At 67.2% G+C, this 56533-nt stretch carries 54 protein-coding genes and 1 pseudogene (1 of these 55 cut by a window edge); 21 read left to right on the top strand and 34 right to left on the bottom strand.

Annotated features, from left to right (window positions below):
- On the top strand, nt 1-148 hold the final stretch of the coding sequence (gene uvrB, locus C492_RS04430) for an excinuclease ABC subunit UvrB (RefSeq protein WP_008420854.1). It extends 1910 nt beyond the left edge of the window; 148 of the gene's 2058 nt are visible here — the last part of the coding sequence; its start codon lies off the left edge, out of view; it ends in the stop codon at nt 146-148.
- A 23-nt stretch (nt 149-171) separates the two neighbouring features.
- Here the strand turns inward: uvrB and C492_RS04425 are convergent, their stop codons facing one another.
- The 5 genes from C492_RS04425 to C492_RS04405 all read right to left on the bottom strand — a co-directional run bounded on the left by C492_RS04425 (nt 172) and on the right by C492_RS04405 (nt 5651).
- A complete protein-coding gene (locus C492_RS04425) occupies nt 172-1395 on the bottom strand; it encodes a putative manganese transporter (RefSeq protein ID WP_008420853.1) in 1224 nt (407 codons plus the stop codon).
- A 151-nt stretch (nt 1396-1546) separates the two neighbouring features.
- A complete protein-coding gene (gene nrfD, locus C492_RS04420; protein WP_008420852.1) occupies nt 1547-2866 on the bottom strand; it encodes an NrfD/PsrC family molybdoenzyme membrane anchor subunit in 1320 nt (439 codons plus the stop codon).
- 91 nt (nt 2867-2957) lie between these two features.
- Nucleotides 2958-3440 (bottom strand): GNAT family N-acetyltransferase, encoded by a 483-nt coding sequence (locus C492_RS04415; protein ID WP_008420851.1) that lies wholly within the window; start codon nt 3438-3440, stop codon nt 2958-2960.
- 67 nt (nt 3441-3507) lie between these two features.
- On the bottom strand, nt 3508-3804 hold the full coding sequence (locus C492_RS04410) for a translation initiation factor (RefSeq protein ID WP_083898740.1): 297 nt from the start codon (nt 3802-3804) through the stop codon (nt 3508-3510).
- Between the two features lie 89 nt (nt 3805-3893).
- On the bottom strand, nt 3894-5651 hold the full coding sequence (locus C492_RS04405; protein ID WP_008420847.1) for an excinuclease ABC subunit C: 1758 nt from the start codon (nt 5649-5651) through the stop codon (nt 3894-3896).
- Nucleotides 5652-5791: 140 nt separating this feature from the next.
- Between C492_RS04405 and C492_RS04400 the strand changes: the two genes are divergently transcribed.
- From C492_RS04400 to C492_RS04385, 4 genes are all read left to right on the top strand, one after another.
- Nucleotides 5792-6049 (top strand): hypothetical protein, encoded by a 258-nt coding sequence (locus C492_RS04400; protein WP_008420845.1) that lies wholly within the window; start codon nt 5792-5794, stop codon nt 6047-6049.
- An 89-nt stretch (nt 6050-6138) separates the two neighbouring features.
- On the top strand, nt 6139-7059 hold the full coding sequence (locus tag C492_RS04395) for an ABC transporter ATP-binding protein (protein ID WP_008420843.1): 921 nt from the start codon (nt 6139-6141) through the stop codon (nt 7057-7059).
- Entirely contained in the window at nt 7056-8015 is a 960-nt protein-coding gene (locus C492_RS04390; protein ID WP_008420842.1) for an ABC transporter permease, read from the top strand. Before C492_RS04395 ends, C492_RS04390 begins: the two co-directional genes overlap by 4 nt.
- Nucleotides 8016-8114: 99 nt before the next feature.
- Entirely contained in the window at nt 8115-9098 is a 984-nt protein-coding gene (locus tag C492_RS04385; protein ID WP_008420840.1) for an ArsA family ATPase, read from the top strand.
- Nucleotides 9099-9100: 2 nt separating this feature from the next.
- On the opposite strand, the gene ligA is transcribed toward C492_RS04385, so the two are convergent.
- The 5 genes from ligA to arcD form a co-directional block, all read right to left on the bottom strand.
- Nucleotides 9101-11191: an NAD-dependent DNA ligase LigA gene (gene ligA, locus C492_RS04380; protein WP_008420839.1), complete on the bottom strand. Its 2091-nt coding sequence runs from the start codon at nt 11189-11191 to the stop codon at nt 9101-9103.
- Between the two features lie 82 nt (nt 11192-11273).
- A complete protein-coding gene (locus tag C492_RS04375; RefSeq protein ID WP_008420837.1) occupies nt 11274-11666 on the bottom strand; it encodes a 2Fe-2S iron-sulfur cluster-binding protein in 393 nt (130 codons plus the stop codon).
- Nucleotides 11663-13066 (bottom strand): selenium-binding protein SBP56-related protein, encoded by a 1404-nt coding sequence (locus C492_RS04370; RefSeq protein WP_008420835.1) that lies wholly within the window; start codon nt 13064-13066, stop codon nt 11663-11665. Before C492_RS04370 ends, C492_RS04375 begins: the two co-directional genes overlap by 4 nt.
- Before the next feature lie 57 nt (nt 13067-13123).
- Nucleotides 13124-13489 (bottom strand): 2Fe-2S iron-sulfur cluster-binding protein, encoded by a 366-nt coding sequence (locus tag C492_RS04365; protein WP_008420834.1) that lies wholly within the window; start codon nt 13487-13489, stop codon nt 13124-13126.
- A gap of 133 nt (nt 13490-13622) precedes the next feature.
- Nucleotides 13623-15086: an arginine/ornithine antiporter ArcD gene (arcD, locus tag C492_RS04360; protein ID WP_008420831.1), complete on the bottom strand. Its 1464-nt coding sequence runs from the start codon at nt 15084-15086 to the stop codon at nt 13623-13625.
- A gap of 119 nt (nt 15087-15205) precedes the next feature.
- Here arcD and rio1 point away from each other — a divergent pair, with 119 nt between their 5' ends.
- A complete protein-coding gene (rio1, locus tag C492_RS04355; RefSeq protein ID WP_008420829.1) occupies nt 15206-16081 on the top strand; it encodes a serine/threonine-protein kinase Rio1 in 876 nt (291 codons plus the stop codon).
- 5 nt (nt 16082-16086) lie between these two features.
- On the opposite strand, the gene C492_RS04350 is transcribed toward rio1, so the two are convergent.
- A complete protein-coding gene (locus C492_RS04350) occupies nt 16087-16332 on the bottom strand; it encodes a DUF2061 domain-containing protein (RefSeq protein WP_008420827.1) in 246 nt (81 codons plus the stop codon).
- Between the two features lie 158 nt (nt 16333-16490).
- Here C492_RS04350 and C492_RS04345 point away from each other — a divergent pair, with 158 nt between their 5' ends.
- Both C492_RS04345 and C492_RS04340 read left to right on the top strand, forming a co-directional pair.
- A complete protein-coding gene (locus C492_RS04345) occupies nt 16491-16994 on the top strand; it encodes a YfcE family phosphodiesterase (protein ID WP_008420825.1) in 504 nt (167 codons plus the stop codon).
- Between the two features lie 58 nt (nt 16995-17052).
- Nucleotides 17053-17580 carry a hypothetical protein gene (locus tag C492_RS04340; protein ID WP_008420823.1) on the top strand — a complete coding sequence of 176 codons (528 nt, stop codon included), beginning with the start codon at nt 17053-17055 and terminating at the stop codon, nt 17578-17580.
- Nucleotides 17581-17589: 9 nt separating this feature from the next.
- Here the strand turns inward: C492_RS04340 and C492_RS04335 are convergent, their stop codons facing one another.
- On the bottom strand, nt 17590-18345 hold the full coding sequence (locus C492_RS04335) for a proteasome assembly chaperone family protein (protein WP_008420822.1): 756 nt from the start codon (nt 18343-18345) through the stop codon (nt 17590-17592).
- Between the two features lie 88 nt (nt 18346-18433).
- Here C492_RS04335 and C492_RS04330 point away from each other — a divergent pair, with 88 nt between their 5' ends.
- A complete protein-coding gene (locus C492_RS04330; RefSeq protein WP_008420820.1) occupies nt 18434-18991 on the top strand; it encodes a KH domain-containing protein in 558 nt (185 codons plus the stop codon).
- Nucleotides 18992-19326: 335 nt separating this feature from the next.
- Nucleotides 19327-20994, top strand: coding sequence for a thermosome subunit alpha (gene thsA, locus C492_RS04325; protein WP_008420818.1), 1668 nt, complete (start codon nt 19327-19329; stop codon nt 20992-20994).
- A gap of 21 nt (nt 20995-21015) precedes the next feature.
- Here thsA and C492_RS24130 read toward each other — a convergent pair whose 3' ends face one another.
- Nucleotides 21016-21174, bottom strand: a complete 159-nt coding sequence (locus C492_RS24130; protein WP_160166965.1) for a hypothetical protein — start codon at nt 21172-21174, stop codon at nt 21016-21018.
- A 29-nt stretch (nt 21175-21203) separates the two neighbouring features.
- Between C492_RS24130 and C492_RS04320 the strand changes: the two genes are divergently transcribed.
- Nucleotides 21204-22196, top strand: a complete 993-nt coding sequence (locus tag C492_RS04320) for an alanine dehydrogenase (protein ID WP_008420816.1) — start codon at nt 21204-21206, stop codon at nt 22194-22196.
- Nucleotides 22197-22230: 34 nt separating this feature from the next.
- On the opposite strand, the gene C492_RS04315 is transcribed toward C492_RS04320, so the two are convergent.
- The 8 genes and pseudogenes from C492_RS04315 to C492_RS04280 all read right to left on the bottom strand — a co-directional run bounded on the left by C492_RS04315 (nt 22231) and on the right by C492_RS04280 (nt 31495).
- Nucleotides 22231-23673, bottom strand: a complete 1443-nt coding sequence (locus C492_RS04315; RefSeq protein WP_049892706.1) for a sugar porter family MFS transporter — start codon at nt 23671-23673, stop codon at nt 22231-22233.
- A gap of 187 nt (nt 23674-23860) precedes the next feature.
- Nucleotides 23861-24628: pseudogene (locus C492_RS04310) on the bottom strand (YqjF family protein).
- Between the two features lie 89 nt (nt 24629-24717).
- Nucleotides 24718-27384 carry a leucine--tRNA ligase gene (leuS, locus tag C492_RS04305; RefSeq protein WP_008420813.1) on the bottom strand — a complete coding sequence of 889 codons (2667 nt, stop codon included), beginning with the start codon at nt 27382-27384 and terminating at the stop codon, nt 24718-24720.
- Between the two features lie 151 nt (nt 27385-27535).
- Complete coding sequence (locus C492_RS04300) at nt 27536-27955, bottom strand: Hsp20/alpha crystallin family protein (protein ID WP_008420811.1); 420 nt, start codon at nt 27953-27955, stop codon at nt 27536-27538.
- A gap of 310 nt (nt 27956-28265) precedes the next feature.
- A complete protein-coding gene (locus C492_RS04295; RefSeq protein WP_008420809.1) occupies nt 28266-28721 on the bottom strand; it encodes a peroxiredoxin in 456 nt (151 codons plus the stop codon).
- A 53-nt stretch (nt 28722-28774) separates the two neighbouring features.
- Nucleotides 28775-29644: an ABC transporter permease gene (locus C492_RS04290; RefSeq protein WP_008420807.1), complete on the bottom strand. Its 870-nt coding sequence runs from the start codon at nt 29642-29644 to the stop codon at nt 28775-28777.
- Nucleotides 29641-30570, bottom strand: a complete 930-nt coding sequence (locus C492_RS04285; RefSeq protein WP_049892705.1) for an ABC transporter ATP-binding protein — start codon at nt 30568-30570, stop codon at nt 29641-29643. The genes C492_RS04290 and C492_RS04285 overlap by 4 nt, the downstream gene beginning before the upstream one ends.
- A gap of 58 nt (nt 30571-30628) precedes the next feature.
- The gene (locus C492_RS04280) at nt 30629-31495 is read right to left on the bottom strand and encodes a CPBP family intramembrane glutamic endopeptidase (RefSeq protein ID WP_008420804.1); all 867 of its coding nucleotides are present in this window, start codon (nt 31493-31495) and stop codon (nt 30629-30631) included.
- 329 nt (nt 31496-31824) lie between these two features.
- Here C492_RS04280 and C492_RS04270 point away from each other — a divergent pair, with 329 nt between their 5' ends.
- Together C492_RS04270 and C492_RS04265 are read left to right on the top strand one after the other, a co-directional pair.
- Nucleotides 31825-32832: an ABC transporter ATP-binding protein gene (locus tag C492_RS04270; RefSeq protein ID WP_049892703.1), complete on the top strand. Its 1008-nt coding sequence runs from the start codon at nt 31825-31827 to the stop codon at nt 32830-32832.
- Entirely contained in the window at nt 32829-33632 is an 804-nt protein-coding gene (locus C492_RS04265; protein WP_008420798.1) for an ABC transporter permease, read from the top strand. Before C492_RS04270 ends, C492_RS04265 begins: the two co-directional genes overlap by 4 nt.
- Before the next feature lie 43 nt (nt 33633-33675).
- On the opposite strand, the gene pheA is transcribed toward C492_RS04265, so the two are convergent.
- Together pheA and C492_RS04255 are read right to left on the bottom strand one after the other, a co-directional pair.
- On the bottom strand, nt 33676-34494 hold the full coding sequence (gene pheA, locus C492_RS04260; protein WP_008420797.1) for a prephenate dehydratase: 819 nt from the start codon (nt 34492-34494) through the stop codon (nt 33676-33678).
- Nucleotides 34495-34653: 159 nt separating this feature from the next.
- On the bottom strand, nt 34654-34962 hold the full coding sequence (locus C492_RS04255) for a non-histone chromosomal MC1 family protein (RefSeq protein ID WP_008420795.1): 309 nt from the start codon (nt 34960-34962) through the stop codon (nt 34654-34656).
- Nucleotides 34963-35195: 233 nt separating this feature from the next.
- On the opposite strand from C492_RS04255, the gene C492_RS04250 reads away from it, so the two are divergent.
- Complete coding sequence (locus C492_RS04250) at nt 35196-35393, top strand: hypothetical protein (protein WP_005555160.1); 198 nt, start codon at nt 35196-35198, stop codon at nt 35391-35393.
- 133 nt (nt 35394-35526) lie between these two features.
- On the opposite strand, the gene C492_RS04245 is transcribed toward C492_RS04250, so the two are convergent.
- The 4 genes from C492_RS04245 to C492_RS23420 form a co-directional block, all read right to left on the bottom strand.
- Nucleotides 35527-37401 carry a tRNA ligase subunit PheS family protein gene (locus C492_RS04245; protein ID WP_008420789.1) on the bottom strand — a complete coding sequence of 625 codons (1875 nt, stop codon included), beginning with the start codon at nt 37399-37401 and terminating at the stop codon, nt 35527-35529.
- A complete protein-coding gene (pheS, locus tag C492_RS04240) occupies nt 37401-38909 on the bottom strand; it encodes a phenylalanine--tRNA ligase subunit alpha (protein WP_008420787.1) in 1509 nt (502 codons plus the stop codon). The genes C492_RS04245 and pheS overlap by 1 nt, the downstream gene beginning before the upstream one ends.
- Before the next feature lie 294 nt (nt 38910-39203).
- Nucleotides 39204-39686: a hypothetical protein gene (locus C492_RS04235; RefSeq protein ID WP_152424798.1), complete on the bottom strand. Its 483-nt coding sequence runs from the start codon at nt 39684-39686 to the stop codon at nt 39204-39206.
- Nucleotides 39687-40030: 344 nt separating this feature from the next.
- Entirely contained in the window at nt 40031-40357 is a 327-nt protein-coding gene (locus tag C492_RS23420; RefSeq protein ID WP_239643383.1) for an asparagine synthase-related protein, read from the bottom strand.
- Nucleotides 40358-40758: 401 nt separating this feature from the next.
- On the opposite strand from C492_RS23420, the gene C492_RS24125 reads away from it, so the two are divergent.
- Nucleotides 40759-41130: a PEP-utilizing enzyme gene (locus C492_RS24125; RefSeq protein ID WP_008420786.1), complete on the top strand. Its 372-nt coding sequence runs from the start codon at nt 40759-40761 to the stop codon at nt 41128-41130.
- 12 nt (nt 41131-41142) lie between these two features.
- On the opposite strand, the gene C492_RS04220 is transcribed toward C492_RS24125, so the two are convergent.
- From C492_RS04220 to C492_RS04205, 4 genes are all read right to left on the bottom strand, one after another.
- Complete coding sequence (locus C492_RS04220; RefSeq protein ID WP_049892728.1) at nt 41143-42720, bottom strand: tryptophan--tRNA ligase; 1578 nt, start codon at nt 42718-42720, stop codon at nt 41143-41145.
- Nucleotides 42721-42769: 49 nt separating this feature from the next.
- On the bottom strand, nt 42770-43807 hold the full coding sequence (endA, locus tag C492_RS04215) for a tRNA-intron lyase (RefSeq protein WP_008420781.1): 1038 nt from the start codon (nt 43805-43807) through the stop codon (nt 42770-42772).
- Between the two features lie 45 nt (nt 43808-43852).
- Complete coding sequence (locus C492_RS04210; RefSeq protein WP_008420779.1) at nt 43853-44617, bottom strand: hypothetical protein; 765 nt, start codon at nt 44615-44617, stop codon at nt 43853-43855.
- Nucleotides 44618-44726: 109 nt separating this feature from the next.
- Nucleotides 44727-46004, bottom strand: coding sequence for a hypothetical protein (locus tag C492_RS04205; protein WP_008420778.1), 1278 nt, complete (start codon nt 46002-46004; stop codon nt 44727-44729).
- 301 nt (nt 46005-46305) lie between these two features.
- Between C492_RS04205 and C492_RS24120 the strand changes: the two genes are divergently transcribed.
- From C492_RS24120 to C492_RS04190, 3 genes are all read left to right on the top strand, one after another.
- Nucleotides 46306-46467 (top strand): hypothetical protein, encoded by a 162-nt coding sequence (locus C492_RS24120; RefSeq protein WP_160166964.1) that lies wholly within the window; start codon nt 46306-46308, stop codon nt 46465-46467.
- A gap of 207 nt (nt 46468-46674) precedes the next feature.
- On the top strand, nt 46675-47280 hold the full coding sequence (locus C492_RS04195; protein WP_008420774.1) for a DJ-1/PfpI family protein: 606 nt from the start codon (nt 46675-46677) through the stop codon (nt 47278-47280).
- Between the two features lie 113 nt (nt 47281-47393).
- Nucleotides 47394-48044: an HAD family hydrolase gene (locus tag C492_RS04190; protein WP_049892699.1), complete on the top strand. Its 651-nt coding sequence runs from the start codon at nt 47394-47396 to the stop codon at nt 48042-48044.
- Nucleotides 48045-48113: 69 nt separating this feature from the next.
- On the opposite strand, the gene C492_RS04185 is transcribed toward C492_RS04190, so the two are convergent.
- A complete protein-coding gene (locus C492_RS04185) occupies nt 48114-49892 on the bottom strand; it encodes an outer membrane protein assembly factor BamB family protein (protein ID WP_008420769.1) in 1779 nt (592 codons plus the stop codon).
- Nucleotides 49893-50190: 298 nt separating this feature from the next.
- Between C492_RS04185 and C492_RS04180 the strand changes: the two genes are divergently transcribed.
- Entirely contained in the window at nt 50191-50424 is a 234-nt protein-coding gene (locus C492_RS04180; protein ID WP_008420766.1) for a DUF7385 family protein, read from the top strand.
- 3 nt (nt 50425-50427) lie between these two features.
- Here the strand turns inward: C492_RS04180 and C492_RS04175 are convergent, their stop codons facing one another.
- The gene (locus C492_RS04175) at nt 50428-52839 is read right to left on the bottom strand and encodes a DEAD/DEAH box helicase (RefSeq protein WP_008420765.1); all 2412 of its coding nucleotides are present in this window, start codon (nt 52837-52839) and stop codon (nt 50428-50430) included.
- A 93-nt stretch (nt 52840-52932) separates the two neighbouring features.
- Entirely contained in the window at nt 52933-54333 is a 1401-nt protein-coding gene (locus C492_RS04170; protein ID WP_008420763.1) for an MATE family efflux transporter, read from the bottom strand.
- A gap of 108 nt (nt 54334-54441) precedes the next feature.
- On the opposite strand from C492_RS04170, the gene lipA reads away from it, so the two are divergent.
- Together lipA and C492_RS04160 are read left to right on the top strand one after the other, a co-directional pair.
- Complete coding sequence (gene lipA / locus C492_RS04165) at nt 54442-55407, top strand: lipoyl synthase (protein WP_008420761.1); 966 nt, start codon at nt 54442-54444, stop codon at nt 55405-55407.
- A 244-nt stretch (nt 55408-55651) separates the two neighbouring features.
- A partial coding sequence (locus C492_RS04160) for a thiamine pyrophosphate-dependent dehydrogenase E1 component subunit alpha (protein ID WP_049892726.1) occupies nt 55652-56533 on the top strand: 882 nt, incomplete at its 3' end.

Here is a 56533-nt window from a genome sequence, read left to right as displayed (position 1 = left end):
ACTCGAGGATCGCATGGAGGAAGCCGCGGGGAACCTCGAGTTCGAACTGGCGGCGGACATCCGGGACCGGATCCGGGAGGTACGCGAGGAGTTCTCCCTCGAGGGCGGCGACGACGAGGGGATCGCCCCGCCGGCCGAGGAGTTCTGAGCGGACTCTCGAGCGACCGCGACTCAGAGGACGCCGAATCCGAACTCCGCCATCCCGAGGACGGGGCCCCACAGCAAGTGGAGTGCAACGCCGACGACGACCGCGGGCAGGAAGTTGTAAATCGTGGCGACGACCGCCGCTTTCGCGTCGACGGCCAGCAGCGGGAACAGGGCGTCGCCGTCCTGGGCGATCGCGTTGGCCGTCAGCGCCGAGAACGGCAACCCGCCTTCGGCGTAGACGCTGGCGAGCAGGATCTGCGGACCGCAGCCGGGGATCAGTCCCACGGCGGCCCCGCCGATCGGCGCCAGCGCGCCCGCGGCCGCGGCGACCGTGGCGACGTTGATCCCGGTAAAGAGGACGGCGTACTCGTAGACGAGGAAGGCGACGAGCACCCAGACCGTGACGAAACTCGTCTCCATCGCCGCGTGCGTGAGCGTGTCGTACACCGACCCGAAGTTGTCCCGCGCGCGAGCGATCTCCCCCTCGCCGACGTAGTGGCGACCGACCAGGTAGAGGTACACGGACAGCGCGGCGCCGACGACGCCCGCGACGGTGAACAGGCCGTCGAACCCGAGACCGACGGCGACGTCGACCTCGGGGCCGCCCCGCAGCAGGTACAGCGAACCCAGCACCAGCCCGGCGAGGGCGGTCACCCACCACGCGAGGTGGAGCCCGTGCGAAAGCGGTGTCAACACTCGAGAGCGTCGATCCGGCCCCGACTCGTGAGCGTGGGTCGGCGCGGGCCCCCCGTAGTCGTGAGTCGGGTTCGGTCGAACGCCGCCGGCGACCGCGGTGCCACCGTCCGATCGCGCTGGCGAGAGCGTCGCGACGGCGGCGTCGACTCGAGAGACGCCGAGTCCGACGGAGTCGACGAGGTAGCCGGTCGCGACGGAGGCGACGAAGGCGACCCCGTAGGCGTACGCTGCGGCCTCGGGCGCGAGCGCGAGGATGACGAACGCCGAGTCGCCCGCGGTGGCGCCCAGCGTCGCGACGACGGTTCCGAAGCTGACCGTCCCGCGGACGTACAGCGGCATGACGACGATCGCGCCGCCGCAGCCGGGCGTAAGCCCGAGGAGACCGCCGAACAGCACCTGCAGGCGCTCGTTGTCCTCGATCGCCGCGAGGAGGGCGCCGTCGGTACGATACTGGACGAGCGCAAACGCGAGGACCGTGACGGCGACGAACGCGCTCACCTGCACGTAGCCGTCCCGAAGCGACTCGAGAAGAACCCGCAGGAACTCGTTCACGGAATCTCACTCGCAGGACGGCGACGATCGGCCGGAGGTTTAGCCATGTCTAAAAGGAGATTTAGTATGACCAGGTAAATAGTTGCTGGTGGCTGCTCACTCCGATCGCGAAGCGAATCGACGGCGGCGTCTCGGGCAAAAACGGTCGACGCTACTTGTGGTCGTCGCCCCGCAGGTGTTCGATCGCGTGGAGTTCGACGACCGGAACGACCTTCGCGACCGCGAGGAAAAACAGCGTCACCATTCCGACCGTTCCCGCGATCGAGGCGAACTCGATCAGACTCGGAAAGTAGGTTCCGGGTGTGGCCGCGTAGATCTCGAAGCTGGGGTGGAAAAAGCCCTCGACGACGAACAGCACCTTCTCGGTCAGCGTCGCGAGGAGGACCAGCACGCCCGCGACGATGGCCCGGCCCTTGGAGAACAGCGCCGGACGGATCGTCTGCGCGAAGATGTACGTAAGTACCAGAAAGACGAGCCCCAACGCACCGAGATAGAGGGGGTGGTGCAGCCGCGCCTCCGCCGCGATCTCCGTGTCGACCGGGGGTTTGAACAGCCCGGTTACGTTCTGCTGGAGCTGGAGCCAGAGAAAGAGCAGACAGAAAAAGCCGAGCCACAGCAGGAGCCCGCGGAAGACGTCGTCCGTGATGATGTGCTCCCAGTCGTACGCCCGACGGAAGCTAGCCGCGACGAGTATCACGCCGCTGATCGCCGAGGTGAGCGCGATCGTGAGAAACTGCGGTCCCTGGACGCCGCCGAACCAGGTGGGATACGTGGGCAACACGGCGAACAGCCACGGGATCACGCCCCCGTGGAGCAACAGCGGCGCCATGATGATGATCGCGAGCGCGAGCCACCAGACCATCCGCTGGACGATCTCGTCCTCCCGCTCGGAGTAGCCAAGCGTCAGGACCGTGTAGATCGGCCCGAGTCGATCGGGAAGGTCCTCCCGGAGGCGGCTCACGTCGTACCGGAGGGTGAGCCCGAGGTAGGTCGCGGTCAGCACGAAGTACGCGGTGATGACGGTCACGTCCCACACCAGCGGCGAGCCGTGAACGGTGATGTGGTAGTGGCCCAGCACGCTCGTGACCATCCGATCGGGACGGCCCATGTGAACGAGGATGAAAAAGCCGGCCGCCGAGAGGCCCGCGATCGTCAGCAGCTCGGCCATCCGGGCGACGGGCATGTACCGCTCCATGCCGAGCAGCCGGACCGCCGCGGAGAGGATGATCCCGCCGTGGGCGATGCCGACCCACCAGATGAACGCGCCGATGTAGACCCCCCAGGTGACCCCGCCGCCGGTCCCCCAGTCGGCGAGCCCGGTGACGATCAGCCCCTCCGCGAGCTGGTAGCCCCAGCCGAGCAGAAACAACAGCAGCGCCAGGCCGGCGACGCCGAACAGGATGAAGTACCTCGTCGTCGTGTTCTTGATCGGTCGGAGGATGTCCCCTTCCGTGGGCGCTTTCGTGCTCATTGTGCGAGGTCTTCACACCCTCATGCTGACCGGCTACTTCCATCCGTCCGGTGAGTATGCAAGGCTCCTTTTAAACACTCGAGCCGGACGGCTACAGCTCGAGCGTGTACACCACTTCCCGGCGGGACTCGCCGCCGATCTCCACCTCGCCGTCGCCGGTTCGCTCGAAGCCGAGCCCCTCGTAGAACGCGCGGCCGCCCTCGTTGGAGGCGAGATCGATCGCCCGCATTAGCGACATGTTGAAGTCCTCGAGGTCCTCGCGGAGTCGCTCGTGCAGCGCCGTACCGATCCCCTCGCGCTGGCGGTCGGGGTGGACGTACATCCGCAACACGTCCCCCTCCTCGCCCTGGACGACGCCGTGAGTAAAGCCGACGACCTCCCCGTCGGCCTCGGCGACGAGGACGGCCGTTCCCGGCTCCGAGAGCGCTCGCTCGAGTTCCTCGTCGCCGTACCAGTCGTCGATGGTCTCGTCGATGGTTTCCTCGGAGAGTTCGTCGTAGGTGTCGTGCCAGGTCTCGCGAGCGATCCGGCGAAGCGATTCGCGGTCGTTGGTCGCAGCGGGTCGGATCTCCATGGCGCGTGCTACGGTAGCAAGGAACAAAGAGTTACTCGCAACTCGAGTTGGACCGAGACAACTGGGGTTACGCTTCGACGTCGAAGCCGCGCTCGTCGAGCAGGTCGGGGACGCGGTCGCGGTGGTCGCCCTGGAGTTCGATGCGTCCCTCGTCGACGGTACCGCCGGTGCCCAGCGAGGACTTCAGGTCGGAGGCGATCGACGTGACCTCCGAGGGCGGCAGGTCGAACCCCTCGACGATCGTCACCGGTTTCCCGTACCGCCGTTTCTCCATGCGGATCGACAGTCGCTGTTCCGCCGCCTCGAGGTCGCCGTGGCTGTCGAGGTCCTCGAGCAGGTCGTCGATCTCGTCGTCGGTTGGCACGGACGTGTAGACGGCGCCGCGACGGAAAGCCCTGTGCATCGGTCGGATCGGAGGACCGTTCGCCGCTCGAGGGCGTCCGCCGCGATCGATTACAGTCGCTCGGCGATGGTTCGGGCGGTCTTTTCGCCGACGCCGGCGACGCTCCGGAGGTCCTCCGGGCTCGCCTCGCGGACGTTCTCGACGCTGCCGAAGCGACCGAGCAGCCGCTTTCGGGTCTCGGGACCGATTCCGGGAACGTCGTCTAACACCGTCGAGACGTCGTCGCGGATCGTCTGGTGATACTGGACCGCGAAGCGGTGGGCCTCGTCACGGACCCGCTGGAGGAGGTGCAGGTGGGGCGCGTCGTCGGGCCAGGAGAACTCGCGGTCGGGCGTCACGACCCGCTCTTCGGCCTTCGCGAGCGCGACGGCGGGCACGTCCCAGCCGACCTCGGCGAGCGCGTCGCGGGCGGCCTCGAGCTGGCCCTCGCCGCCGTCGATCAACAGCAGGTCGGGGTCGGGGCGGTCGTCCCGGCCCTCGACGGCCCGACGGGCCCGCCACTCGAGCAGCGCCCGCATGTTCGCGTAGTCGTCGTTCTCGTCGGTCAGCTTCTTCCGGCGGTAGTCGGCCGTCTCGGCGCTGCCGTCGACGAAGGCGACGTCGCTGCCGACGGCGGCTTTCCCCTGGGCGTGGCTGACGTCGAACCCCTCGATTCGCTCGGCCGACTCGATCTCGAGGGCGTCGGCGAGCATGGCGCACTCGTCGCGCCCGCCGACGTTGCGCCGGGCGTTTTTCAACGCGAGGTCGACGAGTTTCGCCTCGCGACCCGCGCCGGGAACCCGCACGGCGACGCCCTCGGTCTCGAGCCAGGCCGCGACCTCCCCGTCGCCGTGGCGCTCGGGAAGGAGGAGGGCGTCGGGCAGCTCCCGCTCGGCGTAGTACTGGACGAGGAAGGCCGCGAGGACGGCGGGGACCCCGCCCGACTCGGGGGCGTCCGCGGCGGGGTCACCGGTGGGCGCCTCGAGGGTGTGTCGGTCCCGGTCGACGAGCTTCCCGCTCTCGGCCCGCAGACGGGCGACCGTCGCGTCCTCGCCTTCGATCGCCACCCCGAGGACGTCGACGGCCCGCTCGTCGCCCGTCGACTGGACGGCCTCGCCGCCCTCGCCGTGGAACGCCTCGACGGTCTCGAGGCGGTCCCGCAGGTTCGCCGCGCGCTCGAAGTTCTTGTCCTGGGCGGCGGCCTCCATCTCGCGGCGCAGCGGGTCCGCGAGAATCCCCGTCTCGCCCTCGAGAAAGCGCTCGACGGCGGTGACGTCCTCGGCGTAGCTCTCGAGGTCGATCTCGCGGGTACACGGCGCCGTACAGAGCCCCATCTCGTAGTCGAGGCAGGGTCGGTCCCGGCCGGAGTACTTGTGGTCCGAACAGCCACGGACGCCGTAGGTCTCCCGCAGGGCCTTCACGACCGTCTCGACCTGTCGTTTGTTCGTGTAGGGACCGAAGACGGTCGCGGACTCGGCGGGGTCGCGGGTGATCTCGATCCGCGGCGCCGGGTGGTCGGTCAGCTGGACCATCGGGTACGATTTGTCGTCCTTCAGCCGGACGTTGTACCGGGGCTGGTGGCGCTTGATGAGGTTCGCCTCGAGCAACAGGGCCTGCGTCTCGGTGTCGGTGACGGCGATTTCGATCTCGTCGGCGCGGTCGACCATTCGACGGATGCGGGCGCTACGCGGGTCGGCGTAGGATCGAACCCGGTCCCGGAGGTCGACCGCCTTCCCGACGTACAGCGTCGTTCCGTCGGCTCGGAACTGGTAGACGCCCGGCTCACGCGGCAGCGACGTCGCGCGCTCGCGAACCCCCTCGGCGTTCATCGGTGGGCCTACGGCGGCGAGGGGTTTCAGGTTGACTCCTCGCGGACGGGCGCACCCGTCGCTCCGGTCCGCGGTCACCCCGAGCCGACGGTCGGCTCGAACGCGGTACATTCTCGGTGGTGGGCCCGCCAGATCGGAGTATGACCGAGACGATCCGCTGCTGGCTGGTCGAACGCGAGTACGACGACAAGGGACTGGTGACGCTGACGTACGCGACGCCCGACGGCGAGTCGGTCTACCGCCGGGAGCTGGCGGCGTCGGCCGCGTCGGGAGTAACGGCCGCGAAGGAACTCTCGCCCGACCAGCTCGAGGCCGTCCCCGACGAGGAGACCCGCGAGCGGTACGCGACGGAGGTCGATCGAACCGCGGACCGGTACGATCCCGACGATCCGATATAGGGAACCTATTTTCCACAAAAATACGTTTAGATATTACACCCGAGTGGCAATCCTTATCGGTCGACGGTGTCTTCACACCGCCACCAACCATGCCCGCTATCACGGTCGACGGGCTGACCAAGTCCTACGGTCAGACCCTCGCGCTCGACGACCTCTCCTTCGAGGTCGGGGACGGCGAGGTGTTCGGCTTTCTCGGTCCGAACGGGGCCGGCAAGTCGACGACGATCAACGTCCTCCTGGACTTCGTCCGCCCGACGGCGGGACGGGTCGAGGTGCTCGGACTCGACGCACAGACCCACAGCCGCGAGATCCGGGCGCGAACCGGGGTCCTTCCCGAGGGGTATCGGACCTACGACCGGCTCACCGCCCGCCAGCACCTCGAGTTCGCGATCGACTCGAAGGGGGTCGACGCCGACCCCGAACGGCTGCTCGAGCGCGTCGGGATCGCCGACGCGATCGACAAGAAGGCCGGCGGCTACTCGAAGGGGATGGCCCAGCGGCTCATGCTCGCGATGGCCCTGGTCGGCGAGCCCGACCTGTTGATCTTGGACGAACCCTCGACGGGACTCGATCCGAACGGCGCCCGCGAAATGCGCGAGATCGTCCGCGAGGAGAACGAACGCGGCGCGACGGTTTTCTTCTCGAGCCACATCATGGAGCAGGTCGAGTCGGTCTGCGATCGGGTCGGCATCCTCCGGGACGGCGAGATGGTCGCCGTCGACTCCGTCGCGGGCCTGCGAGAGTCGGTCAGCGACGGTACCGTGTTGCGCGTGACCGTCGATCGGCTCGACGACGAGGCGATTCGTTCCGTGCGGTCGCTGCCCGACGTCTCCGAGGCGACCGTCGAGAACGAGGCGCCCCCGACGCTCGTGATCCGCGTCGACGGCTCGAAGACCGATGTCCTCTCGGCGCTCGAGCGACAGGGACTCGAGGTGCGTGACTTCTCGACGTCGGAGGCGTCGCTCGACGACGTCTTCCGGTCGTACACGACGGAGGTGAACGCCAGATGAGCGCCGAAACGGTCGACCGCGGCACGAGCGCGCCCTCGAGTTCGATCAACCCCGAAAGCGTCGGCGCCGTCGCGAAGAAGGACTTCCAGGACGCGGTTCGATCGTGGCTGTTCTGGGGACTGAGCGTCTTCTTTTTCACCCTCCTCGTCGCGACCACCGGGGCCGTCGCCTACTTCGGCGAGGACCTCGCGGCCCAGGGCGCGACGACGGACGTCCTCGTCGGCTTCGTCAGCGAGATCACGCGGCTGATCATCCCGCTGATCGCGCTGGTGCTTGGCTGGAAGGCTATCGCCGGCGAGCGCGAGAGCGGCAGCATCAAGATCCTGCTCTCGCTGCCCCACTCCCGGAAGGACGTCCTGCTCGGAAAGCTGATCGGGCGCTCCGCGGTGCTGTCGCTGTCGCTGACCCTCGGGTTCGCTCTCGCGGCCGTCGTGGTCGCCGTCCTGATGGGCGGGTTCGACGTCGCCGACTACGTCGGACTGCTTGGCGTCTCGATCGTCTACGGGATCGCCTACACCAGCATCGCCGTCGCGCTGTCCTCGCTGACCCGCTCGACGACGATCGCCGGCGCGGCCATGTTCGGCGTGTTCGTGCTGTTCTACGTCGTCTGGAACTCCCTCTCGACGGCGTTCAGGCTGCTGGCCGACAGGGAGGTCCTCTTCTTCGACACCGTCTCCTACACGACGGAGTTTCAGGGCCAGGAGGTTACCGTCGAGCGCCTCCCGGAGTGGGCGTACTTCGTCATCAACCTCGATCCCGGCGAGGCGTACGGACGGGTTCTGACGCTGGTCACCGACGTCGACACCATCCAGCTCCAGTCCGAACTCGACGCGCAGATGTTCGGCGGCGAGCTCCCCTTCTTCCTGCAGGACTGGTTCGCACTCTTGATTCTCGTGTTCTGGACCGTCGTCCCCGTCGCCGTCGCGCTCTACCGGTTCGATCGCGTCGACCTCTGAGACGAACCGCGGCCGCCGAAGCTGTTCGATCTCGAGACCGTCACGGCGCCGTGGCGGGAAACTTAGGTATCCGTCGCCGATACCCGTCACTGAGATCGAATGACCGACTGTATCTTCTACGGCGGCAAGGGCGGTGTCGGCAAGACCACCTGTGCGGCCGCGACGGGCGTCCGCCTCGCCGATTCGGGGCGGCGGACGCTGCTTGTCTCGACCGACCCCGCCCACTCGCTGTCGGACTCCCTCGAGGCCGACCTCGGTCCCGAGCCCCGCAAGCTCGAACTGGGGGGCGACCCCGCCCTCGAGACCGACTCGGCGGGAGCGTCCGCCCTCTGGGCCGCCGAGATCGACCCCGAGACGCGCAGGGAGCGCTACGAGGCGCTCGCGCGGGCGCTCGCGGCCGATCTGCGCAGCGCCGGCATACGGCTCGACGACGAGGAGGTCGAGCGGATCTTCGCCGCGGGGACGCCCGCGGGCGGCGACGAGATCGCCGCACTCGACCTGCTCGTCGAGTACGTCGACTCCGGCGAGTGGGACGTCGTCGTCTTCGACACCGCGCCGACGGGCCACACCCTGCGGCTGTTCGATACGCCCGAGATCGCCGGACCGGTCTTCGAGACGCTTGGCTCGTTGCGCGGACAGGCCCGGCGGATCGGCACCGCGGCCCGCTCGGCGGTGCTGGGCCCGATGTCGATGTTCGGCGGGAGCGACGGCGGGGCCGACCTCGAGGCGTTCCGGGACCGCCTCGAGCGCGCTCGAGAGGTGCTGCTCGACGCCGAGCGCACGGAATTCCGGGTCGTCCTCGCGCCCGAGGGGATGGCCATCGCCGAATCCGAGCGCCTCGTCGAGAAGCTCCGGGAGGCGGGAGTTCGGGTCGATCGCCTCGTCGTGAACCGCGTCTTCGAGGATCCCGACGAGGACTGTTCGCGCTGTCGGTCGCGGTACGAGCGACACACCGAGCGCGTGGCCGAGATCCGCGAGACGTTCCCCGACCTCGAGGTCGTCACGCTTCCGGAACGGGAGGGCGAGGTGCAAGGTCTCGAGGCGGTGCGGTCAATCGCAGAACGGCTCCCCGCGGAGGCGTAACGCTACTCGGGCTCGATTCCCCGCTCCGCGAGCAGGTCCCGGAACGCCGCCTCGTCGAGCACCGGCACGTCCTCGGTCTCGGCGTCGTCCAGTTTCGTCTGTCCCGGACTGCCGCCGATGACGAGGTAATCCGTGTTCCCCGAGACGCTGCCCGTCGCCGACCCGCCGTGGGCCTCGACGGTTTCCCGGGCCTCGCTGCGGGTCAGGTCCTCGAGCGAGCCCGTGAAGACGAACGTCAGCCCCTCGAGTTCGTCGCCGCCGGACTCGAGTTCCGTTTCTCGAGGCGAGACGTGCTCGAGGACGGCGTCGACGGCAGCGGCGTTGGCCTCGCTGGCGAAGAAGTCGTGAATCTGGTCGGCGACGGTCGTCCCGACGTCGTCGACGTCCTCGAGCGACTCGGGGTCGTCTTCCGCGGCCTCGCGGACGGCCTCGAAGGTGCCGAACTCGCGGGCCAGCTCGCGGGCGGTCGTCGGGCCGACGTGGGGGATGCCGAGCGCCGAGAGGAAGTCGGCGAGCGGGGGCTCCCGACTCGAGTTGATTTCGGCGAGCAGATTTTCGGCGCTCGTTTCGCCCCATCCCTCGAGCCCCGTGAGAGCCTCGCGCTCGAGCTCGTAGAGGTCGGCGACCGATTCCAGGAGGCCGGCGTCGACGAGCTGGCGGACGCTCTTCTCGCCCAGCCCCTCGAGGTCGAGTCCGTCGTCGCTCGCGTAGTACTCGATGGATCGGCGCAGCTGGGCGTCACAGGCCAGCCCGCCCGTACAGAAGGCCATCGGTCCGTCGCGCTCGATCGCGCTTCCGCAGACTGGACAGTGATCGGGAAGTTCGTAGTGGCTCCCGGGTTCGTTCTCCGCTCCGTTCTCGACGACCTCCTCGACGTAGGGGATGACGTCGCCCGCCCGTTGCACGCGGACCGTGTCGCCGACGTCGACGTTCTTTTCGGCGATCTCCTCGGGGTTGTGCAGGCTCGCCCGCGAGACCGTGACGCCGCCGACGTCGACGGGCTCGAGCAGGGCGACGGGCGTGACCCGACCGGTGCGACCGATCTGGACCGCCACGTCGACGATCGGGGTCACCTCCGCGCGGGCGGGGAACTTGTAGGCGAAGGCGTAGCGGTCGTGTCGCGCGGTTCGACCGAGTTCCTCGCGGGCCTCGCGGTCGTCGACCTTGATCACGGTGCCGTCGATCTCGTAGTCCAGATCGTCGCGGGCCTCGAGCAGACGGTCGCGGTACTCGATGGCTCCGTCGATATCGTCGACGACCTCCACGCGATCGTTCACGCGGAGCCCCCAGTCGGGAAAGCGCTCGAGCTCCTCGAGGTGGCTCTCGGCGAGCTCGCTGGCCTCGAGCACGTCGAAGTAGAACACCTCGAGGGGCCGATCGGCGACCACCGAGGGATCGAGCTGGCGGATCGTCCCCGCGGTCGCGTTGCGGGGGTTGGCGAACGGTTCCTCGCCGCGCTCGATCCGCTCGCGGTTGTGGGCCTGGAAGGCCGGTTTCGGCATGTAGACCTCGCCTCGCACCGCCAGGAAGTCGGGGTGGTCGCCGTGGAGTCGCTGGGGGACCGAACCGATGGTGCGGGCGTTTTTCGTCACGTCGTCGCCCTCGCGGCCGTCGCCGCGGGTCACGGCGCGCTCGAGGCGGCCGTCCTCGTAGACGAACTCCATCGAGACGCCGTCGAACTTGGGTTCGCAGACGTACTCGACCTCGCCGACCTCGCGGCGGACGCGGTCGTCGAACTCGCTGACGTCCGCCTCCTCGCCGCTCTGGTCGATCGAGAGCATCGGTGCGACGTGCTCGACCGTCTCGAACGCCTCGATGGGCTCGCCGCCGACGCCTCTGGTCGGGCTGTCGGGACTGGCGAGGTCGAAGGCGTCCTCGAGCTCCCGCAGGCGGGCGAACAGCGCGTCGTACGTTCGGTCGGCGACGAGGGGCTCGTTCTCGACGTAGTACCGGCGGTCGTGCTCGCGGACGGCCTCGCGGAGCAGTTCGACCTGTCGCTCCGCCTCCGCTTCGGAGAGTTCCTCGATCGGTTCGAAGTCGGTCGGCGGCTCCCGGAGGTAGGGGTTGTCCGCGTTCTCGTCGGCGAGGGGCATTCGTTGCTCGAGGGTTGCGTCGCGGCTCCGTTAACGTTACTAACGTCGTTCGCAGAGCGCACTCGAACGGGGGCGAGTCCTGTCACTTCCAGGGGTTGTCGACGAGGCCGCTTCGGGCTCGCGAGCCGACGGCGACCCGGCAGTCCATCCGGGGGGTCGCGATACAGAGCAGGACGTAACCGTCCTCGCGGTGGCGCGGTTTCAGCGCCCGCGGTTCGCGGCGGTACGCGAAGGCGGCTGCGACGTCGGGATCGTCGGTCGGTTCGGCTGCCGACTCGTCGTCGCTCTCCGCTTCCGCTCGGTCGGCCTCGAGCAGGCGTCCCGCGCAGGTTCCGCAGGCCCCGGTTCGACAGCCGAACGGAACCGTTCGGTCGGTCCGTTCGCTGGCCTCGAGTACCGTCTCGTCGGGCTCGACTTCGACCGTTCTGCTGGAGCCGTCGGGCTCCTCGAGGACGACCGCGTACGTCTCGGTCACTGCCAGACGTCGCTGGTGCAGTCGCCGTCGGGCCAGCGGATCTCGTGGGCGCGGGCCGGGCCGGCCGGACACTCGCCCCAGTCGACCAGGAAGTCCTCGTCGAGCTCGAGGGTGCCGTTGCGCGGATCGACGTCGGCCTTCAGCATCACCGAGCCTCGCTCTGACTCCTCTGGGTAGAACTGGTCGTCCCACGTCGAGAACAGCGAGGTCGTCCAGTACAGGCGCTCGCCGTCGAGGCTGAGCTGGATCATCTGCGGCCCGGCTGCCAGCTCGCGACCCTGGACCTCCCGGACCTCGCCGAAGGTTCCGCCGACCGACAGCGAGTCGGCCCGCCGGGGGTTCGACGGATCCGAGACGTCGTACATCCACAGCTCGCCGTGGAGCCAGTTCGAGCCGAACAGGTAGCGGTCGTCCATCGAGAGCAGGATGTCGGTCGTCAGCCCCGGCACGGGCATCTCCCAGTCCTCGTGCTCGCGGGCCTCGAAGTCGATCGCCTTCTCGGCGCGGTACTCGCCCGCGTCCGCGTCGTACCAGAAGTGGAAAATGTTCGAGGAGAGCGCGGCGCCGACGAAGCCGTGGGTCGACTCGGGCGTGTGGAGAAAGCGGACCTCCAGGGGGATCTGGCCCTCCTCGCCCAGGTCGATCGTCTGCTCGACGGTTCCGTTCTCCCAGTCCCAGAAGTGTATCCGTCGGCCGTACTTACCGTCCTCGACGTCCTCGAGGTCGAACCCCGGGTAGTAGGTCTTCGGGGCGGCCCACTCCGTCGAGACCATCACGTTCTGCCGGGGCTGGTACCAGTAGTCGTAGTTCATCTCGATCTCGCCCGGCGGCTCCCAGCGCCCCTCGATCTCGAAGTCGTGGTTCAGTTCGAGAAAGCCGCCCGGCAGCTCGCCGTCGGCGTCGCCGAGCATGCTGATGATGATCTTGCCCTCCGGCACGCAGTGAACGGTGTGGGGCGCCGAGAGGTCGTACTCGAAGACGTCCTCGGGTTCGATCACCTCGACCAGCTCGGGGTTGCGCCGATCCTTCGTGTCGACGACGTGGATCCGGGAGGATCGCTGTCCGGGGACGATCAGGTGTCGTCGCTCGAGGCCCTCGACGTGACACGACGAGGAGCAGGCGTTCCACCCGAAGTGGTGGAGCTCGTCGCCCTTTTCGGGCATCTCGACGCGGTCGACGATCTCGGAGTAGGTCTCGGAGTCGGGATCGAGGTCGACGACGGCCACGAAGTCGGGTTCGTCGACGTCGGTTCCCGTGTAGAGACTCATCACGTAGGCGAGTTCCTCCCGCTCGCCCTCCTCGAGGGCGGCCTGCGGGGTCGCATAGCCCGGTCCCTCGTGGCCGTGATGCTCGTGGTCGCGGCTCGGCTCGACGTCGCCAGGTGTGTCAGCATCACTCATGAGAGAGGCTACCTCGAGCACGGGCATAAGTCTGCCCCAGCGACTCGGTCGGGGGAGCTACCCCCAGGGACTGTCGCCCAGTTCGCTGCGAACCGTCGGCCCGACCTCGATGCGGCAGTCGGCCCGGGGGTGGGCGATACACAACAGCGCGTAGCCGTCGGCTCGATCGGAGTCCTCGAGCGCCCGCGGGACACGTCGGTAGTCGACGGCGTCCGCGGCGTGTGGCTGTCCGTCGCCCGCTTGGTCCTCGATCGCGATCACCCGCCCGACGCAGGCCGTGCAGGTTCCCTTCCGGCAGTCGGAGGGAAGGCGAATCCCCTCGCGCAGGGCCGCATCGAGTACCGTTTCCCGGGGCTCGACGGCCACCGTCTCGGTTCGGCCGTCGGGCCACTCGAGGGTAACGTCGTACTCCGCTTCCGTCATCGTCGCCCCTCGCTCGCCGCCGGTCGGTCGCGCAGTTCGGCCATACGCGTCGGTACGTCGTCCGGCGGGAAAAGCTCCGCGCGGGCGCGACAGCGAAAAAGGCGGTCGGGCGGCGAGGAGGTAACGCGCGGTCTCAGTCGACGGTCGATGGCGCGGTTCCTTCCGGCGTCGACTCCCGGTCGGCGTCGTCCTTGTAGAAGATCCCCCAGCCCGTCGCGCCCATCAGGAGCAACACGAGCGGCGAGAGGATCCCGAAGAAGTAGTACGGGGCGTACTCGATCACCGAGACGCCGAGCGCCGAGGCCATGAAGACCCCGCCCGAGCCCCAGGGGACGAACGCCGAGGTCGTCGTCCCGGAGGCCTCGACCGCCCGCGAGAGGTTCCGGCTCTCGAGGCCGTACTCGTCGTAGAGGTTCTGGAGCGTCATTCCGGGGACGACGATCGCCATGTACTGTTCCGCGGCGAGGAAGTTCATCGCGACGGTTCCCGCGGCCGTGCCGGCGGTGAGTCCGGCGACGCTGCCGACTGCCCGTCCGATGGCGTACGCGATCGTCGCCAGCACGCCGGTTTCCTGGAGGATCCCGCCCAGCGCGAGCGCTGCGACGACGATCGTCACGACCCACACCGAACCCGTGAGCCCGTCGACCGCGAGCAGTTCGTTCGTGAGTTCGACGCCCGTCTCGGGGCTCGTTCCGTTGTGGACGACGTCCCAGGCGGCGGCGAAGCCCGCACCCTGGACCGTCATGGTGATGCCGACGCCGACGAAGATCCCGGCCCCCAGCGACGGCAGCGCCGGGAACCCGTAGAACGCGAGCGCGAACGTGACGAGGAGCGGCACGAAGGTAAGCGGCGAGATGACGTAGCTCCCCTCGAGTCCGCCCTGGATCTCGGCGATCCGACCGGCGGGGATCGACCCGCTCGCGTTCAGTCCCAGCACGACGAACAGCAGCAGCGAGACGGTAAACGCGATCAACGTCCCGGGGCGCATCGCGCGGATGTGGTCCATCAGTTCCGTGTTCGTCACCGCGGCGGCGAGGTTCGTGGTATCGGACAGCGGCGAGTTCTTGTCCCCGGTGTAGGCGCCCGACAGGACGGCACCGGCGGTCATCGGCTCCGGAATCCCGAGACCGGAGCCGATCCCGATCATCGCCACGCCGAGGGTTCCCGCGGTCGTCCAGGACGAGCCGATCGCGAAGGCGACGATCGCCGAGAGGGCGACGGTGAACGGGAGGAAGATCCCCGGCGAGAGGAACTCGAGTCCGTAGTACATCAGCGTGGGAATCGTCCCGGAGTCGATCCAGGCGGCGATGAGCATGTAGATCACGAACAGGATCAGGATGGCCTGCAGTCCCGTCAGGATGCTGCGCCCGATCCCGTCGTAGAGCTCTGCCCAGGTGTACCCGAAGTAGTAGCGACCGAGCAGCCCGGCGAAGGCGATCCCCCACAACAGCGGCATCTGCGGGTCCATGCCTAGCCAGATCATTCCGACCGAGAGGAACAGGATCATCCCCGCGATCGGGACGAGCGCCTCCGCCGTGGAGGGTCGCTTCTCCTCGGGTATTTCGTCGTACGTTCGCGGTGTGTACTCCAGCGCCATGTCGTCGAACGGGGCCCGGTTTCGGCGGTACTCCCAAATAACACCACCATTCGGGCTCGCACGCCAGCGCCGGCCAGTACCCGATCCTTTACCTGCCTGCACCCGCTACGAGCGTGTAGATGGGACAGGGAACGGACGGGGAGTTCGGACTGGTCGACCTCGAGGAGGCCGACACGCCGGGCGACGAGTGGGAGGAGATCGACGTCGCCGACACCGAGGCCGACCGGATCGCCCGCGAGCGGGATCGGGAGTTCGAGCAGTTCGAGGAGCGGATCAAGGACGCCGACCAGTTCAAGGTCGAACAGTCGGTGTTCGACGACGCGACCTTCGCCGCGCTGTACAAACTGGTCCAGGACGGCTACGTCGAGGCGTTCGGGGGACCGCTCTCGACGGGCAAGGAGGCCAACGTCTACCACGCGCTGGGCGACGACCGCGAGGTCGCGGTGAAGATCTACCGGATCAACTCCTCGAACTTCCGTCAGATGCGCGACTACCTCGAGGGGGACCCGCGCTTCGAGGGCCTCGGCGGAAAGAAAAAGGACGTCGTCCTCGCCTGGACGAAAAAGGAGCTGGCGAACCTCCGGCGGGCGAAAAAGGCCGGCGTTCGCGTCCCGGAGCCGATCGCGACCGAGCGCAACGTCCTCGTGATGGAGTACATCGGCGGCGAGGACGGCCGCGCCAAGCGGCTGGGCGAGGTCCACATCGAGAACCCGCAGACGGCCTACGAGGTCATGCGCGAGTACATGCGCCGGCTCTATGCGGCGGGGATCGTCCACGGCGATCTGAGCGAGTACAACGTCGTCTTCCACGAGGGCCAGCTCGTCGTCATCGACCTCGGGCAGGCCGTCACCGTTCACCACCCCAACAGCCGCGACTTTCTGGAACGAGACTGCGAGAACGTCGCGAGCTTCTTCTCCCGGCAGGGCCTCGAGACCGATCCCGACGAGTTACTGGAGTTCGTCACGAGTCCGGAACCGGACCCGTCCCGCGGGTAGGTCGATCACCGCGACTCCGAGCCCGGACGGGGTAGCCCCCACGCGATCCGATCCCAGATCCGCTCGTAGACGTAGTACGTGCCCGTTTTCAGGGCGTTCGTCGCGATCCCGATGCTGAGGGCCTCGCCCGCGTTCCCGGTGACCAACAGGGCGATCGCAACCGTCACGAGCACCATCACGATCCGATAGAGGACGGTCTTGACGATCGCCCGTAGCCTGGCCTGGCGGGGTTGCCAGCTCACGAGAGCCATGCCTTTCATGCCACCCGCTACCGAGGGGCACGCATAAATCACTATAGGGTTCGAAACTCGCTGTGAGAAACCACGTTCGGTTACTCTATCGGTTCGGCGGGACGTCGCTGGACGGACTCGCCCGAACGCCTTAGTGACTCGCCGTCGCCCGACTCGGTATGAACATCGGGATCGTCTCGGACACCCACGACAACCTCGAGGCGGCCGAGCGCGCGGCCGAGATCTTCCAGTCCGAGGGCGTCGAGGTCGTCCTCCACTGCGGCGACTTCGTCGCGCCGCCCCTGCTGGCGGCCTTCGAGGGGCTCGAACTCCACGGCGTCCTCGGGAACAACGACGGCGAAGTATCCGGCCTCGAGGCGGCGTTCGACTCCCTCGGCGAAGGGAGCGCGCTCCACGGCCGGTTCGCCGACCTCGAGTTCGACGGGCTCTCCTTCGCAGTGTTGCACGGGGAGTCGATGGCCGAGGTCGAGACCCTGGCCGCGGCCGAGACCTACGACTACGTCTGCTACGGCCACCACCACCGCCGCGAGCACCGCGAGGAGGGGCGGACGACGCTGCTCAACCCGGGCGCGCACTTTCCCGCCGTCGCGGACGACCACCGCACGGTCGCGATCCTCGATACGCTCTCGGAGACGGTTCGGTTCCGCTCGGTCCTCGAGTAGCCGCGCTCGCGACGACGAGTCACCGGGGTATTTGTCGAGACCCGCCGTTGCGACGAGTATGGGTCGAGATCGTCGCGATCGTCCGCCGGGCCGACTGACCCGCCCCGCCGAAACCCGGACGCGACGCTCCTGGTACGGGTACGGGAAGCTGGCGACCGTCGAGAAGAGCGGCGTCGGCTGCTTTCTTCACGACGTCACCTCCGTCTTCGGCGAGGTATCGATCCTCGGGCTGCCGGCGCTGTTGCTCGTCGCGGCGACGGACTCCGCCGGCGGCGCCGACGTCACGGGCGCCGCGTTCGGCGCGTGGCTGACGATGGTGCTCGTCGGGGCGTTGGTTCGGGGCGGCTGGGTCCGTCCGCCCGGGACGGAGACGCTCGGCTGGGTGACCTTCTCGGCCGCGCTGGTTGCGCTCCGTCTGGGCTACTACAACGCCGTTCTCCTGTTGGCGGGCTACGGCGGCGCACTGGTCGGGACCGTCCTCGGGGTGCCGTGGTTCGCCCTCGTCGCGGCCGTCGGGATCGCGGCGGGATCGATGCTCGCCTTTCCGGCGCTCGGCGGGGCGGTCGCCCGTTCCCGACGCGCGTGATACCGCGACTCACATGAACATTCGATCGATCGGAAGGTGGCGCTCGTCCGCGCCGCCGGCCTCGATCGCTTCCATGCGATCGGCCAGTTCGCCGTAGTACCGGTTCATCGACTCCGAGCGCTCCCGGAGTCGTTCGTCCTCGACCTCGAGGCCGTACTCCTCCCGGAGAAAGGCCAGGTACCGGATGGCCGCCTCGAAGTCGGGGCCCGGGGGATGGATCGGCGTCACGACGGTCCCCGTCGGCGGGAGTTCGCCGGCGAGGCTTCGGCTCGTGAACTCGCCGGGAACGCCGTCGAGGACACCGCCCCGGAGCGGGCCGAGGTCGGTCCCCTCGAGCCGTCGATCGCGGTACTCGGGGGTCGCGACGAAAAAGAGCGCGTGCTCGTCGGGACCGTGCGGGAACGGAACGCCGTGGAGCAGCGTGACCTCCTCGAGTTCGCTCGAGGCGGCGAGGTTCTCGACCGCGTCGGCCAGCGCCGGCCCGGCCCACACCGGAACCACGATCTCGCCGAGGAGAACGCAGAGCTCGCGGTCCGGCGCCGCGTAGAGCCGCATCGGGTGTCTGGGGGTTCCGTCCTCGAACGGCGCGACGCTCGGAGCGTTCCGGATGCGAACGTGGCCGACCTGCTCGAACTCGAGCTGGGTGATCAGGTGGTCGACGGCGGTCAGCCCCGCCAGCCCGAAGTTCGAGAGGCCGACGAGGAGGGGGCCCTCGAGCTCGCGGTCGTCCGAAACGACGATCTCGTACCGTGGGTCGCTCGCCATACGACGGGGTACGTCGAAATGGGATATAGTGGTTCCACCGTCGATAGCGGACCAAGCGCTTAAACTCGCCGAGCGAGTACCGGAGAGCATGAAACACGTGAAGATTCCGCAGGACCGCATCGGCGTCCTCATCGGCGAGGGCGGCGAGACGATGCGCGAGATCGAGGCGGCAGCCGAAGTCCGGCTGGACATCGACTCGGAGAACGGTTCCGTGGCCGTCGAGACGGTCGGCGATCCCGTTCGCGGCCTCAAGGGTCCCGAGATCGTCCGCGCGATCGGCCGCGGCTTCCCGCCCGAGGAGGCGCTGCAGCTGCTCGAGGACGACATGATGCAGTTCGACGTCGTCGACATCGACGCCGCCGCGCGCAACAAAAACGACATGAAACGCAAGAAGGGTCGGCTCATCGGCGAGGACGGCCGCACCCGCGAACTCATGGAGGAGCTCTCGGGCGCCGACGTCGTCATCTACGGCTCGACCCTCGGCGCGATCGGCACGCCCCAGCAGGTCGACGCCGTTCGTACCGCCGCGGAGATGCTACTCGAGGGCGCGCCCCACGGATCGGTTTACTCGTTCCTCGAGGAGCGCCACAACGAGATGAAACACCAGGGGATGCAGTACCACCGCTACCCGGGCGGCGAGTCCTGATCGCACCCGAGCGTTGGCACGGGCGATCCTGCCCGTCTCGCCGGGATCGCACCTGTTTTTCTCCCGGGCTCGATAGCGATGCCGCGTCGCGACTCGAGCGCTCGCTCGCTTTCGAACGGTTCCGTTCGAAGGCGTTCGATGCAGTCCCGGCGGCTATCCACCCGGTTTCGCTCTCGGTAACGGCGCCGTCTCTCGTCCCGGAGCGGTCACCTTTCGACCGCGTTCTTCGATTCTGCGTCACGTCGCCCCGCTCGAGTCCGGCGATCGCGAGCGCTGGACACCAAAAGAGTTATATAGAATAGCAATCAATCCTTCGGCTGACTATGGCACAACAGATGGGCAACCAGCCGCTTATCGTTCTCTCGGAGGACAGCCAGCGAACGTCCGGTAAGGACGCGCAGTCGATGAACGTCCAGGCCGGCAAGGCCGTCGCCGAGTCGGTACGGACTACGCTCGGTCCGAAGGGGATGGACAAGATGCTCGTCGACTCCTCGGGCAACGTTATCGTCACTAACGACGGCGTAACGCTGCTCTCGGAGATGGAGATCGACCACCCCGCGGCGGACATGATCGTCGAAGTCGCCGAGACACAGGAGGACGAGGTCGGCGACGGCACCACGAGCGCCGTCGTCGTCGCCGGCGAGTTGCTCAGCCAGGCCGAGGACCTCCTCGACCAGGACATCCACGCCACCACCCTCGCCCAGGGGTACCGCCAGGCCGCCGAGGAGGCCACGGAAGCCCTCGAGGACGTCGCCATCGACGTCGACGAGGACGACGAGGAGATCCTCCACCAGATCGCCGCCACGGCGATGACGGGCAAGGGCGCCGAGAGCGCCCGCGACCTGCTCGCCGAGCTCGTCGTCAGCGCCGTCCAGTCGGTCGCCGACGACGACGAGGTCGATACGGACAACATCAAAGTCGAGAAGGTCGTCGGCGGCTCGATCGAGAACTCCGAGCTCGTCGAGGGCGTCATCGTCGACAAGGAACGGGTCTCCGAGAACATGCCGTACTTCGCCGAGGACGCCTCCGTCGCGATCGTCGACGGCGACCTCGAGATTCAGGAGACCGAGATCGACGCCGAGGTCAACGTCACCGACCCCGACCAGCTCGAGCAGTTCCTCGAGCAGGAGGAGGCCCAGCTCCAGGAGATGGCCCAGAAGGTCGCCGACGCCGGCGCCGACGTCGTCTTCGTCGACGGCGGTATCGACGACATGGCCCAGCACTACCTGGCCCAGGAAGGCATCATCGCCGTCCGCCGCGTCAAGTCCAGCGACCAGAGCCAGCTGGCCCGTGCGACCGGCGCGACGCCGGTCTCGAGCGTCGACGACCTGACCGAGGACGATCTGGGCTTCGCCGGTAGCGTCGCCCAGAAGGAGATCGCGGGCGACCAGCGCATCTTCGTCGAGGACGTCGACGACGCCAAGGCCGTCACGCTGATCCTGCGCGGCGGCACCGAGCACGTCATCGACGAGGTCGACCGGGCGATCGAGGACTCGCTGGGCGTCGTCCGCACGACCCTCGAGGACGGCAAGGTCGTCGCCGGCGGCGGCGCCCCCGAGATCGAGCTCTCGCTGGCCCTGCGGGACTACGCCGACTCCGTCGGCGGGCGCGAACAGCTCGCCGTCGAGGCCTTCGCCGACGCGCTCGAGGTCATCCCGCGCACCCTGGCCGAGAACGCCGGACTCGACCCCATCGACTCGCTGGTCGAGCTTCGCGCCGCCCACGACGGCGGTAACGAGGCCTCCGGACTGGACGCGTTCACGGGCGACACGATCGACATGGGCGAGGAGGGCGTCTACGAGCCGCTTCGCGTGAAGACCCAGGCGATCGAGTCCGCCACCGAGGCCGCGGTCATGCTGCTGCGCATCGACGACGTCATCGCCGCTGGCGACCTCGCGGTCGCCGACGACGAGGACGACGAGGAGATGCCGCCAGGCGGCGGCATGGGCGGCGGTATGGGCGGCATGGGCGGCATGGGTGGCGGTATGGGCGGCATGATGTAAGCGAGGTTCGAAGAACCTCGACTACTCGAGCGGGAAGGCCCGACCCACGGGGGTCAGCCCGGCCCGCTCGGCCACCCACCCGTCCACTCGCGTATCGTCTTCGATCGATTCGTCGGCCCACACGCCGATTTCTTTCGCTGACTCGCTCGAGAGTGCCCGCTGCTCGTTACTTAGCACCACTTAAGTACCCGCCCGCAATATTCGCCGATATGCAGACGCTTCTCCTGGACAGCGACGACGTCGACGAGCACGCGCGGATGGCGGACGTCATCGGTGCAGTCGAGGACGCCTTCGGCGCCTACGAACGCGGCGACGCGCAGATGCCCGCCAAATCCTACATCGACCTCCCCCAGTACAACGGCGACTTCCGGTCGATGCCCGCGTATCTGGACGCGGGCGAGTGGGACGCGGCGGGGGTCAAGTGGGTCAACGTCCACCCCGACAACCCCGCGGACCACGACCTGCCGACCGTACTCGGGACGATGATCTACTCCGATCCCGAGACCGCCTACCCGCTGGCGATCATGGACGGGACCGCGCTGACGATGAAGCGGACGGGGGCAGCGGCGGCCGTCGCAACCGACTACCTGGCCGTTCCCGACGCCACGTCGATGGGGATCGTCGGGGCCGGTGTCCAGGCCTACACGCAACTCGACGCGATCAGCGAGGTCCGTCCGATCGAGGAGGTCGTCGTCAGCGACCTCGACGACGAGCGCGTCGAGCGGTTTATCGACGCCTACGACGACGAGTTCGACGTCCGCGCGGGCTCGATCTCGGAGGCGGGCCACTGCGACGTCCTCTCGACGGTGACGCCCGTTAGAGATCCCGTCGTCGGCCTCGAGGACGTCGGCGAGCGCACCCACGTCAACGCGATCGGCGCCGACGCCGAGGGCAAACACGAGCTGACCGACGAGCTGTTGCTCGAGGCCCGCGTCGTCATCGACGACCACGAGCAGTGTACCCACTCCGGCGAGGTCAACGTCCCCTACAGCGAGGGGACGCTCTCGGACGAGGACATCTACGGCGAGATCGGCGAGCTCGTCACCGAAAAGAAGGCGGCCCGCGAGGACGACACCGGCGTCACGGTCTTCGACTCGACCGGGCTCGCGATCCAGGACGTCGCGGCGGCCCGCGTCGTCTACCAGGACGCCCGGGAACACGAGGCCGGATTCGACTTCGGACTGATTCACACCGACCGGTAGCGACGGTCGAAATCGCCGCGAAAAGACGGAGCGGTCAGTCGTCGCTTCCGCTACTGACGGCGTCGCCCCGTTCCGCGTCGCCGACGAGCGCCTTCTCGCGCAGGTCGTCCTCGATCTCCTCGAGGGAGCGTCCCTTCGTCTCGGGGACGAGCTGGTAACAGAAGACCAGCGCCAGCAGGGTCAACACGCCGTACAGCCAGAACGTTCCGGACTGCCCGAAGACGTCGACGAGCCGGAGGAACGTCAGGGAGACGAGCAGGTTGCCGGCCCAGTTGAGGACGGTGACGACGCCCATCGCCGTTCCGCGGATCTCCATCGGGTAGATCTCGGAGATCATCAACCAGAACACCGGACCGAGACCGATCGCGAAGAACGCGACGTACAGCATCAGGCTCCCGGTCGCGAGCCAGCCGAGCCCTCCCGAGAGGCCGGGTAAGAAGAAGACCGCCCCCAGGATCCCGAGCATGACGGTCATGCCGCCCAGTCCCGCGAGCAGCAGGGGCCGACGTCCGGTCCGATCGATCAGCAGGACCGCGACGACGGTCATTACGACGTTTACGACGCCGATGCCGACCGTCGCCAGAAGCGAGGCGGTGTCCTGGAACCCGGTCGACTCGAGGATCGTCGGCGCGTAGTACATCACGGTGTTGATGCCGGTTACCTGCTGGAATAGGGCCAGTCCGACGCCGACGATGAGCATCGGGCGCACCCAGGACTGGAACAGGTCCCGCAGCGTTCCGGACTCGCTCCGGATGGTCTCTTTGATCTCGCCGAGCTCCTCGGCGACCTGGTTCTCGGAACGGGTTCTGGCCAACACCTCGCGGGCGTCGGCCTCCCGTCCCTGTTCGTAGAGCCATCGGGGACTCTCGGGCATGAACACCATTCCGGCGAAGAGGACGGCCGCGGGAACCATCCCCAGGCCGAGCATCCAGCGCCACTCGCCCCCGTTCGAGAACGCGTAGTTCACGAGGTAGGCAATGAGGATCCCGCTGGTGATCGTCAACTGGTTCAGCGAGACCAGCGAGCCGCGGATCTTCGGCGGTGAGATCTCCGAGAGGTACAGCGGCCCGACGACCGAGGCGAACCCGACGCCGACCCCGTCGACGATCCGCCCAACGATCAGCACCTCGACGTTCGGGGCGACCGCCATGATGAGCGATCCCACGAAGAAGATGACCGCGCCGACCAGAATGAGGCGGCGCCGGCCGAGGCGATCGGCGAGACGGCCGCCGAACGCCGCGCCGACGATCGCGCCGATCATGGCGCCGCTCACGATGATCCCCTCGATTAGCGAGGGATCTATCGCGAACCCGAGAACGGTCGCCAGTTCGAACGTCTCCCGAATGTACAGCATCGCACCGGAGATGACTCCAGTGTCGAATCCGAACAGCAACCCGTTCAGCGCCGCGAGCGCGGCGACCACGTAGATAAACGAGTTCCGTCCGGAACCGTCGTGGTTTGCGTGTTCTGTTGACATGCGGACTACCGCTGAAGAATTATTTCGATCCTCGGTAAACAAACCTGACGGTTTCCGGGATATATAATGAAAGATATGGGTGTTGAACGGATATTTATCGTCTGTTCGTATTATTCGTTATATCCCTCGAGGCGACGATCGATCGTGCGTTCCGACGGAACGACCGCGACGGGACTCGCTCGAGCGGTCACGCGTCGGGCAACCGCCGCGGAATCGATCCCCAGATCGGCAGCCGGCCGCAGTAGTGGACGACGGGATCGTCCGACGGTGTCGGCAACTCGTTGGCCGCAAACATCGTGTTTTCGCGGATCGTCGCGTCGGCCGGCCGGAGCGGCCACGGACCGTGCGCGATCTCGGCCGCCACGACGCCCCGTCCCGACGGCGCGTAGAACCGTCGGCGCTCGAGCAACCAGCACGCCAGCGAGCCCGTTCGGGGGGTGAAGGTCTCGCCCGCCGGACGGTACGACGCGACGAATCGGGCCGGATCGCCGGTCGCCGAACGCCGACGCTCGCTCGAGAACTCGATCCGATCGCCGTCGTCCTCGAGGGACATCCGGGCGGTGTAAACCGGGAGCCTGGTCGCCCGCCCGATCGCTTCGCCGATCGCCGTGTTGTCGACGTCGACGCTGAAGAAGTACAGTGCGGGATCGCCGCGGTTGCGCACGTAGGTTCAAACGTTGAGTTCGGTGATGCTGATCCGCGCGAGCGAGGGCGTCCCTCGCAGGCCGGCGTCCGCGAGGACGAACGGCAACACGCTCAGCCAGGCCCGTCCGTTTCTGGTCTCGAGGGTGAGCTGGTCGGGAACGTGGGGACGGAGCGCCTCGGGATCGATCGGCCAGTGGACGAACAGTCCCTTCCGCCACGTCATCGCGCCGACGTACGGGGCTTTCGGGCTCGCAACGTCGGCGACCGGCCACCGCGCGGAGTCCGACCGCTCTCGGCCGTCGTTTCTCATCCGGTATCGCCACTACCGACGGGCGCGGAAATAAAAGAACAGCCTGCCCGTTCCACGAGTTCCACGCGGTCGGTACCGCCGGCTCGAGGTCAGTCCCCGTCCTCGATCTCGATCGCCGGCCGTCCGGGCTCGGCGTTTTTCAGCACGCTCTCGTCGGCCTCCTCGGCGCGGCGAACGTTGACCGGTGCCTCGAACTCGCGCTCGAGCAGCCACGCGGCCGACTCGAGGGCGTCGTACTCGGCCTCGGGCTCGAGCGTCGTCGACAGCGCCTCCCGTTCGGCCTGCAGGTCCTGGCCGTAGTCGGCCGCGGCGTCACCCTGCTCGCGGATGTGGTCCTCCCCCATCAGCTCGCCGATCAGGTTGTCGGCGTCGCTCTCGACGGCGATCTCCAGGGCGTCGTACTTCCAGTCGGGCGCGACGACGACGTCGATCTCAGTCGGGTCCTCGATGCCGGCGACGTCGACGATGTCGCGGACGTCCTCGCGGGTATTTTCGACCAGCTGGCGGCGCTTCCGGACGTGATCGCGGTCGACCTCGGCGGTCGGCCACTCGGCGGCGGCGGCGAACCCGTCGTAGCCGAGCTCGTCGTACAGCTCCTCGGCGATGTGGGGTGCGACGGGCGCCAGCAGTCGGACGACGGCCGACAGTCCGCGCTCGTAGGTGGTGGCGTGGGGTTCGGCGTAGTCCGCGTACTGCCGGAGCGTCCGCACCAGATCCTGGGTCTGTCGCAGCGCACGATTGAACGTCAGCTCGTCGTACTTCTCGGTCGCGATGGCGACGGTGGCGTCGATCTCGCCGTCGACGTAGCTCGCGACGGCGTCGTCCTTCCCGTTGGGCTCGTTCGTTGTGTAGTCCTCGACCATCCCCTTCAACCGGTTCAGGAAGGCGTACGTCGAGCGCACCCCCTCCTCGCTCCAGTCGAAGTCCCGCTCGGGCTGGGCGGCCTGCATCATAAAGAGGCGGGCGGTGTCCGCGCCGTACTCCTCGACGATGCGCTGGGGCGAGACGACGTTGCCCTTGGACTTGGACATCTTCTCGCCCTCGAGCTGGACCATCCCCTGGGCCAGCAGATTGGCGAAGGGTTCGCGGTGCTCGAGTCCCTCGTGGTCGGCCAGCACCTTGGTGAAAAACCGGGAGTACAGCAGGTGCATCACGGCGTGCTCGATCCCGCCGACGTACTGGTCGACGGGCATCCAGTCGTTGGCTCGCTCGAGGTCGAACGGGGCCTCGGCGAGGTCCGGCGAGACGTACCGCAGGAAGTACCACGAGGAGTCGACGAACGTATCCATCGTGTCCGTCTCGCGGGTGGCGTCTCCACCGCAGTCGGGGCAGGTCGTCTCCTTCCACTCCTCGGCGGCGTCGAGGGGATTTCCGGTGGTGTTGATGAACTCTGGCAGCTCGACGGGCAGGTCCTCCTCGGGGAGGACGACCGATCCACAGCCGTCGTGACAGTGGACGACCGGGATCGGCGTCCCCCAGTAGCGCTGCCGGGAGATCCCCCAGTCCCGAAGCTGGTACTGGGTGGTCCACTCGGCGGTGTCGATCTCGTCGGTCAGCCGTTCGCGGGCGACGTCGCTCTCGAGGCCGGAGTACTCCCCGGAGTTGACGAGGACGCCGTCCTCGGTATAGGCCTCCTCGCTGACGTCGGGTGCTTCGGGAACGGTCTCGCCGTCCCAGTCCTCCGGCTCGGGGGCGACGACGGGGACGATCTCCTCGTCCATCTTCGTCGCGAAGGCGTGGTCGCGCTCGTCGTGGCCCGGCACGGCCATCAGCGCGCCCGTCCCGACGTCCGAGAGGACGAAGTCGGCGACGTAGACCGGAATCTCCTCGCCCGTGACGGGGTTCGTGGCGGTCAGGTCGGTCGCGACGCCGTTGGGCTCGTCGCCCTCGGGGTCGGCCTCCTCCTCGATGAAGCGACGAACGTCCTCGTCGGTCTCGGCCAGCTCCTCGCTGATCGGGTGGTCCGGCGCCAGCGCGAAAAACGTCGCGCCGTGGATGGTGTCGACGCGGGTCGTGAAGGCCTCGACGCTGCCGTACCCGTCTATGGAGAACTCGAGTTCGGTCCCCTCCTGGCGACCGATCCAGTTGCGCTGCATCTGGCGCACCGAGTTGGGCCACCCCTCGAGGTCGTCGATGTCCTCGAGCAGTTCGTCGGCGTACTCGGTGATCTTCAGGAACCACTGCTCGAGCTCGCGCTGCTCGACCGGCGTATCGCAGCGCCAGCAGAGTTCGGCCTCGCCCTCGACCTGCTCGTCGGCCAGGACGGTCTCGCAGTGGGGACACCAGTTGACCTCGGCGTCGCGTCGATCGACGAGTCCCTCCTCGTGGAACCGGGAGAAGAGCCACTGGTTCCACTCGTAGTAGTCGGGCGTGCAGGTAGCGATCTCTCGCTCCCAGTCGTAGCCGAAGCCCATCGACTCCATCTGGTCACGCATCGTCTCGATGCAGTCGAACGTCCAGTCCCGCGGATTGGTGTCCCGTTCCTTCGCGGCGTTCTCGGCGGGGAGACCGAACGCGTCCCACCCCATCGGGTGGAGCACGTCGTCGCCGCGCAGCCGTCGGTACCGCGCGTAGGCGTCCGTGATCGTGTAGTTACGGACGTGACCCATGTGGAGCTTTCCCGAGGGGTAGGGATACATCCCGAGGACGTACGTCGGATCCTCGACGTCGTCGGGGGTCCGATAGACCTCCGCCTCGTCCCACGCCTCCTGCCAGCGTCGTTCGACCGCCGCGTGGTCGTATTCCGCGTCGCTCATCTGTTTATATACGTGTAGGCACCGTCGGCGTCCTATAACTTTCTATACAGCCCATTGAACGTTCTTCGGACGGGTGTCCGGTCAAAACGGAGCGTTCGACTTCGCGAGCCGCCGATACCGACGCCTCGAGTCGGCGGAACGCCGCGCTCGACTACTCGATGTCGATCGCCTTCGAGTCGTCGCCGCCCTCGAGCTTCGGCAGTCGAACCGTCAACACGCCGTTCTCGTAACTCGCCGACACCGATTCCTCCTCGACGGGTTCGGGCAGTCGGATCCGACGGTTGACCGATGTACGCGTCCGTTCGCGTCGGATATACCGTTCGGAGGCGTGCTCGAGTTCGTCGGTCCGCTCGGCCTCGAGGCGCAGCGTCCCCTCGGCGAGGGTCAACTCGACGTCGTCGGTGTCGTAGCCGGGCAGGTCGACCGTGACGACGTACTCCTCGGCCCTGTCGGCGACGTCGACGGGAACCGATCCCGGTACCTGGAGACCACCGCTCGTCATCCCGCCCTCGACCTGCTTGCTGACGCGGTCGAGCATCTCCTCGATATCCTCGAACGGATTTCGGCGCATACGCCACCGTACGTTCTCGACAGGGATAAGTTCTGCTCGGAACGAACCGAAATCGACGAACAGCTCGGAAGGGGCCACGCGAACAGGTGGCTCGACTCCTCTTTTACCCTCGTTCTCGAGGAGGCGTGGCCCGTATCGTCGTGGTTTTCACACGCGATACGTCGTCCAGCCGATCACCGGACTTGCTATCGTCCAGCGACGTCTTCCCGTTGATCGTCCGTTCCCATAAATCATGTGCTTGTTATCCACACGCACTCGAGTCGCTCGTCGGCGACCGCTTCCGGAACGCGGAGACAACGGCGAGCGCCGACTACTCCGGAAGCGAGACCCGGCCGTCCTCGAGCGCGTCGAGCAGCACCTGTCGGGCGTGGCCGTCCGGGTCGACGTCCTCGTAGGCGGCCTTGACCTCGCTGTCACCGATGAAAAACGTCGTTCGCGCGGTCGCTCCGTTTCGGACCTCGACGTCGAACGCCTCGGCGAGTTCGGCGTCGGGATCAGCCAGCAGGTCGAACTCCAGTCCCTCGGACTCGCAGAAGGACTGGTGGGAGTCGACGTCGTCGGTCGACACGCCGTAGACGTCGACGCCCGCCTCGTGGTAGGTCTCGAGTTCGCGCTGGAACTGGGTCGCCTCGGTCGTACACCCGGGGGTCTCGTCCCGCGGGTAGAAGTACAGAACCGTGGGGTGGTCGAACTCGAGGACGATTTCCTCGCCGTCCTGGTTGCGCGCGGTGACGGTCGGCGCGTCGTCGCCTGCGGTAAGTGCCATACCCGCAATACGGTGGGCGGGTGAAAAACGATTTGGACAGCGACTCGTAAGAGCTACGAGAGGTCGGCGTCCCGGAAGCGGAGGTAACCGACCGCGAGCGGGAGAGCGATCCAGAACACCAGTACCGCGACCAGGAACAGCGGCTCGTGCACGAGCGTCTCCGCCGTGCCGGACGGGGTCTGTTCGGTCTGAGTCGCACTGACTCCCTCTTCCGTCGCCGTGATCGCGATCTGGCTCGCCTCGGGGAGGAACACGTCCGCACTCGTACTCATCGCCGTGAGGGGATTGAGGTGATCGACGATCGCGAGCCACGTCGGCGGATCGGTACCCGGAAGGCTTCGGGTGACCGCGTAGTAGAGCCCGTCGACGACGTACGACCAGAGAACGGTCGCGAGGAGGTATCCTCCGATGGCGACGCTGATCGCCCTGGTCCTCGTCTCGGCGACGGCCGAAATTCCGACCGCGATCGAGACGATCGCGGCCACCGAAAGGACGACGAACAGCACGTACGCCGCGATCGGGGCGAGCGGCGGGAGTCCGATCGTCGCCGCGATCATCCCGATCGCCGCCAGAAACCCGCCTAGGACAGCAACCGAAAGGACGGCCGTCCGTCCGACGAACTTGCCCAGCAGAACGTCAAGCCGGGAGTGGGGAAGGCCGAGCAGGAACTTCATGTTGCCCGTCTCGCGCTCGCCGACGATCGCCTGATACCCAACGAGGAGGCCGAGTATCGGGAGCACGACCTCCGTCGCCGGGCCCTCGAGAAAGCGCGCTGCGAGTTCGGGATCCGGATTCTCGACGACCGCCAGCACGATCCCCTGTGCCAGGAGGATAAACCCGAGGAAGATCGCGGTGGCGACCCACAGCGCTCTCGAGCGAACGGCGTCGGCGACGTCCTTGCGCGCGATGTCGACGACCGTCATCGGTTCGCCTCCGCGACGCCCTCCTCGAACAGGGACTCGAGCGACTGCTCTTCAGCGGTGAAATCCTCGACCGTCGAGTGTGCCTCGACCGTTCGGAGAACCTCCGCTTTCGCGGTGCCACTCGAGAGTGAGATGGAGAGTGAGGGCCCTCCATAGTCGCTATCGATGGCAGTACATCCCGTGACCGCTTCGAGTGATTCGACTGCGGTTAGAAGTTCCTGCGAAACGGCGTCGATTTCTACTTCGAGTTCGACCGCAGCACCGATACCGGATTTGAGCTCCTTGAGATCTCCGCTCATTCGGAGTTCACCGTCGACGAGAATTCCGATACGATCGCTGACTTCCTCGACCTGCTCGAGAACGTGACTGGAAAAGAACACGGCTGCACCGCGATCTCTCTCCTCGAGAACGATTTCCTTGAGAAGTTGAATCCCGGCCGGATCGAGTCCGCTCGAAGGTTCGTCGAGCACGAGTAGATCTGGCTCATTGACCAGTGCTAATGCGATCCGTAGTCGCTGTTTCATCCCCGTCGAGTACTCGCCTACCGGGCGCCGAACTGCGGTCGCCGCAAGCCCAACGCGATCGGCCAACGCGTCCGGATCGTCGCCTGCTCCCATTGAATCGATGGCGAAGCGGAGGTGCTTTCGACCCGTTAGTCGATCGTACAGCTGGTACTGTTCCGGCAACACGCCGATTCGATGTTTGATCTCGGCAGATCCTTCGCGGACGTCTCTGCCAAGGACTTGAGCAGTCCCGTCGGTCGGGTGTACGTACGACAGCAACATCGCGATCGTCGTCGACTTGCCGGCGCCGTTCGGACCGAGAAACCCGTACACCTCGCCGGATTCTACCTCGATATCGATCTTCGAGACCACGGTCTGCGATCCATACTGCTTCGTCAGGTCGTTCGTCCGTATTGCGCTCATCGGCTTCTCACTAGCTGCCCTATAGTACTTATTTGTGAAAGTTATTACTATCGGATCATTACTCGACGGAATTTGATCGGTAGTCGAGTAATACGGTGGCCGATGCGACTACTAGTACGAGCAGCACGAACGGAGACACGGTAGCAGTCGCCCAGTTTCCGCCGAACAGGAAACCGGCCTCGGCGTACTCGTAGCTAACTATCGCTCGTTCCGATTGCGTTTCGGCGGGCTCGATCGAGATTACCTGAGTGTGAAACACGGTGTTCCAGACGGTGTGGAGCACGACCGCGTTCCAGACGCTTTCGGTGTAGTAGGTGACGAGCGCGTACAGCAGTCCTGCTGAGGTTGCGACCAGCACGTAGAGTCCCGATGCGCCGGTGCCCGCGACCTTGCTATTGTGCAGCAATCCAAACAGTATCGACGTCAACACGATCGCCGCCGGCCATCCCCAGTTGTGGCCGATAAACGAGAGCAGATATCCGCGAAATACGAACTCCTCCGTTATTGCGGCGAGCAGTCCCAACAGCACCGCACTGAGCAGGACTCTCCGGAGAAACCGGCCGTCGCTGACGTGTACCTCGAGCGTCCCCGAGAGACCCGCGACGCTACCGACGGTGACAACTCCGACGAGGACGACCGCAACTCCGGCCCACCGAAGGACCGATCGGCTGGGGACCGTAATAAACAGCGCCTCGCGTAGAATTCCGACGAGCCTCGGGACGAGGAGATAGACGGCCAGTGCGACCGGGATGCCGATCAATGCCCCTTCTGCTTCCGGGAGGAGCCAGGGAATCGAAAGGAGGCTGTTTGCGACGATGTGGGAGCCGATCAGTACTGTGAACATGACTGCGAGCAGAACCAATGACAGGGTCGCGACTCTCCACTCCTCGACGGCTTCGACGGGACTGTTGCGATCCGGACTCATAGGCACAGTATTCTCACGGCCGGCCTCTGGGGGTCAACCGCCCGTTCGACTCGATTCGGCAGCATCTCGTCACGGCCAAAACGGGTTGGTGATAGGGCTGTTCCTCCGAGCGTCGCCTCTAGAAGGATCCGATTTCGACGCTGAGACTGCCGCTCAGCGTATCGCCATCGTATCCCGCTTCGATGTATTGGAGCATGGGTATGTCACCCGAGTCTGAATGGTCTCGCTTTCGGTTATAAATCTGAAAGAGGACGTGGTACCGAGAGTACACACTCGTCTCGGTTGTATGCGAGATTATATGTACGATCACGAGGCCCACGCTTCGCTGTATGACCGAGAACGGTGATCCGACGACGTGCCCGATCATCTCCGTCGAAAATCTAGTCGTGGCGTACGAACGAAGCGAAGAGACGGTTCGTGCAGTCGACGGTGTCAATCTGCAGATCGAACCGGGAACGATCGCCGGACTGATCGGACCGAACGGGGCCGGAAAGACGACGCTGCTCAAAACGTTGCTCGGGTTGGTCTCTCCAACGGGAGGACATGTTCAAGTCGACGGAACCGACATCGCGGAGCATCCGCATCGCGCTCACGCGAAGATGGCCGCGGTACTCGAGGGAGCCCGGAGCACGTACTGGCGACTGACGGTCCGTGAGAACCTCGAGTTTTTCAGCCGACTGAACGCCGCCGAGTGTAATGACGAGCGAATTCGCGCGACCATCGACCAACTGAACCTCACTGATCTCTCGACCGAAGTGGTGAACGACCTCTCTCGAGGACAGAAACAGCGAGTCTCGATTGCCGCAGCGCTGGTACAGAACGTCGACGTGCTGTTTCTCGACGAACCGACGCTCGGACTCGATACCGAGGGGTCCCTTGAGCTTCAGGCGTTGCTCGTCGACCTCGCGGAGCAACGGGGGATGACGATCGTCCTCTCGAGTCACGACCTCGACGCGATCGAGTCGGTCTGTGATCGAGGTATCATTCTCGACGACGGCCGTATCGTGGCGGACGACGACATCGAAAACTTGGTCGACGTCTTCCGGACGGAGGTGTACGAACTGGTCGTCGAGGGACAGCTCTCACCGGCAGCGCGAAGCGAGATCGATCAGACGTACGATCTCGTCTCCTGCACCGAGCGTCGGGATCGAACGACGCTGGAAGTCGCCGTTCCGGACGCCGGCCGCATCCACGAGCTAACCGGAACGGTTGTGGCGCACGGCTCGCAGATCGAGTCGGTACGGACTCTCGAGGGAAGCCTCGAAACCGTCCTCGACTCGTTCGCGTTCGATCGGTCACCGACCGAGGATCGATGTCACCCTCGGAGTGCGCTATGAGTGGAGGCGACCCAAGGACGCTGTCAGCGCTCGCCTCGGCGCTGTCCGCGCTGGTGCGGCGGGACCTGCTCATCATGCGACGGTACCCGCTGAACACCGCTGGCGCGGTACTGGGTCTGTACGCACTGTTTCTTCTCGTCTACGTCGGCGGGCGCTCGCTCGTCGGCCCGAGTTTCGGCGAGACGCTCGGCGCGCTGATCGTCGGATTCTTCCTGTTCGTCATGGCAAACGCCTCTTACCAGTCGCTCGCGGGACTGTTCGCGACGGAGGCGAAGTGGGGGACCTTAGAGCAGCTCTATCTCTCGCCGATCGGCTTCGGCCCTATCGCGGTGTTGCTGTCGCTCAGCTCGCTGCTGGTGACGTTCTCGATCGGGTTCGCGATGCTCGCACTGATGCTCCTGACGACGGGGGAGTCGATCTCGCTCGATCTCCTCAGTATCGTTCCAATCGTCGCCCTCACGCTCCTGTCGACGATCGGACTCGGGCTGCTGTTCGGCGGCGCGACAGTTCGTTACAAGAACGTCAGTGCGGTCTTCGGTCTCGTCAAGTTCGCGCTCGTCGCCTGTATCACCCTCGGGCCCACTTCGACGGAGTTCGTCGCGCTGAAACTGCTCCCGCTCACCCAGGGGAGCTACCTGCTCCAACGGATGATGAACGAGGGTGTCCGGCTCTGGGAGCTCGAGCCCGCGGAACTCTCGGTGCTCGCGCTCGTGGGGATCGCGTACTTCGCTCTCGGCTACGCTCTCTTCCGGTACTGTACCGACCGCGCTCGAGCGGCCGGCGTCATGGGACACTACTGATCGTCGCTGACCGGGTTGCGAGCAGAGAAGCGGGGACCGTTGATTACTCGACGACGTGCTCGAGATCGTACGACCCGAGCCGTCGCACCCATCCCTTCTCGGCCAACTCCTCGATGTCCTCGAGGGCCTCGATCGTCCGGGACTCGTACAGCCCCGCCTCGACGTCGATGTGGAAGACGTAGTCCCCGAGTCGCTGGCCGCTGGGTCGGGACTCGACCCGCGAGAGGTTGATGTCCCGCTCGGCGAAGGGCTCGAGCAACTCGAGCAGGAGTCCGGGGTAGTTCGCGTTCGGGTAGACGACGAACGTCGACTTCCCGCCGCCGGTCGAGCGCTCGTCGGCGGGCGCGAGCGCGAAAAACCGCGTCGCGTTCGAATCCTGGTCCTGGATGTCTTCGGCGAGCACCTCGAGGCCGTTCTCGATGTCGGCGTTGGCGGGGTGGCCGATCCCCGCGACCGACGGATCCTCGCGGGCGAACTCGACGCCCTGGGCGGTGCTGGCGACGGCCTCGAGGGTCGCGTCGGGGTACTCGCGCTCGAGGTAGGATCGACACTGGGCCAGCGCCTGGGAGTGGCTGGCGATCGTGTCGAACTCCGGTCCCTGGGCGAGCAGCGCGTGGCGGATCGGCGTGACGATCTCGCGGACGATCGCGACGTCGTACTCCGCGACGGCGTCTAAGCTCTCGGTGACGCTCCCTTCGATGCTGTTCTCGATGGGGACGATGCCGCGGTCGTACTCGCCGGTCGCGACGGCCTCGACGATCGAGGTCACCGACTGTCGGAACCCGATCTCGTCGTCGTCGGCGATCGCGCTCGCTGCTCGGTGCGAGTAGGTCCCTTCGGGACCGAGCGTGACTGTACGCATCGGCCGAGTCTTGGCCGGACCGCGCCAAAAGGGCGTCGGAGCATCCGCGTTCGGCCCGGCCGAGCGCGGTCCGCCGCGCGGACGGAAACCGATTCGGCGTCGATCGCTCGACTCGCGGTTCGGACGGCGACTCTCCAAAACGGTCGGTGTCGGGGACGACTACTCGTCGAGGTGGTCGATCCCCTTCTTCGAGACGTTGGCTTCCGTGATCTCGTCGGGCATCCAGCCGGGTTTGTCGTCGGGAGCGGTCTCCTCCCAAGCCCAGCCGTCGTAGATGTGGACCTTGTCGGTCCCCTTCTCGCGGAGCCGGAGCTCGACGCGATCCGCCGCGTCCTCGCTCGAGCCCGGCTCGAGTCGACGGGCCGCTTTGAGCGCCGCCTGGCGGGGCGTGTTTCCCGAGAAGACGCTGGTCTCGTCGCCGCCCGATTCTCGCAGTGCGAAGTTTCGTTTTCCGTCTTCACGTACCATAGTTTCGGCCTCCATGTCAGTTCTGCACACGATCCGACATAAAGATATCCCCAAAATCGACGGACTGCGCCAGTATCTTTAAGTGATCGTGAGGGACGATCTCGACGTCGTTCGATCGACGGAATCGGGTTCGTCTCCGAACGGATCCCGTCGTGGGCCGAAACGAGTCGTTCGCTATGTCGTAGAAAACACTTAAGTATATCCTACGGCGAAGTGCGAGCTAGAATCCCGCGATGGTCCGGAAAAAGAAGTTGAGTCCAAGCGGTGCGAAAGACGAAGACGGCAACTATCACAACGTCCATCTGAACCTCCACGAGGACGAACTCGCAGTCGCGGGTATGGATATCGGCGACGAAGTTTTCGTTCGCGTTCGGGACGGGAAGATCATCATCCAGAAGGCCAACGAGGAAGAGGTAGAACACGAGTTCTGAGGGCGCTTGTTATCGGCCGAGATTCGCTCGCCGTCCGCGCGAACCACCTGACCCAGGCATCTGAACCTGAAGACCTGCTTGCGGGACGATCGCTGGACCGCACGAAAGCGGATTACTACGGAGTTCCAGACGCTCAGCGCAGCGCCTCGAGGTCGAACTCGAAGGCCGCGACGGGCACCTCGAGGTCGTGTTCGACGAGCACCTTCGGGTGGACCTCGCCGACGACGCCGACGTTCTCGCCGTCGAGGACGACGTCGGCCGCTCGGCCGGGGATGAAGCTCGGATGGTCGGCCGCGGGCGTCTCGAGGTCGACATCGAAGTCGCGGGCGAGCGCCTGCAGGCGCGCCTTGGCGTCCTCGTAGCCGGCCTCGTGGTCGGCGAGGACCGCACCGACGTGGCGTCCCTCGGCGACGCCGGTGTTCTCCCGGTCGTCGAGTTCGGCCGCGAACCCGACCTCCGAGAGGTGCTGCGGGTACGCGCGGTGGGTGTTGTTCTCGAGGACCTGCAACAGTGAGGGCAGCGTCCAGGTTCGCAACATCGTGTAGTCCTCGCTGTAGGGCTCCTTGATCGTCGCGGGCTCGCCCGCGCCGTAGGCGTCCTCGCCGGGTTCGACGTCGAGGCGCTCGTAGTTCTGCGCCTCGTCTATCATGTGGAAGTTGAGCAGGTCCTCGAAGCCCAGCCCGACGAGTTGGGTTCGAGCCGCGCGCTCGAGCCGGGACCGTTCGTGGCGGCCGCCGACGGTGCCGACCTCGGGGTACCGGGGCTCGAGGTCGTTGAAGCCGTAGGCTCGGCCGAGGTCGTCGATGACGTCCAGCGGGTGGAGCACGTCGACGCGGTAGGGCGGGATCGTCACCTCGTAGACGAGTTCGCCCGTCGACGCGGCGTCATTGGCGTTCGACTCGCTCGAACCCTCCGCGCCGCCCCGTTCCTCGAGTCCGTCTCGCTCCTCCAGGGGCGTGATGGTACTCTCGTTGTTAGCCGTCGCCCCGTCCTCGATTCTCGTGGCGTCGAGCCCCGAGCGCTCGGCCAGATCGATCACGTCGTCGGGGTCGAGATCGATTCCGAGGAGGGTCTCGATGCGGTCGTGGGCGACCCGCTTCGTCTTCGTCGAGAGATCGGGGCGCACCAACTCGCCGTCGGGGTACTCGACCCGGACGTCCTCGAGGGTCGCGCCCCGCGCCGCGAGCGCGTAACAGACGATGTTCAGCATCTTGTCGATCGTCCACTGGTCGGTGCCGGTCATCTCGACGAACAGGTCACGGGAGTCCGTCGAGACCTCCGTCCGCCGACCGTTGATCACCGGCGGGAACGAGAACAGCCCGATATCGTCGTAGATCGCCGGGTAGCGCTCGTACCCGCTGACGAGGTCGGCGTACTCCCGACCCGTCTGGTGCTCCTCGAGCACCTCCGCGGGCGTCAGTTCGGCGTCGGAATCGAGCGGGACGAACCGGTCCTCGTCGGGTTCGACGCCGACGTACCGGATCGTGGGGTTCCCCTCCGTCGCAGCGCTCGCTCGCGGCTCGTCGCCGCTCGCGTTTTCCGATGCGCGTAGCGCATCGCGACCCTTCAGCATCGTCAGATCGTGGATCCCGATCGCACCCTTCGCGCGCTTGCGGCCCATCGTCGCGTGGAGTTTCTCCTGGAGCTGGATGAGCGAGTCGAGACCGTCCTCGTCTAAGTCGACGTCGCGGATCACCGCGCCCGTGACGTAGGGTCGTTCGTCGGGAACCGAGTCGTCGACCTCGATGGTCCAGTCGGCGCCGTTCGTCGAGGGGACGTGCACCCCCCGAGAATCGCCGTACTGGTAGCGCATCGAGCGTGCGACGCCCTCGACCGAAAGCCGGTCGAGACGGTCGGGCGCGAACTCGAGTTCGAACGCGTCGTCGTCGGTCCAGCCTTCGAACTCGAGGCCGAGCCCGAACAGGTCCTCCTGCAGTTCCTCGTCGCTTTTCTCCTCGTGGCCGGTCAGTTCGCGCAGTTCGTCGGGGTCGATGTCGACGGTTGGCATCAGTAGGTCACCTCCGCGTTCCGCAGGAACTCGAGGTCGGCGAGGGTGCCGTGGAGGTCGCGGATGTCCTCCGCGCCCGTCGTCAGCATGGCAAGGCGCTCTAAGGCCAGGCCCCAGGCCATGACGTCGCACTCTACTCCGAGGGGCTCGAGCATCTCCTCGCGGAAGATGCCCGAGTTGCCGATCTCGATCAGTTCGCCCGTCGTCGGGTGGGTGCCAAAGAGCTCGAAGCTCGGCTCCGTGTAGGGGTTGTAGTGGGGTTTGAACTGGATATCGGTGATGCCGAACTGGGCGTAGAACTCCTCGAAGGTGCCCATCAGATCGCGCACCGAGAGGTCCTCGGCCATCACCCAACCCTCGATCTGGTAGAACTCGAGCAGGTGGGTCGCGTCTAAGGTGTCGTTGCGGTAGGCCTTCTCGACGCTGAAGAAGCGCGCTGGCGGTTCGATCTCGCCGATCTGCTCGCCGGAGAGGTACCGCGTCGACAGCGAGGTCGTGTGCCCGCGCAGCGCGAGCGCCCGCGCGAAGTCCTCGTCCCAGGGGGAGTGGTAGCCCTCGCCGTCGTCGCCGACGCCCTCCCGGTGGGCGCGCTCGACGCGCTCGACCAGATCCTCCGGGAGTTCGTCGATGTGAGTCGGCTGCTCCAGGGCGAAGCGGTCCCAGTGCGTTCTGGCGGGGTGGTCCTGGGGCATGAACAGGCAGTCGTTGATCCAGAAGTCCGCGTCGGCGTGGGGGCCGTCCATCTCCTCGAACCCCATCCCGACGAGGACGTCCTTAACGCGCTCGGACATCTCCCGCAGGACGTGGACGCGTCCGCCCTCGACGGTCTCGGCGTCGGCCTCGACGTTGTACTCGGCGAACTCGACGTCCTCCCAGTCGCCGCTGGTCAGCAGTTCCGGCGTCACCTGCCCGACCGTCTCGGCGGTCTCGACGCCGGCCATCAGCTCCGTGACGCCTTGCTCGGTGAGTTCTACCTCGCGGACGGTCGATTCGGCGACCTCGACGAGCCCGCGGCGCTCGAGCTGGTCCAAAACGTCGCCCTCCTCGAGCGTTCCCTCGCCCGCGAGCTCGTCGAGGGCGGTCGCCTCCGCGTCCGCGGCGGGCTCTGCGTCGGGGTCGGCCGTGATCTCGCCGCCCTCGATGGAGCCGTACCCCTTTCGGGCGTAGTTCGAGAGCGCGATGTCGACCGCCGCACCCTCGAGCCCGGAATTCCCGATAACCTGCCCCATCGGGGCGGGGTCGGCGTCGGCGCCGGCCTCGAGCGCGGCCTCGTAGAGCCGAACCTCGGGCAGCCCGCGCTCGGCGTACTCCTCGCCCTCTTCGGTGAGCGAGACCGTTTCGTCGACCCGCTCGGCGACGGCGACCAGTCCTTCCTCCTCGAGTTCGAACGCCGCCCCGGTGACGGTTTCGGGCGGCAGGTCGGTCGCCGCAGCGAGGGCGTCGACGGGCGTCGCCTCGTCTGCGCTCGCGGTCTCGAGGACCGCGATCTGTGATTCTGGTAGTTGCATTCGCTTGTCTGAATGGCTGTCGGTCGGTCAGTTAGCGGTTCCGACTCCGTTCGACGCGTCCCCGATCCGAGTCGCTCGACTCGAGCGACCTCGAGGACGACGTCGCGGACGGTTTCGACGAGGCCGATCGGTGGTATCGCCCTCGAGTCCACCGGCCCGGTTACCGGGCGAAGAAGAAACCGAACCCCGGACGCGGCGCTGGCTGGCGGGCGACACACCGGCGGTGGGACTCGGATGCCATGTGCCAACGATCGCAACGCGGTTCCAAAAGCGTTACGCGACGCCGAGGACCGATCAGGTCGTTCGGTCCCCGATATACTGCGTGACGGGCATGTTGAGAAACGTCGCCAGCGTGTACAGCGGTCCCAGGTTCGCCCCGCCGTCGAGGTGCTCCTCGTAACACCGATCGACCCCCGCCGCGTCGAGGAAGGGGAGAGCGCGGATCGTCGACTCGTGTTCCTCGAGGGTGTCGCGGACGAACGGGTGCGTGCGAATGAGTTCGTTGTGGTCGGGCCAGGCGCCGTGGGTCCAGTGGGCTTTCGCCGGCGACCGATCGACGTACCGGCGCTTGAACGCGGTCGCGACCTCGCCGGCCCACTGGACGGGAACCGGCGACGAGAGCGACGTTCCGGTCGACGCGTGCGGGATGGCCGCAAGGTCGGGATCGAGCATCTCGATCGCGCGACCGATGAGGTTCCCCCGGTGGAAGTACCGTCGCGGAACGCGCTGGAAGAGCTCCAGCAGCCGGTTGTCGAGAAAGAGCGTTCCGGACGGCATCATCTGGAGCGTGCCGTAGTAGAAGAAATGCGACGAGCTGTTGGTGAACGGACACCGACCGAACAGCAGGCCCTCCGAGGGTGTCGTACTCGATCCCGTGATCGACGAGTCCGTCGCCTCGAGGCGTCACGTTCGCGCGGTAGATGTCCCGTACCGATCGATCGAGCGCCCCGGAGATGTACGCGGGGGCCTCGGTGGTGCGGTAGTCGGCGAACTCGTCGATAGACGACAGCGTCCGTTCGAACGGGACCTCGAACGAACCGACCGGGCCGAGGTCGACCGTTCGGGTCGGCAGGTGATCGCCCTTGAACAGGATGTCGCCGTAGTGACCCGTGAACAGGACGTCAACGGCGTCGGAGAGGCGATCCTCGAACCCGCCGGCGTGGAGCCGGTTGAAGTAGCCGTCGAACGTCGCGATCCGCGGTACCGACGAGAGCGCGCGCCTGGTAGTCGCGGTCGCGTCGCAGGAACGTGATCGGAACGCCCGCCGTCTCGGCGACTCGGCGCGTGATCTCGGCCTCCACGTTGTGCCAGTCGTTCATGTGGAAGGCCCGAACGCCGCGGTCGGCGGCGGTCAGCGCGGCGAGAATTAGCCGCGAATCGCTGCCGCCGCTCAGCATGAGCGCGTACTCGCCGTCCGGTCGCGTTCGTTCCTCGGCGACCTCCCGCAGCCGTTCGGCGATCCGCTTCGCGAAGTAGGTCGGCGACCGACTCCGCGGATCGTAGCTCGGTTTCCAGTACCGCCGCTCGTCGACTCCGCCGTCCTCGAGCGAGACGGCGAGGGTCGATCGGACTGCCGGCAGACGTCCCGGCGTTCGTCTCGTTTCTTAAAACGGCGATCGAGGGCCGCGAGTACGCGAAGTTCGTCTTCTCGCGCAACCTCAGCGCCGCGCTCGAGGAGATCGCCGCCTTCGGCGAGGAGCGCGGACTCTCGCGCGAGGAGCTCTCCCACGTCCCGATCTCGGATCTGTTCCGGATCGCGGACGGCGGGCCGCGGACGGACGCTGCGGCGTGGCTTCTCTCCCGTGGCGAGGACGGGAGGCGAACCCGGGAGCTGGCGAACGCGGTCGAGTTGCCCCCGCTGCTGACCTCCGAATCCGACTTCCTCGCGTTCGACCGCCCCGCCAGGGATCCGACGTTCGTGACGGACCGTACGGTCTCCGGCGAGGTCGTACCGATCGAGGACGCGGACGTGACGGAGCTCTCGCTGGCGGACAAGATCGCCATCGTTCCGCAGGCCGACCCCGGCTACGACTGGCTCTTCGGGCACGACATCGCCGGCTTCGTCACGATGTACGGCGGCGTGAACTCGCATATGGCCGTCCGGGCCGCGGAGTTTTCGATCCCGGCGGCGATCGGCGTCGGTGAGAGCCGTTACGAGGACATTCGACAGCGCGACCGCGTCGAACTCGACTGCGGCGGAATGCGCATCCGGAACCGCTGACCGCGATCCCGATCAGGCTCGGGGCGACTCGAGTTCGATGTCGGCGTCCTCGAGCAGCCCCTCGACCTCGGCGCGTTTCTCCTGGTGTTCGGCGAGGAACTCCCGTATGAGCTGGGCGGCCTGTTCCTTGCAGTCGCCACAGAGCCGCTCGCCGCCGACGCACTCGTCGTACACTCGCTTGGCGAACTCGTCGTCGTCGCCCGCGAGCAGGTAGGCGTACAGCTCGTAGACGGGACACTCGTCGGCCTTGCCGCCCTTCTCGCGTTGTTCCGCGGCGGTCTCGCGACCGCCCGTGGTCGCGGCCTTGACCTTGTCGTAGCCGTCTTCGGGGTCGTCGAGCAGTGAGATGTGCGACGCGGGAACCGACGAGGACATCTTCCCGCCCGTGAGCCCGGTCATGAAGCGGTGGTAGATCGAGGACGGCGGGCGGAACCCGTAGCCGCCGTTGTCGACCTCGACCTCGCGGGCCAGCTCCTCGGCCTCGCCGACCTCGAGCTCGAAGGCGTCGACGTGGTTCTCGTAGACGCGCTTCTCGCCGTCGATCGCGTCGATAAGCGCGTCGAAGGCCTCGTCGGTCGCCCGCCGATCGAAAAATCGGGTTCGCGGACGGACGGGCTCCATGCCGGCTTCCTCGAGTTTCGTCAGAACCGAACCCAGCGTGTCGGCGGGGACGCCCAGTTCCTCGAGGGGTGTCTCCTCGATCGCCTCGGCGACGTGGACGCAGCGAAGCGAGTCGTCGTCGAACTCGGCCGGATCGAGCTGTTCGTAGAGATCGGCGACGAGGTCGCGTTCCGCGGGCTCGAGTTCGAAGCTCGCGTAGGCCTTCGAGACCTTGAAGAAACGCGTTCGTTCGGCCAGATCCCGCGCCAGGCGAACGTGTGGGTCCTGGTCGGGACCGACCGGGATGACGGTCGGTTTCGGCTCCTCGAGCTGGGGATAGAGGATGTCGGCCATCTGGGTGACGACCGACTGCATGTGCGAGACGTCGGTCCCGCCGTCGAAGCCGTAGATCGCCTCCAGCTCCGAGAAGTTGGCGTCGGCGCCCAGCTCGAAGGCCAGGTCCTGTAGCTCGCGGTTCGTCGACTGTCGGTACAGCGTCCCCTCCTCGGGATCGAACCCGAGCGCGAGCAAGGAGAGCAGGTAATCGCGGGCGTGCTCGTCGATCTCGTCCCAGCTCATCCCGCGGGCCGAGTTGGCCTCGAGGTCGGCGATCAGCCCGTAGGCGTCGGCGCCCCGCTGCTGGTGCCAGATAATCTCGTCGAACACGAGCTTGTGTCCGATGTGGGGATCCCCGGTGGGCATAAAGCCCGAGAGGACCGCGGCGTCCTCGCCCTCCCGCAGCGCCTCGGCGACGGGACGGTAGTCCCGGTGGCCGAAGATGACGCCGCGGCGCATCAGGTAGTGGGGGTCGGGCACCTCCTCGAGGACCTCGTCGAAGCGCTCGATACCGAACTCCTCGAACAGCTTGCGGTAGTCGGAGACGGCCGAGGAGCCCCACGGGTCCAGCGCGACGTCGTCGGCGCCCGCTGCTCCGCCATCGGTCACTGGTTTCCCTGACTCGGACTCCTCGAGTGGGTCGTCTCCGGTCATCATCACCGCTTTGGCGCTCAGGCACGCAAAAACCTTCGCCTTCGTTCCGTCAGGGCGTCAGCCGCTCGAGGGACCACCAGTCGATCCCGTTCTCGCCGACGAGCGCGACCACCATCGTCTTCCGGACGCCGTGGGCGAGTCTGACGTCGAGTGCGACGTCGCGGGGCTCGAAGACGTGGTCGGCCGGGTGGACCCGAACGAGCAGTTCGGAGTGACCCAGATCGTCGACGCTCTCGACGTCGGCGTAGGTCCGGAAGTCCGCGCCGAACTTGTAGCCCGTCTTGGGGACGACGCCGCGCTCTCGCAGTTCCGTATACACCCGGAACCGGCGGTCGAACCGCTCGCCTTCGACCTCGCGGCCCCGTTCCCGGACGGTCGCCGGATCGAGGTCGATCGCCCCTCCCTCGGCGAGGTAGGCCGCCTCGAGCAGCGAGCACTGCAGCGTCGGCTCGTCGTACTCTCGACCCTCGAGAGGCTGGCCGTAGAAGGTCTCCTCGTAGAGTTCCAGGGGCGGCTCCCAGACGACCACCCGGTCGGCGAGCAGGTCCGCCTCGCAGCCCTCGGGCAGTCCCGACGCCGAACTCCCCGTCGGTTCCCGCCGGGCCACCTCGAAGTACGTGATCTCGCTTTCCTCGTCGACGACCGCGAGGACGCCCGCCTCGAGGTCCCGGCCGGCGACGTCGGTTCGTTCCCCCAGCACCCGCAGCGCGTAGGCGATCTCGCCGTCTCCGGGCCCTTTGCCCCGCGGAAAGACGGCGAACTCCGTCTCCGGCGGGTCCTCGAGCCACGGCTCGGCCGCCGGCGCGAGATAGAAGCCCCGCTCGCGGAGGTCGGCGTACACCAGGAACCGAACGCCGAAGTCGGGGCCGGGTTCGCGGGCCAGAAACGAGCGGAAATCGAGGCGCTCGTCGCCGTCGACGACGGCCGCGAGGTCGCCACGGTAGAGCAGGTGGGCCGCCTCGACCGGCGCGAGGGCGATCTCGTTGCCCTCGAGCGGATAGCCGTATCCTCGCGAGTCGTGATAGCGCTGGCGGGCGTCGCCGCCGACGCGGACGACGCCGTCCTCGAACCGCCCCTCGAGTGACATACCCGTCCCTTCGCCGGGAATCACTAAGTGGCTGTGGATCGCGTTTCAGTCGTCGACGCCTGCTTCCACGCGGTACTCGCCGACCCGTCCGCAGGTCGCGTCGAGACACCGCGCGCCGGTCCCGGTCTCGAAGGTCGGCAGCCCGCAGCCGCAGTCGCCGTCGACGACGCCGGCGGGGAGAGCGAACCCGGTGTCGCAGTCCGGGTAGTGCTCGCAGCCGGCGATCAGGCCGCCTCGACGGAGGATCCGCAACTCGCCGTCGCAGTCCGGTTCCGGACAGTCCCACTCGCGGTCGAACGCCTCGCGGACGGCGTCGTCCAGCGACTCGCAGCTTCGATCGAGACAGACGTCGAACGCGAGCCCGCGCTCGACGCGCATTCGCGGGAGGCCACAGTCACAGCGCTCCTCTCGGATCGTCGCGTCCGAGGGAATCCCGTAGCGGTCCCCGCAGCCGACGCAGTGCACTCCGGAGGAGCGAACGAGCGCGCCGCCGCAGTCCGGACAGGCGCCGACGGGCGTTCCCGCCGCCGAGGCCGGGTAGTGGGCGAACCCGTCCTGGTCGTGAGCCGCGATCCGCAGGGTCTGGGTCCCCTTCTTCGCGACGAGCGTGAAGTCGTTCGCCCGATCGCTCGAGACGCTGTCGGCCCGGGTGAGCCAGGCGACGGGCTGGTAGCCGTCGACGTCGTGGACGAGCACGGTGTTGTCGGGCTTGACGATCGTCGTCACGCGGCCGCGGTACTCCGATCGATCCGCGTCCTCGGCGATGACGGTACAGTCGCCCGCGAGCACGCGGATTGCGTCGTCGATCATGGACGCCGTTGGCCGCGTTTCGCTACTTAAATCCGGGGCCGATCCCCGCCGGTGACGGCGCGACGGCTTCGATCTCGGGTCGGCGACGGGACGGCGGATTCGAACGCCGCTACAGGTAGCCCAACAGCGGCATCGCGAGGCCGACGATCCATCCCAGGAGGCCGATGCCGAACAGTGCGGCGCCCTCGGCGTCGTTTCGCGCGGCGCCCGCCGCGAGCAAGCCGAGCGTGACGAGCAGCCCCGTCCGGTGGAGCAACAGCTCGAGCGGGAGCGCCGTTACGCCGATCGAGGCGAAATCGAGGACGAATCCCAGCCCGAGCCCGACGGCGGCGAACGCGAACGCCGGCTGTGGCTCGAGCGGGCGACCCAGCCAGTTCACGACGCGTTGCAGGCGCAACAGTCGGCCCGCCCGCTCGAGGGACTGGGTGAGCACGATCGCCGCCACCGGCGGACCGACCGCCAGTATCGGGTACAGAACCACGACGAACGCCTGCGGCGTGATCCAGGGGATCGCCGCCTCGACGGCCAACCCGGCGCTTCGAACGCCGACGACCAGCCCCGCGAGCGTTCCGAGGAGGACGAAGCCGCGGACGTTCCGGTACGTCCAGCCGAGCAGTCGCCGAGCGCCGCGGGCGATCCCACCCGCCGTCTCGGTCCCGAACAGTCCGAGGACGGTCCCCGCTCCGAGGGAGACGAGGGTCGCCAGTTCGATCGCCGAGAGCCAGCCGTCGTTCCAGCCGCCGTGGGTTCCGTGGTACTCGCGTCGCACCTCCTCGACGAACGGCTCGTCGAGGTACTCGGCCTCGAGCGCGTTCTGGGAGTGCTGGATGTCGGTTACCGTGTGCCGTAACCGGAAGAAGTCGAAGTGCTCGCGGTGAGCCTGGATCACCGTCCAGTCGTCGTTTTCGGTGGTGTACGCCCGAATGTGGTGCCGACTCCCGAGGTACGTTCCCGCGTGGAGCTGGTAGCTCTCCTCGATCCAGACGCCCCCGCCGCCGTGGGGTTCGGTGTCGACGTAGGTGTACCGGGTCGAGCCGTGCGCGTCGTCCCACTGGGTCGAGTCATCGGCGTCCGCGTCGGCCTCGGTTCGGTTCTCCTCGTCGACTTCCTCCCACTCGAGTTCGTCCTGGGCGACCAGCGACCGCCTGACCCGATCGTCGTCGCCGTGGACGATCAGGTTGAGCGCGAGCGTCCGTTCGTCGTTCGACCGGCTGCGGCTGGTGTACGGCCAGACGTAGCTGCCGTTCTCCGCGGGCTGTATCAGCCGATCGCGATCGAGCGTCTCGGGCTCTGACGACCCCGTAATCGGATCGATCGCCCCACCGGCGACCAGGTAGCTGGCGGCGAGGACGAACAGCCCGACCAGCAGGAGATGGCGCCGATTCATCGCGCTCTCGAACCCGGCGCGGTCGCCGTTTGCCGTTCTCCGGGTTGGGATCGATGCCGCGTCCGGATCGCCTCGTGTGTACCCGAAGGGGTCCGTGCCGATCCGCTCGGTCGGTGCCGAACTCGTCGTCGCATCTGCTCCGTGAGGTCGATTTCGAACGGCAAGTAACTGCTGCAGGCTCGAGCGCGCGATCCGAGAGCGGCGCCCGGCGACCTACCGAGAACGACGGAGGACTCCGGAGACGTGTTGTCCCCTCCTAGCAGCGTTCATGACCCGCGTCGTGGGACTTCCGAACGGGACGATGGCTCCGTTACACGAGCGTCCGAAGACGGTCGCGATCCGCGAGGACCACAACGGAACGGGTACGACTCGTTCGACGACCGACGGGACGGTTCGCCCGACGGCCGACAACCGACGCGCGTTCGGTGTCCACGGCTACCGAACGGCCGGGTTCCGCCGATGAGCGCTCCCGTCGCAGTGCTCGTCGCCGTCTCGTGGATGATCGTGCTGTTGCTCTATCTCAGCCTCTTCTTCGGGCCCGGCGGGACCCGCTCGCGGGACGAGGAAACGGCCCGGTGAACCCGGCCGAGTCGCTTCCGCGGGCGATCGCCGCGGCGGGAACCGCGGGAGTCGGCGAAACGCGTTTCCGCGCCGACGGAAACGCATTCACATGGCTAACGTTACCGCGGAACTCCTCCTGTTCGACGGCTTCGACGAACTCGACGCCGTCGGTCCCTACGAGGTGCTCGAGAACGGCCGCGAAGCGGGGGCCGACCTCGAGGCACGACTGGTGACGCTCGAGGACGGAACCGACGACGGGCTCGTCGAGGCGAGCCACGGACTCCGGGTGGAACCCGACGGCACGCTCGGCGACCCCGATCTGCTCGTCGTCCCCGGCGGCGGCTGGACGAGCGCCGACGGCGGCGTGCGAGCCGTCGTCGACGACGGTGCGATCCCGGCCGCCGTCGACGACCGCTTCGCCGCGGGCGCGACGGTCGCCTCGGTCTGTACCGGCGCGATGATCCTCGCCGAGGCGGGGCTGCTCGAGGGACGCCCCGCGACGACCCACCACGACGCGCTCGCGGACCTCGGCGACTCGGCCGCGACCGTCGTCGAGGAACGCGTTGTAGATGATGGCGACGTCCTCACCGCCGGCGGGGTCACCGCGGGGATCGACCTGGCGCTGTGGCTGCTCGAGCGGGAGTTCGGCGCCGACGTCGCCGAGGCGGTCGCGGCCGAGATCGAACACGAGCGCCGCGGCGACGTGTTCGGCTAGCCGAGCGGGTACCGCCCGGCGTTCGCCCCTCGACGACCGGTCTCGCCACGCCGGCGGACGGCGTCGCGTGATGGCCAAACGGCTATACGTCCGTCCCCGGTAGGCCGACGTACATGAGTGCAGTCTTGTTCGACATGGACGGCGTGCTCGTCGACAGCGAGGACTACTGGGTCGAGTTCGAACGCGAGGAGATCCTCCCCGCGGCCGTCCCCGACGAGGACGTCGACGTCGCCGAGGTCAGCGGCATGAACTACGCGGAGATCTACGACTACCTCGAGGCGGAGTACGGCACGGCGATCACCCGCGAGGAGTACCTCCGGAAGTTCGAGGAGACCGCCGAGACGCTGTACACCGAACGCGTCGAGTTGCTCGAAGGGACCCACGACCTGCTCGCCGAACTCGACGAGCGAGGCGTGACGACGGCCGTCGTCTCCTCGTCGCCCCACGACTGGATCGGGATGGTCCTCGAGCGCTTCGAACTCGAGGACGCGTTCGACCGCGTGATCAGCGCCGAGGAAATCGACGGGGACGGCAAGCCCGAGCCGGACGTCTTCGAGTACGCGGCCGAGGAGGTCGGCGTCCCCGCCGCCGACTGCGTCGTCGTCGAGGACTCCGAGAACGGCATCGAGGCGGCCGACCGCGCCGGAACGATCGTCGTCGCCTACCGCATCGACGCCCACGGCGACATCGACTACTCGCCGGCCGACCGGGTCGCCGACTCGCCGGCCGAGGTCCGGGAGGCGGTCCTCGAACTCGTCGACTGACGTCCTCCCACGACTCGAGTCGCGGGCGTTCGCGCTGTTTCTCCGTCGGCCGTCTCTCCCGAGGATCCGTCAGTCGGTTTGCTCGTCCGGGCCGATCCGCTCGTCCGGATCGGCCCGCCGGCGCAGCCACTCGAGGCCGAGCGCACCGCCGAGGAGCCCCGCGCCGGTCGTAAATCCGGGCGTCCCGTCGGTTCCGGAGTCCTCGTCGTCGTTATCGGTCACCGCGTCATCGTCGCTTCTCCTCTCACCGTCGTCGGTACCGTTTTCGTCACTTTCGCCGTCGCTCTCGGTACCGCCGTCGTCGACGGCTTCGGTACCGCCGTCGTCAGTACCGTCGTCGACGGCCTCGTTGCCGCCGTCGTCAGATTCGGCTCCGCCGTTTTCGTCTTCGCCGGCGTAGTCATTCTCGTCGTTCTCCGCCTCGGCACCGTCGTCGGGGCGATCGCCGTTCCCCCCGTCTCCTTCGCCTTCGGCAGGTTGGTCGTCCTCCCCGTCGTCGGTAGACTGGTCGTTTCCTTCGCCTTCCTCGCCGTCAGCGGGGTGGTCGCTCTGACCGTCTTCCTCCCCGTCGGCAGACTGATCGTCCTGCTCGCCTTCTTCGTCGTCGGCGGATTGCTCGCCGTCCTCGGCGACCCCGTCACGGAGCGCCACGAGATCGCCGTCGTGGTCGACGTAGATCGTCTCGCCGCTGATCGCGCGAACGTGTCCGACAGGCGCATCGTCCCTCGAGAGCACCCACTTCTCGGAGCCGTCGTACTTGTTCAGGGCGACGAGGTCCTCGTCGTACTCCCGCTCCCCGTAATTGTATCCGTCCAGATAGAAGTACGCGTACACCGTGTCGCCGCTGACGACGGCCTGCCCGTAGGTGTACGTCATGTCGAGATTCCAGTCGTATTCGTCACCGTGAATCGAGCCCCCGGAGTACCCGTAGTCGGTGCCGCCACCGACGTAGATCTCCTCGCCGAACGCTATTTCGCGGGTTCCGGAAGCCATGGTCGCAGACTCGCCCGTCTGGGCGTCGTACAACGGCCACTCCTCGTAGGACGCGCCGTCGTAAGCGATCGCTGCCGACGTCGCGTAGGTGGTACTGACGCGGGAGTCGACATAGGTTCCTACCTGCCAGACCTCGGCACCGGTTTCGGGCTCGAGCGCGATCGGACCGGCGCCCGTCACGCTGTAGATCACGCCGTTCGCCGCCGCGGGCGCCGTAACGAACTCGTACTCGTCCTCTCCGTCACCGTGCGGTGCGGCGGTGATCGATTCCTTCGCCCACCGAACCGAGCCGTCGTCGGCCTCGAGCGCGTACAGCGTGCCGTCGGCGACGGCGTACACGCCGCCGTAGGCGACCGTCTGCCAGACGAGCTCCTCCTCGGGATCGAACTCGCTCTCCCAGCGAACGGTCCCGTCGGATCGGTCGAGTGCGACGACCTCGGTTCCGCTGAGGTAGACGCTCTCGTCGGCGACCGACGGCGTTCCCGCCTCGATATCCGTGTTCTCCCAGCGGACCGTGCCGTCCGCCGCATCCAGGGCGAGGACGCCGTCGTCGGTCGACGTGTACACGGTGTCGTCGGCGACGGCGACGGAACCCGCGCCCGTCCCCGCACCCTCGAGGGACCACGCGGCCTCGAGTTCGCCCCCGTCGAACTCGTGGCCGTCGGGGATGTATCTGGCGTGACCGGGGCCGCCCCGGTGTGAGGGCCAGTCCTCGCCCGGACTCGGATCGCGATCCGGATCCGGAAGTTCGTCGACGTCGACCTCGGACGCTTCGGCCCCCACCGAAGCGAGTCCGGTCCCGATCGACAGCGCTGCACCAGTCGCCAGCACCGAGCGGCGGCGCCACTCTTCCATACCGGGAGAAGAAACGTGTAGTACTATAACTATCCGATAATTATAGCCGAATTATCCATTCGGCAACTGTTTCGGTGAACGCGGAGACCGCCCGAAGGAGACGAGCACGACGGTTCCGGCCGTGCTCTCGGCGCGCTGACTCCGGGAATGATACCGAGTCGACCAGTCGGGTTCCCGACCCGCCGACGAAGTGCAGGGCCTCGAGCGCGGCGCGGAGCCGTAGTCCGACCGTCAGTTCGGGCCGCCCGGAACCCGGGCTCCCGCCTGAATTTATAGGCACTCACTCACAAGGTGGAGTATGGGCGATATCGATCTCGACGAACTCGCCGCATCGTTGACGCTTCGCGAGGAAAACCAGGCGATCAAGAGCTACCAGAACACGGTGGCGGTCTCCTGTCCGGCCTGCGACACGACGTTCGACGACCTCGTCGTCTGCAAGGAGAACCCGGCGAGTCTCAACCTCTCGCGCCAGCTCGATCTCTGCGTCGGCTCGGCCGACGGGCAGGCGGTCATTTTCACCCACAAGAAGTAACGTTCAGCGAACCTCGACCGTTCGGCGCTCTTCGAGGGGAACCAGGGGCTGTTCGGGGAAGGCGACGCTGACGCGGAACTCGAGCTCGTCGGCGTCGGCGCCGAAGACGCCGACGGGAACCGTCTCCTCGTCCCGGAGGTAGGTGCTCGTGCTCGTCATCTCGACGCCGTCGTCGGGAACGTTCGTTCCCGACTGGCTCGAGAGCGCATCACGCTCTCGAACGTTTACCGTCACCCGAATTCCGGCCCGCGCGGGCTCGCCGACGTTTCGCACGGTAACCTCGGAGACGTCGTTCTCCCCGGCAGCGATCGTATCGGGGAACGGCCCCCACTCGAGTTCGGCCGCGGGCAGCGACTGAGCCCCCTCGTAGACCCGCTCGGCGACCCCCTCCGAGAGGCCGGCGTCGACCAGTCCGGCGACGCCGGCGTCGACGACGTCGCCGGGCGTCGACAGCCCCTCCGTCGAGAGTTTACTCGCTCGTCCGGGGCCGATCCCGTCGACCGCCGTGAGGCCGACGGCGTCCTCGGCGACGCCGTTCTCGATCCGGGCCTCGACGCGCCCGGCGAGGTTCGCGGCGTGGGGGCCGACCAGCCGATCGAGAAACGCGCCCAGCGCGGAGAGCAACCGGGTCGCGTTCCGACGGATGACCCAGGCGTCGCTCCGGAGTTCGGGAGGGATCGAACCGCTGGCGGCGCCGCGCAAGATTGCGAGCACCTTCCGCTGGCCGGGCTCGAGGTCGCCCGTCTCCTGACCCACCAGCACCGCGTCGATCGCGTCGCGTTCGGCCTGGCGGGCCGACACCGAGTCGAACTCCGCGGCGGTCGCGACGACCTCGAGGAGGTCGTCGGTTTCGGCCGACGCTCCCCCCTCGATGCGGTCACACAGCGCCGCGAACCGGGCGGCCGTCTCGAGCCGGAGGTAGTACTTCGAGGCCAGCACGCCCCGCGGGGTGGCCTCGATCGAGAGGTCCGTCTCGTCCATCGCGACGAACCCCCGATCGACCAGGTTCTCGAGGCAGTCCCGGACGCGTCCCCGGAGGTTCGGGAAGTCGTACGCCTCGGGTTTGGACTGCCCGCGAACGTAGTAGAAGGTCGTCTCGAGCCAGTCCATCACGTCCTCGAGGTCGGTGATCGTCCCCATCGCGATCTCGGCGTTGAGGTGGGTGCCGAGGGTCTCGGCGAGCCGGGACTCGATCTCCTTGCCGTCCCGGAGCAGCCGGCGGTACTTGTCGGCTTCGGCACTGTCGCAGACGACCCAGCCGTAGCCGACGTCGTCGTACCCCGGCCTCCCGGCCCGGCCGAGCATCTGGAGGACGTCGAGGGGGCTCATGTCGATCTCGCCCTCGAGGGGGTCGTGGAGCTTCGTGTCCCGGATGACGACGCAGCGGGCGGGGAGGTTGACGCCCCACGCGAGCGTCGAGGTCGAGAACAGCAACTCGACCAGTCCCTCCTTGAACCACGCCTCGACGAGGTCGCGGTCGTTCTTCGAGAGCCCGGCGTGGTGGAAGGCGACGCCGTCGAGCACCGAGTTCCGGAGCGTGTCGTTTTCCAGCTCCTGGGCGTCGGTGTGGAAGTCGTAGTCGCCGCGGGCGCCCATCGGGATATCGCGTTCGGCGATCTCGTCTCTGGCCTTCTCGGCCGCCCGGACCGTGTCCTGCCGGGAGGAGACGAACACGAGCGACTGGCCGTCCTCGCGGAGGTGGGGTTCGGCGAGGTCCAGCGCCCGGTAGAGCCGGCGGTACTTGTCGGCGAAGGAGTTCTCGCCGTGGGTGTAGGTCTTGACGCCGGCGTTGAGCTCGACGGGCCGGTACTCCGAGCCGAACTCGAAGGTCGCGTCCTCGGGGGCGTCGAGCCAGGCCGCGACGTCGTCGACGTTGGGCATCGTCGCCGAGAGCGCGACGATCCGCGGGTCACAGAGCCGGCGCAACCGGGAGATCGTTACCTCGAGGACCGACCCTCGTCGGTCGGCGTCGAGCAGGTGGACCTCGTCGATGACGCAGACGTCGACGTCGGTGACGAAGTCGTACCGCCGGGAGTCGTGTTTGCGGGTCGCCGAGTCGAGCTTCTCGGGAGTCATCACGAGGATGTCGGCGCGGCGGGCCCGCCGCGGGTTGAGCTCGCGCTCGCCGGTGACGACGTACACCGAGTAGCCGAGCCCCTCGAAGCGGTCCCAGTCGTCTTCTTTCTCGTTGGTCAGGGCCCGCATCGGCGCGATAAACAGTGCGGTTCCCCCCTCGGAGAGCGTCTTGCAGATCGCCAGCTCCGCGAGGGCGGTCTTGCCCGAGGCCGTGGGCGCGCTCGCGACGACGTTCTCGTCGGACTCGAGCAACGCGGGCAGGGCCTCCCGCTGCATCCGGTTGAACTCCTCGAAGGCGAAGGCGTCGGCGAACTCGGGTAGAACCTCGGCGACCTCCATCACGCGGAAACGGGGGGTGACGGGCCAAAGGCGTTTCCTTCGGCCGCTCGCGCCGACGGTCGCGGCGCGGGCGGCGAGGGGACTTCCCGCAACTCAGTCGGCGGCCTCCGCAGCCGCGGTTTCGGCCGCGTGGGCGTTCATCCCGGTCTCGGTCTCGTACCAGTAGTACGCGCCGAGTCCCAGCGCGGCGACGACGTTCGAGACGGTGACGCCCCAGAAGATCCCGACGACCCCCAGCTCGAGCAGGTACGCGCCCGCGAGCGCGACCGGGAGCCGGACGATCCAGTACTGCAGCAGGGTCGCGACCAGGCTCGTTCGGGTTCGTCGGGCGCCGTTGAACCCGCCCTGCAGGAGGTACGTCGCGCCGATCGCCCAGTACCCGTACGCGAGGATCCGCAGGTACGCCGTGGCGAGCTCGACCTCGGCGGGGCTGGCGTCGGGGACGAACAGTACCGACAGCGTCCCCGGGACCGCCCACTGGACCGCGCCGACGAGGGAGAGGGCGCTGCCCGCGATGGCAACGCCGACCCACGTCGTTCGTCGCGCGCGCCCGGGCAGTTCGGCGCCGAGGTTCTGGCCGACCATGCTCTGGGCGGCCTGCTGCAGTCCGATCGCGGGGACGAACGCGATCGCCGCCACCCGAGCGCCGATGGTGTACGCCGCCAGCCCCGCCGCGCCGCCGACGATCGCGACCAGCCAGACCATCCCGACGCGGGCCGACTGGCTCGAGAGGTACTGGCCCGCGGTCGGCCAGCCGATGTCGACGATCTCGCGACAGTCCTCGAGTTCGAACGCCACCACGTCCCGCGAGAGGACGAATTCGTCTCGCCCCCGGACGGCCATTCCGAGTCCGAACAGCAAGCCGACCCCGTAGCCGACCCCGGTCGCCAGCGCCGCGCCGGGAACGCCTAGCTCGGGGAACAGCCACCAGCCGAAGATCAGGAACGGGTCGGCGACGACGTTGACCGCGACGGCGACCGCGTTGATGTACAACGCGGCGCGGGTGTCGCCCCAGCCGATGAAACTCGACTCGAGGGCCTCGCTCGCGCTCAGAAGGGGGAAGACGAGCGCGGCGACGCCGAGGTAGGCCGCGGCGTACCGGGTGACCAGCTCGTCCGCGCCGAAGACGCCGACGATCTCCGGGGCGAACGCCGCGACGGCGAGGCCCGCGAGACCGCCGGCGAGGACTCCGACGAGGATCCCGTTGCCCGTCGCCCGACGGGCTCGATCGTCCTCGTCGGCGCCGACGCGCTGGGAGACCAGTACCTGCGTCCCGACGCCCGCTCCGACCGAAACGGCCGCGAGCACCCCCATCAGCGGAAACGTCAGTCCGACGGCGGCGACGCCCTCGAGGCTGTGGCGGCCGAGCCAGAGGGTGTCGGCGACCTGCTGGAGGACCTGGACGAGGTTCTGGACGAGCAACGGCGCGGCCAGAACGGCGAGCACCCGCGGTATCGAGCCCGTCGTGATCTCCTCCCGCTCGAGGTCGAGCATTCTATATATACGGATATATTTGAGTAAAATAAATATTTCTGTTGTACTCACACTGAGATGAACTCCCGATCACAACCGTTTTTCTCCCTGGCCCGCCACGGTAGGGGTATGAGTAGCGCCCGCAAGCCCGACTGGCTCAAGATGCGTCCGCCGTCGGGTCAGGAGTTTACCGACATCCGGGAGCACCTCCGCGATCGGAACCTCCACACCGTCTGTGAGGAGGCGAACTGTCCGAACCTCGGGGAGTGCTGGTCCGGCGGCGCCGGAACCGGAGACGGACAGGGAGGAACGGCCACGTTCATGCTGATGGGCGATCGCTGCTCTCGAGCCTGCAACTTCTGTGACGTCCGAACGGGCGGGATGGATCCGCTCGATCCCGACGAGCCCGAAAACGTTGCGGAGGCGATCGCCGAGATCGGTCTCGACTACGTCGTGCTCACGAGCGTCGATCGGGACGACCTCCCCGATCAGGGTGCGGGTCACTTCGCCGAGACCATCCGCGAAATCAAACGGCGCCACCCCGGTATCCTCGTCGAGGTCCTCATTCCGGATTTCCAGGGGGAGGAGCGCCTCGTGCGCAAGATCATCGACGCCGACCCGGACGTCATCGCCCACAACGTCGAGACCGTCGAGCGCCTGCAGTTTCCCGTCCGGGATCGCCGCGCCGGCTACGAACAGAGCCTGGGCGTGCTCGAGCAGGTCGACCGGGAGTCCGACATCTACACGAAGACGTCGATCATGCTCGGCCACGGCGAGTACGACCACGAGGTCTACCGGACCCTGGCGGACCTCCGCGAGCGCGGCGTCGACATCGTCACCCTCGGTCAGTACCTCCGCCCCTCGCGGGACCACCTCGAGGTGCAACGCTACGACCACCCCGACAAGTACGAGACCTGGCGCCGGGTCGCCGAGGACGAACTCGACTTTCTGTACTGCGCCAGCGGGCCGATGGTCCGCTCGTCGTACAAGGCCGGCGAACTGTTCGTCGACGCGGTCCTCCGCGAGGGGAAAGACGTCGCCGAGGCGCGGCGGGACGCGCGAGCGACGTCGGAGTCGGCCGAGTTCGCCGAGTAATCGCCGAACTGTAGTCCCGTCTGTCCCCGAGACCGACCGTCCGTCCACTACTGGGCCCGCTGTTCTCCCGACGTACACGCAACGTCTCTGTTCTCCGCGTTGACACGGACGATCGGTCGATTCGACCTCGGTTCCCCGAACACTCACCGGGTGTCGAGCAAGAATCTCATCGATAGTAAACTATTTACGAAAATCCTTTAACGCGAGCGATAATTCGTTAGGGTATGCACAGGTGGGTACACCCGTGAGTACGATACAGCGAGACCCCCAGGACCGCGTACAGGTGCTCGACGACGCCGGCCGCGTCCTCGAGGGCGCCGAGGTACCCGACCTCGCCGAGGAGGAACTCGTCGAGATGTACGAGCAGATGCGACTCGTTCGTCACTTCGACGAGCGGGCGGTGAGCCTCCAGCGCCAGGGCCGGATGGGAACGTATCCACCCCTGTCCGGACAGGAGGCCTCCCAGATCGGCAGCGCACACGCGCTCGAAGCCGAAGACTGGGTGTTTCCGAGCTACCGCGAGCACGGGACGGCGCTCGTCCGCGGGATGTCGCTCGAGCGGACCCTGCTGTACTGGATGGGCCACGAGCGGGGCAACCGGATCCCCGACGACGCCAACATCTTCACCGTGGCCGTTCCGATCGCCACCCAGATCCCACACGCGACGGGTGCAGCGTGGGCCTCGAAGCTCAAGGGCGAGGAGAAGGCGTTCCTGTGTTACTTCGGCGACGGCGCCACGAGCGAGGGCGACTTCCACGAGGGGTTGAACTTCGCCGGCGTCTTCGACACGCCGAACGTCTTCTTCTGTAACAACAACCAGTGGGCGATCTCGGTGCCTCGAGAGCGCCAGACCGCGAGCGAGACCCTCGCCCAGAAGGCGACGGCCTACGGATTCGAGGGCGTCCAGGTCGACGGGATGGATCCGCTGGCGGTGTACGCGGTCACCCGCGACGCCGTCGAGAAGGCCAAAGATCCCGACGCCGTCGAGGACGAGTCGCCCGGTAGCGCGACCCGGCCGACGCTCATCGAGGCCGTCCAGTACCGCTTTGGCGCACACACGACCGCGGACGACCCCTCGGTCTACCGCGACGACGACGAGGTCGAGCGCCTGTCTCTTATACACATC

It is taken from the genome of Natronococcus jeotgali DSM 18795 (assembly GCF_000337695.1).
GTDB classification, from domain to species: domain Archaea; phylum Halobacteriota; class Halobacteria; order Halobacteriales; family Natrialbaceae; genus Natronococcus; species Natronococcus jeotgali.
This window is presented reverse-complemented; position numbering and strand designations above follow the sequence as displayed.

Excerpts from the sequence above, each read along its gene's own strand:
- nrfD (WP_008420852.1), bottom strand. The coding sequence starts at position 2,866 with ATGAGCACGAAAGCGCCCACGGAAGGGGACATCCTCCGACCGATCAAG.
- C492_RS04415 (WP_008420851.1), bottom strand. The coding sequence starts at position 3,440 with ATGGAGATCCGACCCGCTGCGACCAACGACCGCGAATCGCTTCGCCGG.
- C492_RS04405 (WP_008420847.1), bottom strand. The coding sequence starts at position 5,651 with ATGAACGCCGAGGGGGTTCGCGAGCGCGCGACGTCGCTGCCGCGTGAG.
- C492_RS04400 (WP_008420845.1), top strand. The coding sequence starts at position 5,792 with ATGACCGAGACGATCCGCTGCTGGCTGGTCGAACGCGAGTACGACGAC.
- C492_RS04395 (WP_008420843.1), top strand. The coding sequence starts at position 6,139 with ATGCCCGCTATCACGGTCGACGGGCTGACCAAGTCCTACGGTCAGACC.
- C492_RS04390 (WP_008420842.1), top strand. The coding sequence starts at position 7,056 with ATGAGCGCCGAAACGGTCGACCGCGGCACGAGCGCGCCCTCGAGTTCG.
- C492_RS04385 (WP_008420840.1), top strand. The coding sequence starts at position 8,115 with ATGACCGACTGTATCTTCTACGGCGGCAAGGGCGGTGTCGGCAAGACC.
- ligA (WP_008420839.1), bottom strand. The coding sequence starts at position 11,191 with ATGCCCCTCGCCGACGAGAACGCGGACAACCCCTACCTCCGGGAGCCG.
- C492_RS04370 (WP_008420835.1), bottom strand. The coding sequence starts at position 13,066 with ATGAGTGATGCTGACACACCTGGCGACGTCGAGCCGAGCCGCGACCAC.
- C492_RS04365 (WP_008420834.1), bottom strand. The coding sequence starts at position 13,489 with ATGACGGAAGCGGAGTACGACGTTACCCTCGAGTGGCCCGACGGCCGA.
- arcD (WP_008420831.1), bottom strand. The coding sequence starts at position 15,086 with ATGGCGCTGGAGTACACACCGCGAACGTACGACGAAATACCCGAGGAG.
- rio1 (WP_008420829.1), top strand. The coding sequence starts at position 15,206 with ATGGGACAGGGAACGGACGGGGAGTTCGGACTGGTCGACCTCGAGGAG.
- C492_RS04350 (WP_008420827.1), bottom strand. The coding sequence starts at position 16,332 with ATGGCTCTCGTGAGCTGGCAACCCCGCCAGGCCAGGCTACGGGCGATC.
- C492_RS04345 (WP_008420825.1), top strand. The coding sequence starts at position 16,491 with ATGAACATCGGGATCGTCTCGGACACCCACGACAACCTCGAGGCGGCC.
- C492_RS04340 (WP_008420823.1), top strand. The coding sequence starts at position 17,053 with ATGGGTCGAGATCGTCGCGATCGTCCGCCGGGCCGACTGACCCGCCCC.
- C492_RS04335 (WP_008420822.1), bottom strand. The coding sequence starts at position 18,345 with ATGGCGAGCGACCCACGGTACGAGATCGTCGTTTCGGACGACCGCGAG.
- C492_RS04330 (WP_008420820.1), top strand. The coding sequence starts at position 18,434 with ATGAAACACGTGAAGATTCCGCAGGACCGCATCGGCGTCCTCATCGGC.
- thsA (WP_008420818.1), top strand. The coding sequence starts at position 19,327 with ATGGGCAACCAGCCGCTTATCGTTCTCTCGGAGGACAGCCAGCGAACG.
- C492_RS04320 (WP_008420816.1), top strand. The coding sequence starts at position 21,204 with ATGCAGACGCTTCTCCTGGACAGCGACGACGTCGACGAGCACGCGCGG.
- C492_RS04315 (WP_049892706.1), bottom strand. The coding sequence starts at position 23,673 with ATGTCAACAGAACACGCAAACCACGACGGTTCCGGACGGAACTCGTTT.
- leuS (WP_008420813.1), bottom strand. The coding sequence starts at position 27,384 with ATGAGCGACGCGGAATACGACCACGCGGCGGTCGAACGACGCTGGCAG.
- C492_RS04300 (WP_008420811.1), bottom strand. The coding sequence starts at position 27,955 with ATGCGCCGAAATCCGTTCGAGGATATCGAGGAGATGCTCGACCGCGTC.
- C492_RS04295 (WP_008420809.1), bottom strand. The coding sequence starts at position 28,721 with ATGGCACTTACCGCAGGCGACGACGCGCCGACCGTCACCGCGCGCAAC.
- C492_RS04290 (WP_008420807.1), bottom strand. The coding sequence starts at position 29,644 with ATGACGGTCGTCGACATCGCGCGCAAGGACGTCGCCGACGCCGTTCGC.
- C492_RS04285 (WP_049892705.1), bottom strand. The coding sequence starts at position 30,570 with ATGAGCGCAATACGGACGAACGACCTGACGAAGCAGTATGGATCGCAG.
- C492_RS04280 (WP_008420804.1), bottom strand. The coding sequence starts at position 31,495 with ATGAGTCCGGATCGCAACAGTCCCGTCGAAGCCGTCGAGGAGTGGAGA.
- C492_RS04270 (WP_049892703.1), top strand. The coding sequence starts at position 31,825 with ATGACCGAGAACGGTGATCCGACGACGTGCCCGATCATCTCCGTCGAA.
- C492_RS04265 (WP_008420798.1), top strand. The coding sequence starts at position 32,829 with ATGAGTGGAGGCGACCCAAGGACGCTGTCAGCGCTCGCCTCGGCGCTG.
- pheA (WP_008420797.1), bottom strand. The coding sequence starts at position 34,494 with ATGCGTACAGTCACGCTCGGTCCCGAAGGGACCTACTCGCACCGAGCA.
- C492_RS04255 (WP_008420795.1), bottom strand. The coding sequence starts at position 34,962 with ATGGTACGTGAAGACGGAAAACGAAACTTCGCACTGCGAGAATCGGGC.
- C492_RS04250 (WP_005555160.1), top strand. The coding sequence starts at position 35,196 with ATGGTCCGGAAAAAGAAGTTGAGTCCAAGCGGTGCGAAAGACGAAGAC.
- C492_RS04245 (WP_008420789.1), bottom strand. The coding sequence starts at position 37,401 with ATGCCAACCGTCGACATCGACCCCGACGAACTGCGCGAACTGACCGGC.
- pheS (WP_008420787.1), bottom strand. The coding sequence starts at position 38,909 with ATGCAACTACCAGAATCACAGATCGCGGTCCTCGAGACCGCGAGCGCA.
- C492_RS04235 (WP_152424798.1), bottom strand. The coding sequence starts at position 39,686 with ATGCCGTCCGGAACGCTCTTTCTCGACAACCGGCTGCTGGAGCTCTTC.
- C492_RS04220 (WP_049892728.1), bottom strand. The coding sequence starts at position 42,720 with ATGACCGGAGACGACCCACTCGAGGAGTCCGAGTCAGGGAAACCAGTG.
- endA (WP_008420781.1), bottom strand. The coding sequence starts at position 43,807 with ATGTCACTCGAGGGGCGGTTCGAGGACGGCGTCGTCCGCGTCGGCGGC.
- C492_RS04210 (WP_008420779.1), bottom strand. The coding sequence starts at position 44,617 with ATGATCGACGACGCAATCCGCGTGCTCGCGGGCGACTGTACCGTCATC.
- C492_RS04205 (WP_008420778.1), bottom strand. The coding sequence starts at position 46,004 with ATGAATCGGCGCCATCTCCTGCTGGTCGGGCTGTTCGTCCTCGCCGCC.
- C492_RS24120 (WP_160166964.1), top strand. The coding sequence starts at position 46,306 with ATGGCTCCGTTACACGAGCGTCCGAAGACGGTCGCGATCCGCGAGGAC.
- C492_RS04195 (WP_008420774.1), top strand. The coding sequence starts at position 46,675 with ATGGCTAACGTTACCGCGGAACTCCTCCTGTTCGACGGCTTCGACGAA.
- C492_RS04190 (WP_049892699.1), top strand. The coding sequence starts at position 47,394 with ATGAGTGCAGTCTTGTTCGACATGGACGGCGTGCTCGTCGACAGCGAG.
- C492_RS04185 (WP_008420769.1), bottom strand. The coding sequence starts at position 49,892 with ATGGAAGAGTGGCGCCGCCGCTCGGTGCTGGCGACTGGTGCAGCGCTG.
- C492_RS04180 (WP_008420766.1), top strand. The coding sequence starts at position 50,191 with ATGGGCGATATCGATCTCGACGAACTCGCCGCATCGTTGACGCTTCGC.
- C492_RS04175 (WP_008420765.1), bottom strand. The coding sequence starts at position 52,839 with ATGGAGGTCGCCGAGGTTCTACCCGAGTTCGCCGACGCCTTCGCCTTC.
- C492_RS04170 (WP_008420763.1), bottom strand. The coding sequence starts at position 54,333 with ATGCTCGACCTCGAGCGGGAGGAGATCACGACGGGCTCGATACCGCGG.
- lipA (WP_008420761.1), top strand. The coding sequence starts at position 54,442 with ATGAGTAGCGCCCGCAAGCCCGACTGGCTCAAGATGCGTCCGCCGTCG.